The sequence below is a fragment of the Actinoplanes couchii genome (assembly GCF_016862075.1).
In the GTDB taxonomy this organism is placed as follows: Bacteria; Actinomycetota; Actinomycetes; order Mycobacteriales; family Micromonosporaceae; genus Actinoplanes; species Actinoplanes couchii.
Genome location: NZ_BOMG01000007.1, coordinates 1 through 56,566 on the forward strand (window position 1 = coordinate 1; position 56,566 = coordinate 56,566).

The 56,566-nt window shown below is 70.2% G+C and carries 51 protein-coding genes, 2 tRNA genes and 1 pseudogene (1 of these 54 cut by a window edge); 30 read left to right on the plus strand and 24 right to left on the minus strand.

The window, feature by feature from the left end; genetic code table 11:
- The 3 genes and pseudogenes from Aco03nite_RS01725 to Aco03nite_RS01735 all read left to right on the plus strand — a co-directional run.
- A pseudogene (locus Aco03nite_RS01725) lies at positions 1-468 on the plus strand (hypothetical protein); the annotation flags it as partial.
- Between the two features lie 175 nt (positions 469-643).
- Positions 644-1,690 carry a phosphate ABC transporter substrate-binding protein PstS gene (gene pstS / locus Aco03nite_RS01730; protein WP_203792773.1) on the plus strand — a complete coding sequence of 349 codons (1,047 nt, stop codon included), beginning with the start codon at positions 644-646 and terminating at the stop codon, positions 1,688-1,690.
- Entirely contained in the window at positions 1,671-1,955 is a 285-nt protein-coding gene (locus Aco03nite_RS01735; protein ID WP_203792774.1) for a hypothetical protein, read from the plus strand. The genes pstS and Aco03nite_RS01735 overlap by 20 nt, the downstream gene beginning before the upstream one ends.
- Here Aco03nite_RS01735 and araD read toward each other — a convergent pair.
- From araD to Aco03nite_RS01750, 3 genes are all read right to left on the minus strand, one after another.
- Positions 1,934-2,641 carry an L-ribulose-5-phosphate 4-epimerase AraD gene (araD, locus tag Aco03nite_RS01740; RefSeq protein ID WP_203792775.1) on the minus strand — a complete coding sequence of 236 codons (708 nt, stop codon included), beginning with the start codon at positions 2,639-2,641 and terminating at the stop codon, positions 1,934-1,936. The two genes, Aco03nite_RS01735 and araD, sit on opposite strands and share 22 nt — an antisense overlap.
- A gap of 105 nt (positions 2,642-2,746) precedes the next feature.
- Complete coding sequence (locus Aco03nite_RS01745; protein WP_203792843.1) at positions 2,747-3,601, minus strand: hypothetical protein; 855 nt, start codon at positions 3,599-3,601, stop codon at positions 2,747-2,749.
- 415 nt (positions 3,602-4,016) lie between these two features.
- Complete coding sequence (locus Aco03nite_RS01750; protein ID WP_203792841.1) at positions 4,017-5,012, minus strand: LacI family DNA-binding transcriptional regulator; 996 nt, start codon at positions 5,010-5,012, stop codon at positions 4,017-4,019.
- Between the two features lie 300 nt (positions 5,013-5,312).
- Here Aco03nite_RS01750 and Aco03nite_RS01755 point away from each other — a divergent pair, with 300 nt between their 5' ends.
- The 5 genes from Aco03nite_RS01755 to araA all read left to right on the plus strand — a co-directional run bounded on the left by Aco03nite_RS01755 (position 5,313) and on the right by araA (position 11,413).
- A complete protein-coding gene (locus Aco03nite_RS01755) occupies positions 5,313-6,296 on the plus strand; it encodes an ABC transporter substrate-binding protein (protein ID WP_203792776.1) in 984 nt (327 codons plus the stop codon).
- Between the two features lie 68 nt (positions 6,297-6,364).
- On the plus strand, positions 6,365-7,891 hold the full coding sequence (locus tag Aco03nite_RS01760) for a sugar ABC transporter ATP-binding protein (protein WP_203792777.1): 1,527 nt from the start codon (positions 6,365-6,367) through the stop codon (positions 7,889-7,891).
- Positions 7,888-8,898 carry an ABC transporter permease gene (locus Aco03nite_RS01765; RefSeq protein WP_203792778.1) on the plus strand — a complete coding sequence of 337 codons (1,011 nt, stop codon included), beginning with the start codon at positions 7,888-7,890 and terminating at the stop codon, positions 8,896-8,898. Before Aco03nite_RS01760 ends, Aco03nite_RS01765 begins: the two co-directional genes overlap by 4 nt.
- Positions 8,895-9,911, plus strand: a complete 1,017-nt coding sequence (yjfF, locus tag Aco03nite_RS01770; protein WP_203792779.1) for a galactofuranose ABC transporter, permease protein YjfF — start codon at positions 8,895-8,897, stop codon at positions 9,909-9,911. Before Aco03nite_RS01765 ends, yjfF begins: the two co-directional genes overlap by 4 nt.
- 17 nt (positions 9,912-9,928) lie before the next feature.
- Positions 9,929-11,413 carry an L-arabinose isomerase gene (gene araA, locus Aco03nite_RS01775; RefSeq protein WP_203792780.1) on the plus strand — a complete coding sequence of 495 codons (1,485 nt, stop codon included), beginning with the start codon at positions 9,929-9,931 and terminating at the stop codon, positions 11,411-11,413.
- A gap of 234 nt (positions 11,414-11,647) precedes the next feature.
- On the opposite strand, the gene Aco03nite_RS01780 is transcribed toward araA, so the two are convergent.
- The 4 genes from Aco03nite_RS01780 to Aco03nite_RS01795 form a co-directional block, all read right to left on the minus strand.
- On the minus strand, positions 11,648-13,840 hold the full coding sequence (locus Aco03nite_RS01780; protein ID WP_203792781.1) for an MMPL family transporter: 2,193 nt from the start codon (positions 13,838-13,840) through the stop codon (positions 11,648-11,650).
- Positions 13,841-13,865: 25 nt separating this feature from the next.
- On the minus strand, positions 13,866-14,414 hold the full coding sequence (locus tag Aco03nite_RS01785) for a TetR/AcrR family transcriptional regulator (protein WP_203792782.1): 549 nt from the start codon (positions 14,412-14,414) through the stop codon (positions 13,866-13,868).
- Positions 14,415-14,496: 82 nt separating this feature from the next.
- Positions 14,497-15,222 carry a hypothetical protein gene (locus Aco03nite_RS01790; protein ID WP_203792783.1) on the minus strand — a complete coding sequence of 242 codons (726 nt, stop codon included), beginning with the start codon at positions 15,220-15,222 and terminating at the stop codon, positions 14,497-14,499.
- Entirely contained in the window at positions 15,219-16,799 is a 1,581-nt protein-coding gene (locus Aco03nite_RS01795) for an AAA domain-containing protein (protein WP_203792784.1), read from the minus strand. Before Aco03nite_RS01795 ends, Aco03nite_RS01790 begins: the two co-directional genes overlap by 4 nt.
- Positions 16,800-16,889: 90 nt before the next feature.
- Between Aco03nite_RS01795 and Aco03nite_RS01800 the strand changes: the two genes are divergently transcribed.
- The gene (locus Aco03nite_RS01800; protein WP_203792785.1) at positions 16,890-18,512 is read left to right on the plus strand and encodes an amidohydrolase; all 1,623 of its coding nucleotides are present in this window, start codon (positions 16,890-16,892) and stop codon (positions 18,510-18,512) included.
- 1 nt (position 18,513) lies between these two features.
- Here Aco03nite_RS01800 and Aco03nite_RS01805 read toward each other — a convergent pair whose 3' ends face one another.
- A complete protein-coding gene (locus Aco03nite_RS01805; protein WP_203792786.1) occupies positions 18,514-19,221 on the minus strand; it encodes a hypothetical protein in 708 nt (235 codons plus the stop codon).
- Positions 19,222-19,539: 318 nt separating this feature from the next.
- Here Aco03nite_RS01805 and Aco03nite_RS01810 point away from each other — a divergent pair, with 318 nt between their 5' ends.
- Positions 19,540-20,205 (plus strand): laminin G domain-containing protein, encoded by a 666-nt coding sequence (locus Aco03nite_RS01810; protein ID WP_239144840.1) that lies wholly within the window; start codon positions 19,540-19,542, stop codon positions 20,203-20,205.
- A 103-nt stretch (positions 20,206-20,308) separates the two neighbouring features.
- Here the strand turns inward: Aco03nite_RS01810 and Aco03nite_RS01815 are convergent, their stop codons facing one another.
- From Aco03nite_RS01815 to Aco03nite_RS01840, 6 genes are all read right to left on the minus strand, one after another.
- On the minus strand, positions 20,309-21,406 hold the full coding sequence (locus Aco03nite_RS01815) for a glycoside hydrolase family 53 protein (protein ID WP_203792788.1): 1,098 nt from the start codon (positions 21,404-21,406) through the stop codon (positions 20,309-20,311).
- A gap of 22 nt (positions 21,407-21,428) precedes the next feature.
- Complete coding sequence (locus Aco03nite_RS01820) at positions 21,429-22,526, minus strand: glycoside hydrolase family 53 protein (RefSeq protein ID WP_203792789.1); 1,098 nt, start codon at positions 22,524-22,526, stop codon at positions 21,429-21,431.
- A gap of 40 nt (positions 22,527-22,566) precedes the next feature.
- Positions 22,567-23,583, minus strand: coding sequence for a LacI family DNA-binding transcriptional regulator (locus Aco03nite_RS01825; RefSeq protein WP_239144841.1), 1,017 nt, complete (start codon positions 23,581-23,583; stop codon positions 22,567-22,569).
- A 14-nt stretch (positions 23,584-23,597) separates the two neighbouring features.
- Positions 23,598-24,434 carry a carbohydrate ABC transporter permease gene (locus tag Aco03nite_RS01830; RefSeq protein WP_203792791.1) on the minus strand — a complete coding sequence of 279 codons (837 nt, stop codon included), beginning with the start codon at positions 24,432-24,434 and terminating at the stop codon, positions 23,598-23,600.
- Entirely contained in the window at positions 24,434-25,405 is a 972-nt protein-coding gene (locus Aco03nite_RS01835; protein ID WP_203792792.1) for a carbohydrate ABC transporter permease, read from the minus strand. The genes Aco03nite_RS01830 and Aco03nite_RS01835 overlap by 1 nt, the downstream gene beginning before the upstream one ends.
- Positions 25,406-25,470: 65 nt before the next feature.
- A complete protein-coding gene (locus Aco03nite_RS01840; RefSeq protein WP_203792793.1) occupies positions 25,471-26,784 on the minus strand; it encodes an ABC transporter substrate-binding protein in 1,314 nt (437 codons plus the stop codon).
- 277 nt (positions 26,785-27,061) lie between these two features.
- Between Aco03nite_RS01840 and Aco03nite_RS01845 the strand changes: the two genes are divergently transcribed.
- Entirely contained in the window at positions 27,062-29,329 is a 2,268-nt protein-coding gene (locus tag Aco03nite_RS01845; protein WP_203792794.1) for a beta-galactosidase, read from the plus strand.
- Between the two features lie 63 nt (positions 29,330-29,392).
- Here the strand turns inward: Aco03nite_RS01845 and Aco03nite_RS01850 are convergent, their stop codons facing one another.
- Both Aco03nite_RS01850 and Aco03nite_RS01855 read right to left on the minus strand, forming a co-directional pair.
- The gene (locus Aco03nite_RS01850) at positions 29,393-29,914 is read right to left on the minus strand and encodes a GNAT family N-acetyltransferase (protein ID WP_203792795.1); all 522 of its coding nucleotides are present in this window, start codon (positions 29,912-29,914) and stop codon (positions 29,393-29,395) included.
- Complete coding sequence (locus Aco03nite_RS01855) at positions 29,911-30,306, minus strand: type II toxin-antitoxin system TacA family antitoxin (RefSeq protein WP_239144842.1); 396 nt, start codon at positions 30,304-30,306, stop codon at positions 29,911-29,913. Before Aco03nite_RS01855 ends, Aco03nite_RS01850 begins: the two co-directional genes overlap by 4 nt.
- A 109-nt stretch (positions 30,307-30,415) precedes the next feature.
- On the opposite strand from Aco03nite_RS01855, the gene Aco03nite_RS01860 reads away from it, so the two are divergent.
- From Aco03nite_RS01860 to Aco03nite_RS01890, 7 genes are all read left to right on the plus strand, one after another.
- Positions 30,416-32,488 (plus strand): TRAP transporter permease, encoded by a 2,073-nt coding sequence (locus Aco03nite_RS01860; protein ID WP_203792796.1) that lies wholly within the window; start codon positions 30,416-30,418, stop codon positions 32,486-32,488.
- A 5-nt stretch (positions 32,489-32,493) separates the two neighbouring features.
- Complete coding sequence (locus Aco03nite_RS01865) at positions 32,494-33,486, plus strand: TAXI family TRAP transporter solute-binding subunit (protein ID WP_239144843.1); 993 nt, start codon at positions 32,494-32,496, stop codon at positions 33,484-33,486.
- A gap of 216 nt (positions 33,487-33,702) precedes the next feature.
- The gene (locus tag Aco03nite_RS01870) at positions 33,703-34,125 is read left to right on the plus strand and encodes an RDD family protein (RefSeq protein WP_203792798.1); all 423 of its coding nucleotides are present in this window, start codon (positions 33,703-33,705) and stop codon (positions 34,123-34,125) included.
- A 232-nt stretch (positions 34,126-34,357) separates the two neighbouring features.
- A tRNA-Tyr gene (locus Aco03nite_RS01875) sits at positions 34,358-34,441 on the plus strand.
- Between the two features lie 17 nt (positions 34,442-34,458).
- Positions 34,459-34,529 (plus strand) — tRNA-Cys (locus Aco03nite_RS01880).
- 71 nt (positions 34,530-34,600) lie between these two features.
- Positions 34,601-35,944: a ferredoxin reductase family protein gene (locus tag Aco03nite_RS01885; protein WP_203792799.1), complete on the plus strand. Its 1,344-nt coding sequence runs from the start codon at positions 34,601-34,603 to the stop codon at positions 35,942-35,944.
- A 33-nt stretch (positions 35,945-35,977) separates the two neighbouring features.
- Positions 35,978-36,811 (plus strand): alpha/beta fold hydrolase, encoded by an 834-nt coding sequence (locus Aco03nite_RS01890; protein WP_203792800.1) that lies wholly within the window; start codon positions 35,978-35,980, stop codon positions 36,809-36,811.
- On the opposite strand, the gene Aco03nite_RS01895 is transcribed toward Aco03nite_RS01890, so the two are convergent.
- From Aco03nite_RS01895 to Aco03nite_RS01910, 4 genes are all read right to left on the minus strand, one after another.
- The gene (locus tag Aco03nite_RS01895; protein WP_203792801.1) at positions 36,806-37,549 is read right to left on the minus strand and encodes an ABC transporter permease; all 744 of its coding nucleotides are present in this window, start codon (positions 37,547-37,549) and stop codon (positions 36,806-36,808) included. The two genes, Aco03nite_RS01890 and Aco03nite_RS01895, sit on opposite strands and share 6 nt — an antisense overlap.
- Positions 37,546-38,538, minus strand: coding sequence for an aliphatic sulfonate ABC transporter substrate-binding protein (locus Aco03nite_RS01900; RefSeq protein ID WP_203792802.1), 993 nt, complete (start codon positions 38,536-38,538; stop codon positions 37,546-37,548). Before Aco03nite_RS01900 ends, Aco03nite_RS01895 begins: the two co-directional genes overlap by 4 nt.
- Before the next feature lie 38 nt (positions 38,539-38,576).
- Positions 38,577-39,431 carry an ABC transporter ATP-binding protein gene (locus Aco03nite_RS01905; protein WP_203792803.1) on the minus strand — a complete coding sequence of 285 codons (855 nt, stop codon included), beginning with the start codon at positions 39,429-39,431 and terminating at the stop codon, positions 38,577-38,579.
- 61 nt (positions 39,432-39,492) lie between these two features.
- A complete protein-coding gene (locus Aco03nite_RS01910; protein WP_203792804.1) occupies positions 39,493-40,350 on the minus strand; it encodes a hypothetical protein in 858 nt (285 codons plus the stop codon).
- A 155-nt stretch (positions 40,351-40,505) separates the two neighbouring features.
- On the opposite strand from Aco03nite_RS01910, the gene Aco03nite_RS01915 reads away from it, so the two are divergent.
- Positions 40,506-41,393, plus strand: a complete 888-nt coding sequence (locus Aco03nite_RS01915) for a TIGR02452 family protein (RefSeq protein ID WP_203792805.1) — start codon at positions 40,506-40,508, stop codon at positions 41,391-41,393.
- Positions 41,394-41,800: 407 nt separating this feature from the next.
- Here the strand turns inward: Aco03nite_RS01915 and Aco03nite_RS01920 are convergent, their stop codons facing one another.
- Entirely contained in the window at positions 41,801-42,031 is a 231-nt protein-coding gene (locus Aco03nite_RS01920) for a hypothetical protein (protein WP_203792806.1), read from the minus strand.
- 776 nt (positions 42,032-42,807) lie between these two features.
- On the opposite strand from Aco03nite_RS01920, the gene Aco03nite_RS01925 reads away from it, so the two are divergent.
- The 4 genes from Aco03nite_RS01925 (at position 42,808) to Aco03nite_RS01940 (ending at position 47,409) form a co-directional block, all read left to right on the plus strand.
- Positions 42,808-43,239, plus strand: a complete 432-nt coding sequence (locus tag Aco03nite_RS01925) for a MarR family winged helix-turn-helix transcriptional regulator (RefSeq protein WP_203792807.1) — start codon at positions 42,808-42,810, stop codon at positions 43,237-43,239.
- A gap of 466 nt (positions 43,240-43,705) precedes the next feature.
- A complete protein-coding gene (locus Aco03nite_RS01930) occupies positions 43,706-45,247 on the plus strand; it encodes a DHA2 family efflux MFS transporter permease subunit (protein ID WP_203792808.1) in 1,542 nt (513 codons plus the stop codon).
- Between the two features lie 57 nt (positions 45,248-45,304).
- Positions 45,305-46,891, plus strand: coding sequence for a methyl-accepting chemotaxis protein (locus Aco03nite_RS01935; protein ID WP_203792809.1), 1,587 nt, complete (start codon positions 45,305-45,307; stop codon positions 46,889-46,891).
- An 11-nt stretch (positions 46,892-46,902) separates the two neighbouring features.
- Positions 46,903-47,409: a GAF domain-containing protein gene (locus Aco03nite_RS01940; protein ID WP_203792810.1), complete on the plus strand. Its 507-nt coding sequence runs from the start codon at positions 46,903-46,905 to the stop codon at positions 47,407-47,409.
- Here the strand turns inward: Aco03nite_RS01940 and Aco03nite_RS01945 are convergent.
- A complete protein-coding gene (locus tag Aco03nite_RS01945) occupies positions 47,397-47,912 on the minus strand; it encodes a hypothetical protein (protein WP_203792811.1) in 516 nt (171 codons plus the stop codon). The two genes, Aco03nite_RS01940 and Aco03nite_RS01945, sit on opposite strands and share 13 nt — an antisense overlap.
- Before the next feature lie 207 nt (positions 47,913-48,119).
- Between Aco03nite_RS01945 and Aco03nite_RS01950 the strand changes: the two genes are divergently transcribed.
- Genes Aco03nite_RS01950 through Aco03nite_RS01960 form a run of 3 tightly spaced genes read left to right on the plus strand, consistent with a single transcriptional unit; the run spans position 48,120 to position 49,910 of the window.
- Positions 48,120-48,509: a type II toxin-antitoxin system prevent-host-death family antitoxin gene (locus Aco03nite_RS01950; RefSeq protein ID WP_239144844.1), complete on the plus strand. Its 390-nt coding sequence runs from the start codon at positions 48,120-48,122 to the stop codon at positions 48,507-48,509.
- Positions 48,510-48,530: 21 nt separating this feature from the next.
- Positions 48,531-49,574 (plus strand): carbohydrate kinase family protein, encoded by a 1,044-nt coding sequence (locus Aco03nite_RS01955; protein ID WP_203792813.1) that lies wholly within the window; start codon positions 48,531-48,533, stop codon positions 49,572-49,574.
- A gap of 36 nt (positions 49,575-49,610) precedes the next feature.
- A complete protein-coding gene (locus Aco03nite_RS01960; RefSeq protein WP_203792814.1) occupies positions 49,611-49,910 on the plus strand; it encodes a putative quinol monooxygenase in 300 nt (99 codons plus the stop codon).
- Positions 49,911-49,913: 3 nt separating this feature from the next.
- On the opposite strand, the gene Aco03nite_RS01965 is transcribed toward Aco03nite_RS01960, so the two are convergent.
- Together Aco03nite_RS01965 and Aco03nite_RS01970 are read right to left on the minus strand one after the other, a co-directional pair.
- Positions 49,914-51,098 (minus strand): fatty acid desaturase family protein, encoded by a 1,185-nt coding sequence (locus Aco03nite_RS01965; protein ID WP_203792815.1) that lies wholly within the window; start codon positions 51,096-51,098, stop codon positions 49,914-49,916.
- A 27-nt stretch (positions 51,099-51,125) separates the two neighbouring features.
- A complete protein-coding gene (locus Aco03nite_RS01970; protein ID WP_203792816.1) occupies positions 51,126-52,202 on the minus strand; it encodes a ferredoxin reductase in 1,077 nt (358 codons plus the stop codon).
- Between the two features lie 113 nt (positions 52,203-52,315).
- Here Aco03nite_RS01970 and Aco03nite_RS01975 point away from each other — a divergent pair, with 113 nt between their 5' ends.
- From Aco03nite_RS01975 to Aco03nite_RS52540, 4 genes are all read left to right on the plus strand, one after another.
- A complete protein-coding gene (locus Aco03nite_RS01975; RefSeq protein ID WP_203792817.1) occupies positions 52,316-53,518 on the plus strand; it encodes a PucR family transcriptional regulator in 1,203 nt (400 codons plus the stop codon).
- A gap of 55 nt (positions 53,519-53,573) precedes the next feature.
- The gene (locus Aco03nite_RS01980) at positions 53,574-54,266 is read left to right on the plus strand and encodes a YqeB family protein (protein WP_203792818.1); all 693 of its coding nucleotides are present in this window, start codon (positions 53,574-53,576) and stop codon (positions 54,264-54,266) included.
- A complete protein-coding gene (locus Aco03nite_RS01985) occupies positions 54,263-55,903 on the plus strand; it encodes a histidine kinase (RefSeq protein WP_203792819.1) in 1,641 nt (546 codons plus the stop codon). The genes Aco03nite_RS01980 and Aco03nite_RS01985 overlap by 4 nt, the downstream gene beginning before the upstream one ends.
- A gap of 535 nt (positions 55,904-56,438) precedes the next feature.
- Positions 56,439-56,566, plus strand: partial view of a response regulator transcription factor gene (locus tag Aco03nite_RS52540; protein ID WP_239144845.1) — the beginning only. It continues 826 nt past the right edge of the window; the window shows 128 of its 954 coding nt (coding positions 1-128); its start codon is at positions 56,439-56,441; its stop codon lies beyond the right edge, outside the window.

Here is a 56,566-nt window from a genome sequence, read left to right on the forward strand (position 1 = left end):
ACTGGCTCTGGCACAGGCACCACCGGCGCCGGTACCACCGGCACTGGCTCCGGCACTACCGGCGCTGGCACCACCGGCACCGGCACTACCGGCACTGGAACCATCGGTACTGGCGCCGGAACCACCGGCGGTGGCCTGGCCCGTCTCGCCGGGCCCGAGGCCGCCGAACGGTGGGCCGGCTACCAGCGGGTCCACCTGAAGATCCTCAACCTCGCCGACTCCGGGAAGACCGACGAGGCGGCCCGCCTCCTGACCGGTATCCGGCGCGGGGACGCCGCCTTCGACTTCGCCTGGTTCGACGCCTCGGTGGCGACCGTCGCGGACGAGCGCAAGCGGGATTTCGACCGGGCGCTGCGCGCCGCGGACACCACCTTGACCGGTTCGACGGTGCTGCCCGGCGTGCTCCTCGCGGTCGTCGTCGCTCTCATCCCCTTGGCGGTACGCCGTCGCCTGGCCGAATACCGATGACGCCTCCCTTCCGCACTGTCACCCATCCGGCCCCGGTCTCGCCGACCGTGGTCCCGTCAGCTGTGGTCCCGCCGGCCTCGGTTTTACCGGCCCTGGTGCCACTGGCTGTGGTCCTGCCGGTTCCGGTTCTTCCGTGCCCTGACTCTGCTCCCGTCGCCCTGAAAGGACACTGAAGATGTGGCTGCGCTCACTTGCCGTCGTGGTGCTGCTCGCGACCGCGGGCTGCCAGGCGCCCGAACCCGAGCCGGAGCGGATCGCCTGCGGCTCCGGGCCGGTGACCGGACAGGGATCGTCGGCGCAGACCAACGCCGTCAACGCGTGGATCAAGGCGTACCAGATCGCCTGTCCGGAGGCGACCGTCGAATACGCCAGCATCGGCTCCGGCGCGGGTGTGCGGGCCTTCCTCACCGGGACCGGGGACTTCGCCGGCACCGACACCCCGCTCAGCGCCGCTGACCAGCGCACCGCCGATACCCGCTGCCGAACCGGTCCGGCGGTCCACCTGCCGCTGGTGGCCGGGCCGATCGCGCTCGCCTACAACGTCGCCGGAGTCGACGGGCTGCGTCTGGCGCCGGACACCATCGCCAAGATCTTCAGCGGGGCGATCACCGTCTGGAACGACCCGGCCGTCGCCACCGACAACCCGGGCGTCGCGCTGCCCGCCACCAGGATCCGGGTGGTGCACCGGTCGGACAGTTCCGGCACCACCGCGAACGTCCTCGCCTACCTGGCGGCGGCCGCCCCGTCGGTCTGGACCCGGGGCACCGGCAGCACCTGGCCGGTCAGCGGGGGAGACGGTCAGAAGGGCAGCCACCGGGTGGTGGCCGCGATCGCCCGGACCGAAGGCGCGATCGGGTACGTGGAATCGTCGTACGCCCGCGTCAACGATCTTCCCGGGGTGAAGGTCGGCACCGGCGACGGGCGGTTCACCGACCCGACCGACCAGGCGGCCGGTCTGACCATCGCGGCCGCCCGGACCTCCGGTGAAGCCGGCGATCTGCGGCTGGAGATCGACCACGCCGGGGCGAACGGTGGCGCCTATCCGATCGTGTCGGTCACCTACGAGGTGGTCTGCCAGGGGACGGCGTCCGGGGTGACGCGCAGCTTCCTCGCCTACGCCGCCAGTGAGGTGGGGCAGGAGGCGGCCGCCGGCGCGGGGTTCGCCCCGCTGCCGGCAGCCCTCCGCGAACAGGTGGCCGCGAGTGTGGCGGCCATGGGGTGAGCGTTCCCTCCCCCGGCTACCCGACGGTCACTTCTCCGGGCGCCCGGGCGGCAACTTCTCCGGGTCGCCGGTCGGCTACCTCTCCCGGTTGCCTGTCGGCTACCTCTCCCGGTTGCCTGTCGGCTACCTCTCCCGGTTGCCTGTCGGCTACCTCTTCGGGTTGCCTGTCGGCTACCTCTTCGGGTTGCCTGTCGGCTACCTCTTCGGGTTGCCTGTCGGCTACATCTCCGGGTCGCCGGTCGGCTACTTCTTCGGGTTGCCGTAGTAGGCGCCCGGGCCGTGCTTGCGCTTGAAGTGCCGTTCCTGCAGGTGCTGCGGGGTGGTGGCGGCCGGGTTCAGGGCCAGGGTCTTGAGCGCCATCTCGGCGACCGCCTCCAGGATGATGCCGTGCTCGACCGACTTCATCGGGGTGGCGCCCCAGGTGAACGGGCCGTGGTTGGCGACCAGGGCGGCGGGCATCCCGGCGGCGGCCTCGTCGTCACCGATGCGCTCGACGATGACCCGGCCGGTGTTCAGCTCGTAGTCGGTCTCGCACTCCTCGGGCGTCAGCCCGCGCGTCACCGGAACCGGGCCGTCGAACGTGTCGGCGTGCGTGGTGCCGAGCACCGGCACGTCCAGGTTCGCCTGGGCGAAGGCGACCGCGTTCGTCGAGTGGGTGTGGGTGACCCCGCCGATCGACGGCCACGCCAGATAGAACGCGCGGTGGCTCTCGCTGTCCACCGACGGGCGCAGGTCACCGTCGAGGACCTTGCCGGTCGCCAGGTCGACGGGCACCAGGTCGTCCTCGGTCAGATCGTCATAGGCGACCCCGGACGGCTTGATCACGTAGAGCCCGGCCTCGCGGTCGATGCCGCTGACGTTCCCCCAGGTGAGCTGGGCGAGCCCGGCCGCCGGAATCCTCTGATTGGCCAACAGGACGGCCCGGCGCAGGGCCGGCGAACCGAAAGTCACGACGTCTTCTCCTCGACCGGCGGATGTTAGCGCTCACGATAGCCGAGCACGATCACCACGACACCAGGCCGAAACACCCGGATGTTAGCGGCAACAGGAGAAAACCTACCTCTTCACACGTGCCCGGGTGACGACGCGAACCATGTTACGGAAGCGCCCACCCAGCCCGGCCGCTTTCTCCCGCCCGGCCCAGTCCCGCTCCCGCCCGGCCCAGTCCCGGTCCGCGCCTTCCCGGCCAGGCCTCCCGCTGCCTTCTCCGGCCCGGCGGGCCTTTTCCCCTCCGGCCCGGCCGGTTCCTTCGCCTCCGGCCCGGCGGGCCTTTTCCCCTCCGGCCCGGCGGGCCCCTTCGCCTCCGGCCCGGCGGGCCTTTTCCCCTCCCACCCCTGCCCGGCCGGCCTCGGCGCGGGCGTTGGTGGCGCGAGGGCGTGGGGCGTGGAGGCCGGGGGAGACGTTGCGCGCGGGCTTGCGGGGCGCCGGGATCCGGACCCCGGCTCCGGTCAGCCAGGTGAAGTCGACACCGCCGAGGGTGATGGTGCGATCGGGCGGGCAGATCCCGGAGCGCCGGTCCTCCACCGACTCGGTAGGACCGTAAACGATCATCACACCGGTCCCGTCACCCACCGGACCGACCTCGCCCACCGGACCGACCTCACCCACCGGACCGACTTCACTCACCGCGCCGGCCGCGTTACCGGATGTCGCCCTGGTTCTGCGCGCGGCGCCGGGTGTTCCGCCGGGTTTGCCTGATGTGCCGGGTGTCGCGGTGGTTGCCGGGGGTGGGCCGGTGGTTATCGCCCATGCCTCGCCGTAACCGGGCAGGGTGCTGCCGGGTGTGGTCAGCAGGGTGTCGCGGCCGCGAAGCGGGATCGTCAGCTCGTGACCGTCGGCGTTGCGGATGTGCAGGGTGCCGGAGAGCCGTGGGGCCCTCCGCCGGAACCAGGAGTTCGCCCCGGCGGTCATCGGTCACCGTCCCTTCGAGGTCGCCGGCAGCCCGGCGTGTGTGGCCGGGCCGTCCAGGAACGGTGTGTCGTCGATGAACACCCCTCGGACTGTAGCCGTGTGCCGCCGCCGCGCAACCCTCGGTCACCGGAGCGAGGGCAGATTGGCACCGCCACCCGGCTCGGCCGCCCCCGACCCTCCCGAAGGCCGAGCGACGGCCGACAAATCGGCGATCGGCAAAGCGGCCAACTCCAAGGCCGGCAAGCGGCCAACCTCAAGGACGGCAAGCGGCCAACCTCAAGGACGGCAAGCGGCCGATTCTCGAGGACGGCAGGCGGCGGATCTCAAGGAAGGCAAGCGGCCGATTCTCAAGGACGGCGAGCGGCGGATATCAAGGACGGCAGGCGGCCGATCTCAAGACGGCAGGCGGCCGATCTCAAGAGGGCCGGGGCGGGCCGGCGCTGGCGCGGGCGACGACGCGCGGCGCGACCACCACGTCCTCCGGCGGGCTGGCGCCGTCCGCCACGGCCATGTGGCGTAGCAGCAGGGCCAGGGCGCGCCGCCCCAGTTCGGCGAAGTCCTGGTGGACGGTGGTGAGCGGCGGCAGGAAGTAGCCCGAGTCGGGCATGTCGTCGAATCCGGTGACGCTGACGTCGCCGGGTACCCGCCGCCCGGATTCGTGCATGGCGCGCAGCACGCCGAGGGCGATCCGGTCGTTGGCGCAGAACACGGCGGTGACGGTGGGGTCGGCGGCGAGGCGGCGGCCCTGTTCGTACCCGGCGGCGGCGTCCCACCAGCCGGCGGTGACGGGCGGGACGACGGCGCCTGCCGCGTACAGGGTTTCCCGCCAGCCGTCGACGCGGGACTGTGCCTCGGGCCAGTCGAGCGGCCCGGCCACGTGGTGCACGGTGGCGTGGCCCAGGTCGAGCAGGTGCCGGGTGGCGAGCCGGGCCCCGGCCGCGTTGTCCACCCGTACCGTAGGAAATCCGGCTTGTCCGTCTCCTCCGACGGCGACGCAGGGCATTCCGGTGGGCGCGTGGGTCAGGGCCGTGGTGACCGCGTGTTTGGGCGCGATGGCGATGATCCCGTCGACGCCGTGCTGGACGAGCCGGTCGACGGCTTCCAGGACGGGCCGGTGCGACAGGTCCCGGACGGTGGCGACGCTGACCAGGTATCCGGCGGCGCGGGCGGCGCTCTCGATGCCGTAGAGCATGGATTCGGGCCCGAACAGGGTGGTTTCGAAGCCGACTATCCCGAGGGTGTGCGATTCGCGGGTGGCGAGGGTGCGGGCGGCCAGGTTGCGCCGGTAGTTGAGCGAGCGCATGGCGGCGAGCACCCGTTCGCGGGTCTCGGCCCGGACGTGGGGGTGTTCGTTGATCACCCGCGACACGGTCTGGTGCGAGACGCCGGCCAGTTTGGCCACGTCACGCATGACGCTGCCGCGTTCCCTCCCGGGTTTCGGCCGGGGCGCGAAGGGCGCCGGCTCGGGGTCAGATGTCGCCATTGGACGATTCCTAGCAGCTTCCGTTCGATCACCACGGGTGAGATAGGCCTTCTTGCAACAGATACGAAACGTTGATCGTTATCTCTTGACGGCCGGGTTGAGAACGGTAACACTCACGAAACGCAAGCTGTGACGGCGGTCGCAGTAGGACGCCGATTCCCGCGTGTTTGGGCTGGTAGCCCATAGCGCTGCTTATTTGTGAACGGTAACAGTTCTGGAGGGGTTGTAGTGCGCAGGTCTCTGTCTGTAGCGGTTTTCAGTGGTCTCCTGGCCGTGTCGGCGCTGGCCGGTTGCGGGGGCAGCGACAGCGGCTCCGGTGACAAGGGCGACGACGGCACGATCACTCTCGGTTTCTCCCAGGTGGGTGCCGAGAGTGGCTGGCGTACCGCGAACACCAAGTCGATCCAGGAGTCGGCCGCGGCCGCCGGGATCAAGCTCCAGTTCTCCGACGCGCAGGGCAAGCAGGAGAACCAGATCACCGCGCTGCGGAGCTTCATCACGCAGAAGGTGGACGTGATCGCCTTCTCGCCGGTGGTCACCTCCGGCTGGGACGCGGTGCTGAAGGAGGCCAAGGACGCCGGCATCCCGGTGATCCTGACCGACCGCGCCGTCGACTCGCAGGACGACAGCCTGTACGAGTCGTTCCTCGGCTCGGACTTCAAGGTCGAGGGCCAGAAGGCCGGCGAGTGGCTGCTCAAGGAGTACGAGGGCAAGTCCGAGCCGGTGAACATCGTCGAGCTGCAGGGCACCACCGGTTCGGCTCCGGCCATCGACCGGCAGACCGGCTTCGGTGACGCGATCAAGGCGAACCCGAACTTCAAGATCGTCAAGACCCAGACCGGCGACTTCAAGCGTGCCGACGGCAAGACGGTCATGGAGACCTTCCTGCAGTCCACCCCGGACATCGACGTGCTCTACGCGCACAACGACGACATGGGCCTGGGTGCGATCGAGGCGATCGAGGCGGCCGGCAAGAAGCCCGGCACCGACATCAAGATCATCACCGTCGACGCGGTCAAGGACGGCATGACCGCCCTGGCCGACGGCAAGATCAACTTCATCGTCGAGTGCAGCCCGCTCCTCGGCCCGCAGCTGATGGACATCGCCAAGAAGGTCAACGCCGGCGAGAAGGTGGAGAAGCGGATCCTCACCGAGGAGACCACCTTCACCCAGGAGCAGGCCAAGACCGAGCTCCCGAACCGCAAGTACTGATTCCAGATGCCCCGTAGGTCGCCACGGCTGCAGCCGTGGCGACCTACGGCGCTCGAAACGGAGCCACAATGGGCGAGCAGTCTCCGGTCCTCGAGATGGCCGGGATCCGAAAAGTATTCCCCGGCGTCGTCGCCCTCGACGGCGTCGATTTCCGGTTGTTCCCGGGCGAGGTCCACGCCCTGATGGGTGAGAACGGCGCCGGGAAGTCCACCCTGATCAAGGTGCTGACCGGCGTCTACGAGATCGACGGCGGCGAGATCAAACTGGGCGGCGCGCCGGTCCGGATCTCCGGCCCGCTGCAGGCCCAGCAGGCCGGCGTCAGCACGGTGTACCAGGAGGTCAACCTCTGCACCAACCTCTCGGTCGCGGAGAACATCTTCATCGGCCGGGAGCCCCGGAAGTTCGGCAGGATCCAGTGGGGCAAGATGCGCCGCCGGGCCGCCGAACTGCTCACCCGGCTCGACCTGGACCTCGACGTGTCCGCGCCGCTGAGCAGCTATTCCCTGGCGATTCAGCAGATGGTGGCGATCGCGCGCGCGATCGACATCGAGGCCCGGGTGCTGATCCTCGACGAGCCGACCTCCAGCCTGGACACCTCCGAGGTCGAGCAGCTGTTCCGGATCATGCGCCGGCTCAAGGAGTCCGGCGTGGCGATCCTGTTCGTCTCGCACTTCCTGGACCAGATCTACGAGATCTCCGACCGGCTCACCGTGCTGCGCAACGGCCAGCTGATCGGCGAGTACAAGACCGCCGAGATGCCCCAGGTCCAGCTGGTCGAGAAGATGATCGGCAAGGAGCTGGCCGCGCTGGAGGACCTGGAGGACAAGGCCCAGCGCAACCGGGAACGTGCCGCCGAGGCCAAGCCGGTCCTGGAGGCCAAGGGCCTGGGCCGGACCGGAGCGATCGCCCCGTACGACCTGACCATCCACGCCGGCGAGGTCGTCGGCCTGGCCGGGCTGCTCGGCTCCGGCCGTACCGAACTGGCCCGCCTGCTCTTCGGCGCCGACAAGGCCGACCAGGGCGAGATCCACCTGGACGGGAAACCGGCCACGCTGCGTGACCCGCAGGCAGCCATGAAGCGGGGCATCGCCTTCTCCTCGGAGAACCGGCGCACCGAGGGCATCATCGGCGACCTGAGCGTCCGGGAGAACATCATCCTGGCGCTGCAGGCCTCCCGCGGCTGGACCCGGCCGATCCCGCGCAAGAAGCAGGACGAGATCGTCGACAAGTACATCAAGGCCCTGCAGATCCGCCCGGCCGACCCGGAGCGCCCGGTCCGCAACCTCAGCGGCGGCAACCAGCAGAAGGTGCTGCTCGCCCGGTGGCTGATCACCGAGCCCAAGCTGCTGATCATCGACGAGCCGACCCGGGGCATCGACGTCGGCGCCAAGGCCGAGATCCAGAAGCTGGTCGCCGAACTCTCCGACGGCGGCATGGCGGTCCTGTTCGTCAGCGCCGAGCTGGAGGAGGTCCTCCGCCTCAGCCACAAGATCGAGGTGCTGCGGGACCGGCGCCTGGTCGAGGAGCTGGAGAACACCGCCGGCGTCGACGCCGACCGCATCATGCAGACCATCGCCAGCGGAGCAACGTCATGAACTCCATAGTGAAGAACCGCCTCTTCTGGCCGGCAGTCATCCTCGTGGTGCTGCTGGTCGTCAACGCGTTCACGTCCAACCAGTTCATCACCGTCCAGAACGGCCACCTCTTCGGTTCGCTGATCGACATCCTGCGGGGCAGCTCGGCGCTGATCCTGGTCGCGCTCGGCATGACCCTGGTGATCGCGACCGGCGGCATCGACCTGTCGGTGGGCGCGGTGATGGCCATCTCCGGCGCGGTCGCCTGCCTGCTGATCCAGGACCTGCCGAACCAGAACGCGATCGGCCCGGTCCTCGGGGTCGTCGCCGTGGCCATCGGGGTCTCGCTGGTGATGGGCCTCTGGAACGGTTCCCTGGTGGCGATCATCGGGGTCCAGCCGATCATCGCCACGCTGATCCTGATGGTGGCCGGCCGGGGCATCGCCCAGCTGATCACCGACGGTCAGATCATCAACGTGCAGTCCGGGCCGTACGCCACCATCGCGACCGGGTTCTTCCTCGGCCTGCCGGTGGCGTTCCTGATCGCGGCCGCCGCCGTCGCGCTGATCCTGCTGCTCACCCGGCGTACCGCGCTGGGTCTGCTGCTGGAGTCGGTCGGCGGCAGCCCTACCGCCAGCCGCCTGGCCGGCATCGGCGCCCGCCGCATCACGATCATGGTGTACGTGGTGGCCGGTGGTTTCGCCGGTCTGGCCGGCCTGATCTACAGCGCCAACATCAAGAGCGCCGACAGCATCTCGGCCGGCAACCTGATCGAACTGGACGCCATCCTGGCCGTGGTGATCGGCGGGACCGCCCTGATCGGCGGCCGGTTCTCGATCGCCGGCACGGTGATCGGCGCGATCCTGATCCAGACCCTGTCGGTGACGGTCGTCGCGATCGGCATCCCGCCCGAGGCGAACCTGCTGTTCAAGGCGGTCGTCGTGGTCGCCCTGTGTCTGTCCCAGTCGCCGGACTTCCGCGCCAAGGTGTTCGGCCGTTTCAAGACCCGACAGGCGGTCGCGGCATGACCACAGCATCCATGACACCGGTCACCAAGGGCCCGGAACTCAACAAACGCCGGCGGGTCTACAAGCCGAACGCCAAGTACATCCCGATCCTGGCCACCCTCGGCCTGCTCGCGATCATGTACATCACCGGCATCGCCAACTACGACAACTTCGGCGACCCGAGCGTCTTCGTCAACCTGTTCCGGGACAACGCGGTGCTGCTGGTGGTCGCGGTCGGGATGACCTTCGTGATCATCACGGGTGGCATCGACCTGTCCGTCGGCGCGGTCATCTCGCTGACCACCGTGCTCACCGCGACCCTGCTCAAGGGTGACTGGCCGCCGCTGGTCGTGCTCCCGGCGGTGCTGATCCTGGGCGCCCTGATCGGCGCCGGACAGGGCGCGGTGATCCACTTCTTCAAGGTGGAGCCGTTCATCGCCACCCTGGCCGGGCTGTTCCTGGCCCGCGGGCTGGCGCTCTTCATCAACCAGCAGTCGATCCCGATCCGCAACGAGACGTGGAGTGCGATCTCCGACTACCGGATCGAGCTGGCCGACGGCGTGGTCACCAAGCCGAACGCGATCATCGCGGTGCTCGTGGTGATCATCGCGGCGGCGGTGCTGGCCTGGACCCGGTTCGGCCGCAACGTCTACGCGATCGGCGGCAGCTCCGACTCGGCCCTGCTGATGGGCCTGCCGGTGGGCCGGACCCGGATCGTCGTCTACACCATCAGCGGTTTCTGCGCCGCGCTCGGCGGGGTGCTCTACAGCATCAACTCCACGTCCGGGCACGCCCTGCAGGGCAACGGTTACGAGCTGGACGCGATCGCCGCCTGCGTGATCGGCGGGGTCCTGCTCACCGGCGGCGCCGGTTACGTGTGGGGCACCCTGCTCGGGGTGATGGTGGCCGGCCTGATCACGACGATCATCAACTTCCAGGGCGACCTGAACGCCGCCTGGACCCGGATCGTCGTCGGCGTGCTCCTGTTCGTCTTCATCGTGATGCAGCGCCTGGTCACGAGGAAAGCCAAATGACAGCAAAAAGGGGACACATGAGTAACGGGGAAGTCTGGTTCCTCACCGGAAGCCAGGGACTCTACGGCCCGGAGACGCTCGACCAGGTCGCCGCCCAGTCCCGCGAGATCGCTGCGAAACTGGACGCGCAACTCGACGCCGACGTGGTCTGGCAGCCGGTGCTGACCAGCCCGGAGCAGATCCTGGACGTCTGCCGCCGCGCCTCCTCGACACCCGGCGTGCTCGGTGTGGTCGCCTGGATGCACACGTTCTCCCCGGCGAAGATGTGGATCGCCGGCCTGGACGCGCTGCGTGCCCCGCTGCTGCACCTGCACACCCAGCACAACGTCGAGCTGCCCTGGTCCGAGATCGACATGGACTTCATGAATCTCAACCAGGCCGCGCACGGCGACCGGGAGTTCGGGTTCATCGAGGCCCGGCTCGGGGTGCCGCGCAAGACGGTGGCCGGGCACGTCAGCAACCCGGCCGTGGTGGCCCGGATCGCGACCTGGGTGAAGGCGGCCCGCGGTTACTCGGCGATGCGGAACCTGAAGCTGGCCCGGTTCGGCGACAACATGCGGGACGTCGCGGTCACCGAGGGCGACAAGGTCGAGGCTCAGCTGCGGTTCGGCGTGTCGGTCAACACGTACGGCGTCAATGATCTGGTGTCCGTTGTCGATCAGATCGGCGATGCCGAGATCGACAAGCTGGTCGAGGAGTACCGGGACACCTACGACGTCGTCCCGGAGCTGCTCGGCGACCGGCTCGACTCGCTGCGCTACGGCGCCCGGATCGAACTCGGCCTGCGACAGTTCCTGACCGAGGGCGGTTTCCGGGCGTTCACCTCGAACTTCGAGGACCTCGGCGGCCTGCGCCAGCTCCCCGGCCTGGCGGTCCAGCGGCTGATGGCCGACGGCTACGGCTTCGGCGGCGAAGGCGACTGGAAGACGTCCGTTCTGGTTCACACCCTCAAGGCGATGGCCCCGGGCGGCGGCACGTCGTTCATGGAGGACTACACCTACGACCTCACGCCCGGTAACGAGGTGATCCTCGGCGCCCACATGCTCGAGGTGTGCCCGTCGATCGCCGCCGGCAAGCCGAAGCTGGAGATCCACCCGCTGGGCATCGGCGGCCGCGAGGACCCGGTCCGCCTGGTCTTCGACGCCGCTCCCGGCCCGGCCGTTGTTCTCGGCCTCGCTGACCTGGGCGAACGCTTCCGCCTGGTGGCCAACGAGATCGAGGTGGTCCCGCCGACCGCGCCGTTGCCGAAGCTCCCGGTGGCCCGCGCGGTCTGGAAGCCGGCCCCGTCGCTGTCCACGTCCGCCGAGTGCTGGCTGACCGCCGGCGGCCCGCACCACACGGTCATGTCGTCCGCGGTCGGCACCGAGGAACTGGCCGACCTGGCCGAGATGGTGGGCACCGAACTCCTGGTCATCGACGAGTCGACCACGACCCGCTCGTTCGCCAAGGAGGTCCGCTGGAACCAGGCCTACCACCGCCTGGCCCGGGGATTCGGCCGCTAGACGCACGTCGGCCCCGACCGGTTCGCGCCGGTCGGGGCCACTGCTCTCAAAGCGGATATTTTACGAATTGAGGACAGCTCTGCCGGGTCCGCGCGAGGTTGGCGGCCCGTCCCGGCCGACCCGCGACCGCCGGGCCGGAAGCGGCCCGCGACGGCAGAACCGGAAGCGGCCCGTGACGGTGAGACCGCCGCGTGGTGGGTGCCGAACCGGAATCCACCACGCGGCCCAGGCCTGTCAGACCGACGTCGGAACCGGCTCCTTGCCGGCGGCCGGCTCGATCACCGGGGGCTTGCGCTCCAGGGCGGCGCCCTCCACGTCCAGCTCGGGGAGCCGGCGCAGCCAGGACGGCAGCCACCACGCGGCCCGCCCCATCAGGGCCAGCGCCGCCGGCACCGCGATCATCCGGACGATGAACGCGTCGAAGGCGATACCCACCGCCAGCGCGAACGCGATCGGCTTGATCGTGTCGTTGCCCTCCGGGACGAACGCGGCGAACACCGCGAACATGATGGTCGCCGCCGCGACGACGACCGGCGCCGCCTGCCGGAACCCAGTGACGATGGCGTCCCGCGGGGACGCGCCGTGGGCGTGCGCCTCGTGCATCCGGGACACCAGGAACACCTGGTAGTCCATGGCCAGGCCGAACAGGATGCCGACGATGATGATCGGCGCGAGGCTGAGGATCGGCCCGGTCGAGCCCGCGTTGACCGCGTCGGCGGCCCAGCCCCACTGGAACACCGCGACGGTGGCGCCGAACGCCGCGCCGATGGTCAGCAGGAAGCCGAGCACCCCGACGACCGGCACCAGCAGCGACCGGAACACCAGCACCAGCAGCACGAACGCCAGTCCGACGACGAGCGCCAGGTAGACCGGCAGCGCGTCGTTGAGCTTCTGCGACACGTCGATGCTGACCGCGGTGCTGCCGGTGACGTACACCTCGGCGCCGTCGGCGTCGTCGACCCGGTCCCGGATGTCGTGCACCAGGTCGACGGTCTTCTGGTCGTCCGGCCCGGACGCCGGGATGATCGTGATCAGCGCGGCGGACCCGTCCTGGTTCGGGGTGGCCGGCAGCGCCATCGCCACCCCCTCCAGCCCGGCGACCTGCTTCTGCACCTCGGTGGCGTGGGCGGTGGAGTTCGGGCCGTCGACGAGGATCAGCAGCGGGCTGCTGACGCCGGGACCGAACCGGGCGTCCATGATCGCCTGGGCCGAGGCCTGGGTGCTGCCCTCGGCGGCCCGCTGGACCAGCGTGGTCTGCATCGAGGAGAACGGGATGGCGATCACGCCGAGCAGGGCGACCGCGCCGATCAGGCTGAGCCAGCGCTGCCGGCTGACCATGTTCGCCCAGCCGTGCACGAAGCCCCGGCCCTCGGCGATGTCGGAGGAGGCGAGCGGGACGTCCCGCAGGCGGCGCGGCAGGGCCCGCATGCCGATCCAGCCGAGGATGGCCGGGACCAGGGTGATCGCGACCAGGACGGCGATCACGACGGTGGCCGCGGCGGCGATGCCCATCTCGCTGAGGAACGGGATGCCGACGATCGCGAGTCCGGCCAGGGCGATGACCACGGTCAGGCCGGCCGTGACGACCGCCGCCCCGGCGGTGCCGACGGCCATCGCGGCGGCCGCCTCCACCGGCAGCCCACGGCGCAGCTCGTGCCGGAACCGGGTGACGATGAACAGCGCGTAGTCGATGCCGACCGCCAGACCCAGCATCACCGCCAGGATCGGGGTGGTCGACTGCAGGTCCATGAAACCGGTGAGGGTGATGATCCCGGCCGCGCCGAGGCCGACGCCGACGATCGCGGTCAGCAGGTTCATCCCGGCGGTGACCAGCGAGCCGTAGGTGAGGGCGAGCACGATCAGCGCGATCAGCACACCGATCACCTCGGAGATGCTGCCGCCGAGGTCGGCCGGGTTCTCCAGGGCCTCGCCGCGGGCCTCGACGGTCAGGCCACCGGCGCGGGCCTGGTCCACCGCGTCGATGATCGCCGCACGTTCGTCGTCGGTGACCTCGGACGGCTGCACCGGGTAGGTGACCGAGCTGTACGCCGCCACCTGGTCCGGCGAGACGGTGGGCGCCTGCGGGTCGAGCGGGTTCGACGCGTTCACCACCCCGGGCAGCTCACCGAGGGCGGCGACGGTCTCCGCGATCTTCGCCGCGTTCGCCGGGTCGGTGATCTTCTGCCCGTCCGGGGCCTGGAACACCACCTGCACGGTGGCACCGGACGACGCCTTGCCGAATCTCTCCTCCATCAGGGTCAGCGCGGTGGTCGACTCCTGGCCGGGGATGCTGAACGTGTTGGCGGTGCTCCCGGCCAGAGTCCCGGCCCCGACGCCGACGGCGACCAGGGCCACCAGCCAGGCGATCGTGACGAGGAGCCGGTGCCGGACCGAAGCGAGTCCTAGGCGGTGCAGCAGTGTTGCCATGAGGGGTTCCCTTGTTTCCGTTGGTTCAGTGCCCGAGCGCGTCGAACCCGATCTCGGCGAGGAGAGCGGTCGCGTCGGGCGTGATCTGGTCGCGCAGGGTCACGCTGGCCACGGCGACGGCCCCGAGCGCGGCGGTGACCCGCAGAGCCCGGGTGACGTCGGCGTGCGGATCGTCCCCGAAGGCGGCGGCGATGCTCTCGCCGATGCTCTCCAGGGCGCACCCCATGTCGCTCTCCGGCTCGCTGAGCAGCGACGACAACAGCAGGGCGACGATGCCGGGGCTGCCCACGGCCAGTTCGGCGATGTGGGCGACCACGATCCGGTCACGCTCCGGGCCGGCCGGCAGCTCGGTGACACCGGAACCGGTCTCCCGGATCTGCTCGACGCAGCGCTCGATGACCGCCGCCTGCAGCGCCTCCTTCGTGGGGAAGCGGTGCAGCAGGCCGGTCTTGGAGTAGCCGACCGAGTTCGCGATCCGCTGGATCGAGGTCTCCCGGAAGCCGTGCCGGGCGAAGAGCAGGGCGGCGGCCTCGAGGATCTCGTCGTCGATCTGCTGTTTGGTGGGACGGGGCATGGGACCACCGTAGACCGTTATGGACCAACCTGGTCCGTGAGGGACCGTGGCGGTCCCCACACTGCGAAAGGTTCAGATCTGATTACCCGGCGTGACTGAGGTAAACCCGCAAAAGGTACGGATCCGGCCCGTCGACCGCCCACCCGAAGACCACCGGATCGTCCTCGCACTCCACCAGATAGACCGGCAGCCACACCCGCCGTGGTCGCGGGGCCTCCACCCGCACCGGCACCGCCGGCCCGGTGAAGTCGGCCAGATCGTCACGCTCCAGCAGCCCGGACACCGACCCCGCGGGCAGCTCCGGCGACGCCCCGGCCGGCGCGAACACCGTCCCGTCCGGCAGCGTCAGGGCCGGCCGGTCCAGCCACACCGAGTGGGTGGCGTGCGCGAACGGCACCGGCTCGGCCCGGCTCCCACCGAACCGCAGCGTCATCCGGCGGCCCGGCGACAGCAGATAGCGGCGCCCGTCCGCGACCGACCGCCGGCCCAGCGCGGTCAGCTCCCACCCGCCGTCGCCCGGCCGGACGTGCCCGATCCGCTCCAGGAACCGGGCGGTCCGCTCCACCAGCAGCGGCTCCACCCCGAAGAACCCGGCCAGCTCCGCGGTCCCGGACAGCCCGGCCTCGGCCAGTGCCCGGGTCAGATAACGGTCGAAGACGTCGTACGCGTGCGACTCCCGCACCGTCGCCACCACCTCGACCGCCCACATCGGCAGCAGCAGCGGCACGAACCGCACCGGGCGCACGTTGGGCAGCGCCCCGGCCCGCCGGATCACCTCCCGCATCGGCAGATGTGCCGCCTCGGTCACCAGAGCGTCACCGCCCGGTTCCGTTCCGGCGCCCGCGCCACCACCCGCTCGAACACACTCCCGGTCAGCAGCGCCGCCAGCTCGTCCGGGTCGGCGCCCGCCGGGCAGCGTGCCGCCACCCAGGCCCGCACCACCTCGGTGTCGCGCAACAGCGGCCGCCGGGTCTCGCCGACCAGCACCGCCCGGCGCGCCCGGACCAGCGGCACCAGGGCGGCCGGCACCGGGATCCGGGCCGCGTCCTCCAGCACCAGCAGGTCGAACTCCAGTTCGCCGTACTCCGGGCGGCCCGCGCCCAGGCACGTCGACGCCACCACGTCGGCGTACCGCAGCAGCTCGGGGTGCAGTTGCCGGGTCGGCCGGGCGGCCCGTTGCCGCCACTCCCGCAGCAGCCCGGCCCGGCCGCGCAGCACCGGTTCCCGCGCGGCGCAGTGCTCGGCGAAACCGGCCAGCCCGGCCGGGTCGGCGGTCCACTTCGGCGCCGCGTCCACCCCGTCTAGCAGCCGGGTCAGGTGGTGCGCGGACCGTTCCGCCGACTCCAGGGCACGCAGCGCGGCCAGGTCGGCGAACGCGGCCCGGTCGGCGGCGGCCCGCACGGCACCGTCCTGCTCGACGGCCCGGTCCAGCGAGTGAGCGCTCTCCTCGTACGCCGCAATCGTCTGGTGGAACGCCGACCGGGCGACCGCCGCGACCCGGACCGCATCGCTCAACCGCCGCCGCAGCCCGCCCGTGCTCCACCGGCGCAGCCGGGAACCCTCGGCCCGCCGCAACGCCGCCGTCAGCCGCTCCACCTCGCCGGCCGTGCCGGTGACCACCGCGCCGGCCTCGTCGCGCGCCTGTTCCGCGGCCCGTGCCGCCGCGCCCAGCCGCAGCCGGGTGTCCCGGGTCGTCGCGTCCCGGTGCGCCACCGCCCGCTCGGCCCGCTCGCGCGCCTCGGCCGCCTCGCCGAGCGCCGTGGTCAGCCGCCGCAGCCAGCCCAGCGCCGGGGACGGCTCGCCCAGCCACGGCTCCAGCGCGCGGGCGGCGGCCTGCGACCGGGACAGGACCCGGTGCTGCACCCCGTCGGCCGCGGCGGTGATGCTGCCCGGCCCGGAACCCGCCTGATCGGTGCGGATCACGGTGGCGCCGGGCGGCAGCCGGGACACGATCGCCTCCACCCCCGGCGCGGTCGGCGCGGCGATCAGCACCCGCTCGCCGCGCTCGGCGGCGGCCCGGACGATCTCCAGAACGGTCAGCGTGCGGGTGGTGCCGGGCGGCGAGGCCAGGCAGAACAGGTCCGGCACGGCCAGCGCCCGGCTGACCTCGTCGGCGCCGTCCCGGTCATCGGCTTCGTGGTCACCGAAGTGCTCGGCGAACCGGCCGTCGGCCAGCAGCGACAGCAGCCCCGGATTGGCGGTGGCGCCGGAGCGCAGCCGCAGGATCGCGTCGCGCTGCACCCGCTCGTCGAGCCCGGCGTCCCGCGACGCCGGAACCGGGCCCGGCTCCAGCTCCCGCGCGGCGGCCACGGCCAGTTCCAGGGCGGCGCAGAACCCCTCGTTCCGATTCGACGGATGCTCTAGATCGACAAGGGTCGACGCCATCCGCTCACCATAGTTGTGCCCGGCGGCGGGCATCAAACCACGCAGGGTTGAATGAGGGCCCTGGGCCCTGTCCGAAGATCGGAGACGCCGATGCCGTCCGAGTACGCTGACCTGCTCTTCTCCGGCGGCCCGGTGTTCAGCGCCGGCGACGGCCCGGCCACCTCGGTCGCGGTGCGGGCCGGGCGGATCGCCGCTGTCGGCGACGACCTGCGGGACTGGCGCGGGCCGCGCACCGAGGTCGTCGATCTGGCCGGGCGGCTGCTGTTGCCGGGGTTCCAGGACGCCCACGTGCACGCCGTGGTCGGCGGGGTCGAGCTGAACCAGTGCGACCTGACCGAGACCGTCGACGTCGGCGAGTACCTGCGCCGCATCGCCGGCTACGCCGCGGCCCACCCGGACGCCGAGTGGATCGTCGGCGGCGGCTGGTCGATGGAGAGCTTCCCCGGCGGGGTGCCGGGCCGTGAGCTGCTGGACCGGGTGGTGCCGGACCGGCCGGTCTACCTGATCAACCGGGACCACCACGGCGCCTGGGTGAACAGCCGGGCCCTGGAGCTGGCCGGGATCACCGCGGACACCCCGGACCTGGAGCACGGCCGGATCGACCGGCTGGCCGACGGCTCACCGGCCGGCGCGCTGCAGGAGGGCGCGATGGAGCTGGTCGAGTGCCTGCTGCCGGAGGTCACCACGGCCGACCGGATCGCCGGGCTGCGGCGCGCGCAGACGCTGCTGCACTCGCTGGGAATCACCGCCTGGCAGGACGCGATGGTGTGCGCCACCAACGGCTATCCGGACGTGGCCGACGCCTACCTGGCCGCCGCCGGGGAGGGCTGGCTGACCGCGAGCGTGATCGGGGCGCTCTGGTGGGACCGCGAGCGCGGCGCCGAGCAGATCCCGGAGCTGCTGGCGAAACGGGACCGGTTCACCGTCGGGCGGCTGCGCTGCGACAGCGTGAAGCTGATGCTGGACGGGGTGGCGGAGAACTTCACCGCGGCGATGACCGAGCCGTACAAGGACGCCTGCGGCTGTGTCACCGCCAACCGGGGACTGTCCTTCATCGATCCGGCGGAGCTGCCCGGCTACGTGACGGCGCTGGACGCGCACGGGTTCCAGCCGCACTTCCACGCGCTCGGCGACCGGGCGGCCCGCGACGCGCTGGACGCGGTGGCGGCGGCCCGGGCGGCGAACGGGTTCCGGGACACCCGGCCGCACCTGGCGCACCTGCAGGTGGTGCACCCGGACGACGTGCCGCGGTTCCGGCGGCTGGGCGCGACGGCGAACCTGCAGACCTACTGGGCGTCGCACGAGCCGCAGATGGACGAGCTGACCATCCCGTTCCTGGGGGAGTCGCTGTCTGGGCGGCAGTACCCGTTCGGTGACCTGTGGCGGGCCGGGGCACACCTGGCGGCCGGCAGCGACTGGCCGGTCAGCACCCCCGATCCGTGGCAGGCGATCCACGTCGCGGTGAACCGGGTGCACGACGGCGCGGATCATCAGGCGTTCCTGCCGGAGCAGCGGCTCGGGCTGGCCACCGCGCTGGCGGCCTACACGGCCGGTTCGGCGTACGTGAACCGGCTCGACGACACCGGGACGATCCGCATCGGCAACCGGGCCGACCTGGTGCTGGTGGACCGCGATCCGTTCCTGGCCCCGCCCGCGGAGATCGCGTCCACCCGGGTCGTGTCGACCTGGGTGGACGGAACCCGGGTGTTCTGACCTACTTCTTCTCGTCCGGCTGCTGCTGGTCCTCGTCCTCGTCCTGCTCCTCGTCGGCGGTCTCCGCCTGCGCGTGCCGGGACTGCTGGACCGGCGCCGCCTCGATGACCTCGGCGACCGGCTCCTCCTCGACGTACTCGTTCATCTGCGGGGCGTCCACCCAGAGGGCCCGCAGCTGGCTCTGCATGAACCCGGTGAGGCGCCCGCGGTATTCCCGGTCGAACTGCTCCAGGGCCTCGATCTGCTGCTGCAGGGCCTCCCGCTTGGCGCCGAGGCTGCCGACCACGTCGTCGTACCGCTGCTGGGCCTGGTGCTTGAGCTGCTCGGCTCCGGCGTGCGCGTCGGCGCCGATGGTCTCGGCCCGGGACCGGGCGTCGGCCACGATCTTCTCCGCGGTACGCCGGGCCTCCTCGGCGCGGGCCTGGGCGTCCCGGGCCATCTGCTCGGCGCCGGCGCGGGCCTCGGCGAGCACCCGGTCGGCCTCCCGGCGGACGTTGTTGGCGTGCGCCTGCGCGTCGCGCGCGATCTGCTCGGCGGCGGCCAGCGCGTCCGTCCGGATCTTGTCCGCGTGGTGCTGGGCGCTCGCCACGTGCTCCTCGGCGGTGCGCTGAGCCAGCGCCAGCACCTGCAGAGCCTGGTTCGGCAGGCCTGGGTTGGGGGCGATCACCGAATGCTCCGAGGTCTGACTGTCCGTCCCATTGAGAAGCACTTCGACACGATCCTTATCTACAGGGGTGAGACAGGCACCCGGCCGGGTTCGTCGTGAAGGGTGTGGCCGGAGCGCTGGCCATGATCGGCGGATGCTACCAAGCCGGCGCGGCAGTCTGCGAGAGCGGCAGCGGTGTCCGTACCAACACGCACGGTGCATGACGCGAAATCGGACAAGACTCGCAATAAGCTCATTCGGTCCCCCTCTCCGATCATTCGAGGACGAGCCATGGTTTTACGTCGCACGCTGGCCGCATCAACCGTTCTGAGCTGTTTATTCTCCTCGCTCGCCGGGCCCGCGGAGGCGTATTCGGCAAGCATGATGGCGGCCTGGACGATGGGTGAACCGTCCGGTAGCACCTGGATGGTGGACAGCAGCGGACGCGGGCATCACGGGCGGATCGGGCACGAGGTCGGAGTCGGGATGTTCGACGGCGTCGCCGTGGGATACCGCTTCGAACGGCTGGAACCGGACACTCCGCCCACCCGTCCCGGCCACCTGGTCAACGTTCCCGACCATTCGGATCTTGACCCGGGCGACCGGGACTTCGTGGTGACACTGCGGCTCAAGACCACACACAAGTTCGGCAACGTGATCCAGAAGGGCCAGGCGACCGTACCCGGCGGCAACTGGAAGATCCAGCTCCCGAACGGCCGGGCCACCTGCACGTTCCGGGGCTCCAAGGGGACCATCGAGCTGATCGCCCCGGACCGGATCAACGACGGCGGCTGGCACCTGGTGCGCTGCTCCCGGCTGGCGTCCGGGGTCTACCTGGCCGTCGACGGTCAGGTGGTGGCCGCCCGGGAAGGCCGGGTCGGCACGATCGACAACGACTGGCCGGTGTCGATCGGCGGCAAACCCGACTGTGACCAGATCAAGGTCGGCTGCGACTACTACGCGGGCGATCTGGACTGGGTGGTGATCCAGGGTGCCCCGGTGCCCGGGACGGACGCATCCGGCCCGGCGGACGCGGATCGGTGGTGACGGGCCGCCCGCCTTGCGGCGTGGCCACGGGGCTTTTCGTCATTCGTACCGAAAATGGCGTTGTCCGGTCCGGGAGAACCCGGACCGGACAGCTAACCGAGCGTCAGGCCGCCCACTTGATGTACGGGTTGACCTTGCCGCCCCAGTCGAAGACGGCCATGTTGTCCCAGCCGTCGCCGGTGCCGTTGATGTTCGCCGGATCCCAGCCGTTGCCCTTGATCGCGTACCAGGTCGGCTCCCAGTAGAAGACGCCGATCGCGCCGGCGTTGCGGGCCGTGTTCTGCACCCAGGTGAACTGCTGGGCCTGGCCGGCCCAGGTCGCCGGGATGCTGTCGCAGAGCACCGTGCCGGGGATCGAGTTCTTCTCGCTGTCGGCGTCCGCGCTGGTGAACTGGTACGCCGTCTCCACGATGACCACCGGCTTGCCGTACCGGGTCCGCACGTCGGTGATCACGTTGTAGAGGTTGGCCAGCGTGCCGTGCCACATGCAGTAGTACGACAGCGCGCTGATGTCCCACTGCACACCCTGCGCCTTGATGCCGTCGTAGAACCAGCGCGCGTTCGCCATGCTGTCCGCGTCAGCCACATGGATCAGAACCTGCGTCCCGCTGTTGCAGGCTTTCGTCGCGTTGTAACCCTGTTTCAGCAGCGACGCCAGCGGCGCGAAATCGTTGTTCACCACCCGGCCTCTCGGCCACAGCATGCCGACGTTGATCTCGTTGCCGATCTGCACGCTGTCCGGGGTGATCCCGGCCGATTTCAGGCTGGTGCAGACGTCGTAGGTGTAGTTGTAGACGGCGGTCTGCAACTGACTGAGCGAATAGGACGCCCAGGCGGCCGGCGGATACTGCTTTCCCGGGTCCGCCCAGGTGTCGGAGTAGTGGAAGTCGACCATCAGTTTCAGGCCCTTGGCCTTGATGGCCGCCGCCTGCTGGAGCACCTTGGCCTTGTTGTTGTAACCGCTGGCCGGGTTGTTCCAGACACGCAGCCGGGCGTAATTGACGCCCGCCGTCTTCAGGATGTCGTAGGCGTTCGCCTCGGCTCCCGAAGCGTTGTAGTACTTGCCGCCCAGATCGAGCGTGCGCTGCAGCGACGACACGTCGGCACCGAGCATGGTGAGGGAGGCGGCCTGTGCGGGGGCGGGGTTGACCATCACGGCGATCGCGAGGATCGCGGTCGTGACGGCGGCCTTGATTTTCATTTGTCGCTCCTTCAACGGGGATTTACCGGAGCCAGCGGATCAGGGGATTGATGCGCCCGCTGTCGTCGAATGTCGCCATGTTCTCCCAGGCGTTGCCGGAGTTCTCGATGTCCTCGGTGTCCCAGCCGTTGCGGGGGATCGCGGTCCAGGTGGGTTCCCAGTAGAAGACACCGATGGCGCCGGCCTTCTTCGCCGTGGTCTGCACGGCGGCGAACTGCTGCGCCTGGCCCTTCTTCGTGGCGGAGATTCCGTCACACGGGGCCTCGGACAGCATGATGTTCTCGAGATGGTCGTAATTCTCGGTCGTGTACGGATACGCCGTCTCGGCGATCACGACCGGCTTTCCGTACCGGGCTTTCACGTCACCGACGACCGTGGCCAGGTTGTCGAGACTCCCGTGCCACATGCAGTAGTAGGACAGTGCGGTGATGTCCCACTTCGCTCCGGCCGCCGAGATTCCGTCATAGAACCAGTGCGCCGCGTCGATGTTGCCGGCCAGTGCCGTGTGCACCATGACCCCGGTCTTCCGGTTGCAGGCCTTGGTCGCGTCATAACCGGCGTTGAGCAGTTTTGTCAGCGGCCCGAAGTCGCTGTTGTTCACCTGCCCCGCAGGCCACAGCATGCCACTGTTGATCTCGTTGCCGATCTGCACACTGTCCGGGGTCGTGCCCTGTTTCTTCAGAGAATTGCAGACGTCATACGTGTAGTCGTAGACATCTTTCTCCAGCTGCTCCCGATCGTGTCCGGCCCAGGCTGACGGGATGAACTGCTTTCCCGGGTCGGCCCACGTGTCCGAGTAGTGGAAGTCGATCAGCAGCTTCATGCCCTTGGCTTTCGCCGCGCGGGCCTGCTGGAGCACCTTCGCCTTGTTCGAATAGCCGCTGGTCGGGTTGTTCCAGATCCGCAGCCGCACATAGTTGACGCCGGCCTGCCGCAGAATGTCATAGGGATTGTCGCGTTTTCCCCGGGCGTCGTAGAACTTCTGCCCGAGTTCGACCGACCTCTGCAGGGTGGAGACGTCGGCGCCGCGCATTTCCCACGAGGATTTCTGATGCGCGACGGCGGGGGAGGGGATGAGCGCCACCGCGAGGAAAGCGGCGGCAATGAGGGACGGTTTCATGACACTCCATTTCGTCTTCCGTGACAAAAAGGGCGTATTTTTAAGCGGGGGAACTGCCTCGCACCACGAGTGAGGTGGGCACCGTGATGGAGAGCGGGGTACGCCCGGCGATCACGTCGGTGAGCAGCCGGACCATTTCTTCACTGATGCGTTCCATCGGGTTGCGCACGGTCGTCAGCGTCGGCTCGGTGGTGACCGCGAGCACCGAGTCGTCGAACCCGACCACCCGCACGTCACCCGGCACGTCCCGGCCGGCCTCGCGCAGCACCGGCAGGGTCGCGGCGGCCATCGCGTCCGAGGCGGCGAACACCCCGTCCACGTCCGGCACCCGGGCCAGCAGCTCGCGCATCGCCGCCGCGCCGCTCTCCCGGCTCCAGTCGCCGTGCGCGATGTACGCCTGGTCCACGGTGATCCCGGCCGAGAGCAGCGCGTCGGTGTAACCCCGCAGCCGGAACACCCCGCCGAACTGGTCCTGCGGCCCGGTGATGGTGGCGATCCGCCGGCAGCCGGCCGCGAGCAGGTGCTCCACGGCCATCCGCCCGCCCATCCAGTCGTCGCACGACACCGAACTGATCGAGTCCTCGAACCCGAGCACCTGACCACAGGCCACGATCGGGATCTCGGCCCGGACCAGCTGCCCGAGCAGCGGGTCACCGGAGTGCGGCGACACCAGCAGCACCCCGTCGACGTGACCGCCACCCAGGTAGGTGACGGTCCGTTCGCGCTCCTCGGGGGTGGACGCGATCATCAATATCAGCGTCAGCCCCTGGTCGGACAGCGCCTGGGCCACCCCGCGCAGCAGCACCGCGAAGTTCGGGTCCTCGAACAGCAGGTGCTGCGGCTCGGTCAGCAGGAACGCGATCGACCCGGATTTGCCGGTGGCCAGCGACCGCGCATGCGGGTTCGCCGTGTAACCGGTGCGGGCGATGGCGTCGGTGACCGAGCGGACCGCCTCCGGGCTGACCCAGTCGCGCCCGTTGAGAACCCGGGAGACCGTCGCGTAGGAGACCCCCGCCTCGCGAGCGACATCGCGGATGGTGGGGCGTTTACGCGACACGTTCGGGATCATAGTCAGGCCTTCACTCCGCCGGCGGCCAGGTCGACCTGCCAGTACCGCTGCAGGGTCAGGAACAGCGCGATCAGCGGGACGATCGACACCAGCGCTCCGGTGACCACCGCGGTGTACATGGCCGGCTGGCTGGCGCCCTGGTTCAGCAGGCCGCTGAGGCCGACCGTGATCGGGTAGAGCCGGTCGTCGCCGAGCATGATGTACGGCAGCATGAAGTTGTTCCAGATCGCCACGAACTGGAAGAGGAAGACCGTCACCAGACCGGTCCGCATCATCGGCAGCACCACCGTGCCGAGGGTGCGCCACTCTCCCGAGCCGTCGATCCGGGTCGCCTCCAGGATCTCGGTCGGCACCGACGCGGCCGCGAAGATCCGGGCCAGGTAGATGCCGTACGGGCTGATGAAGCTGGGCAGCAGCACCGCCCAGTAGGTGTTGGTCATGCCCAGCTTGGCCAGCAGCAGGTACTGCGGGATGGCCAGGATGACGCCGGGTACCAGGACACCGGCCAGGATCGTGTTGAAGACGGCGCTCTTGCCGGGGAAGTCGAACTTGGCCAGCGCGTACCCGGCCATCGCCGAGATCAGCGTGGAGGCGGCGGCGCCGACACCGGCGTAGAGGGCGGTGTTCGCCATCCAGCGCCAGTACAGGCCGTCCCGGTAGCCGTTCAGGTCCACCAGGTTGTCCCACAGGTGGGTGCTGGGCATCAGGGTGAACGTGGAGAACAGCTCGCTGGCGCTCTTCGAGGACGCGATCAGCACCCAGAGGACGGGGAGCAGACAGTAGGCGGCGCCCAGGATGAGCAGGAGCGTGGCGAGTTTGCTCCTTTTAATGGCGTGCATCAGTCCTCCTGGTTGAACGCCCGGCGCCCGACGAGCTTCAGGAAGCCGAAGGACAGGATGAACGTGGCGAGCGCGATGATCACCGAGGTGGCGGCGGCCGCGTAGATGTCGTTGCGGGCGAACGCGTCCCGGTAGACCTTCATCAGCGGCGTCCACGTGGTGGAGATCGTGTTGGCCAGCGGGCGCAGCGTCATCGGCTCGGCGAACACCTGCAGGGTGGCGATCAGCGAGAAGACGAACGTCATCACCAGCGACGGCATCACGATCGGGATCTTGATGCGCCAGGCGATGGCCATCTCCGAGGCGCCGTCGATCCGGGCCGACTCGTACAGGCTGGTCGGCACGGCCTTGAGCGCCGTGTAGATGACGATCATGTTGAAGCCGGTGCCGCCCCAGATCGCGATGTTGGCGACCGCGAACAGCGTCAGATCGGCGGAGAGCAGGTTCGGGCCGGCGAACCCGAGAGCCTCGGCGATGTCGTTGATCGGGCTGACCCGCGGCAGGTAGAGGAAGCCCCAGAGCAGGGAGGCGACCACGGCCGGCACCGCGTACGGCAGGAAGATCGAGATCCGGGCGAACTTGCCGATCGACTCCCGGGTCCGGTTCGCGTCCAGCAGCAGCGCGAACATCAGGGCCAGGCCCAGCATGGTGGGGACCACGATCAGGCCGTACGCCCCGACCCGGCCCACACTGGGCAGGAACTCGGGATCGGTCAGCGACCGGGTGTAGTTGTCCAGCCCGGCCCAGATCTCGGTGCGGGACTTGGAGCCGAGGCCCAGGCCGCTCACCTTGACCTTGCGCAGGCTCAGATAGGCCGCGTAGAAGATCGGTGCGGCCAGGAACGCGGCGAACAGGATCATGGCGGGGGCGAGGAAGCCGTACGGGGTACCGGCTCGTTTCGCCTTGCGGCGCCGGGGGCTGCCCGCCGGGGGCGCCTCGGTCTTCCTCGGTGCGGTGCTTGTCAGCGACATCGCCGATCTTCCTTTCGGAGCGCTCCGGGTGGGCACGAAGGGGGCCGGCCCACCCGGAGACGAACTCATCCGGCGACGTTGAACCCGGTGTTCTTCATGTCGTCGACGGTGGTCTTCTGCATGGTCGCCAGGGACTCGGTGAAGGCGGCGGCCTTCTTCGCCTCGGCGGCCTTGGCGAAGGCGTCGTTGAACGCGCTGTAGGCGACGTTCACGTTCGGGCCGTAGGTGAACGGCGACAGCTGCTTGGAGGCCTCACCGGCGATGGTGTAGTAGTCGGCCTGGTCGGCGAAGAACGCCGGCGGCTCGGTCAGGACGCTGGTGGCGTCGTTCGCGGCCGGGTAGATGAACGCCGTGTCGGCGAGCAGCTTCAGGGCCTCCGGGTCACTGTTCAGCCAGGTGATGAACTGGGTGGCCTGCTTCTTGTGCTTCGACTGGGTGGTCACGCTGGTGGCCGAACCGCCCCAGGCGCCGGTCTTCGGGGCCGCGGCGTCCCACTGCGGCATCGGGGCGGCCTTCCACTTGCCCTTGGTGTCCTTGGCGCTGCCGTCGAGCACACCCGGCGCCCAGACCGCGCTGACCCAGCCGACCTGGGTGCCGTCGTTGAGGGCCGCGTTCCACTCCGGGGTGTACATCGGCTTGTTGTCCATGACGCCCTTCTCCACCAGGCCACCCCAGTACGAGGCGACCTTCTGGGTGGCGGCGTCGTTGATGTTGACGGTCCAGGAGTCGCCGTTCACACCCCACCAGGAGGCGCCGGCCTGCTGTGCGAGACCGGTGAACAGGCCCGCATCGTTGGCCGAGAAGGTGCCCAGGTACTGCTTGGCGTCCGCCTTGTGGATCTTCTCGGCGGCGGCGGCGTAGTCGTCCCAGGTCTTCGGGGCCGCGAGGCCGTTCTTCTCGAAGACGTCGGAGCGGTAGAAGAACATCAGCGGGCCGGAGTCCTGCGGGACGCCGTAGGCCGCGTCCGAGCCGAGCGAGACACCGCTCCAGGCGCCGGCCGGGAACTTGTCCTTGAGCGAGCCGACCTCGGCGGAGATGTCGGCGAGCGCGTCGGCGGAGACCAGGGTGGGGACCTTCTGGTACTCGGCCTGCATGATGTCCGGCGCGCCGGAACCCGCCTTGACCGCGGTCAGCAGCTTGGTGACCGCGGGGTCACCGCCGTCCTGCTTGTTGACCGTGACCTGGATGTTCGGGTTCTTCGCGTTCCACGCCGCGACGACCTTGTCCATGTTCGGAGTCCAGGTCCAGTAGGTCAGCGAGACCTTCTCGTTCGGGTCGACGGCACCTTCCTCCGAGGAGTCGGAGCTGCTGCACGCGGTAACGGTGAACAAAGCCGCTGCGGTGACTGCCGCCATCAGCGGTGCGAATTTTTTCTTCATCGATCCTCCTTGGTCGGCTTGGCCGGAAAGCGGGAAGCCGGAGACGGATGCTGCGCCGGAAGCGTGTCGCTCAGCACAACCCCTGTGACCGGTTACAGTGCTGGTGTTACGGCGATGTGTCAAGCCCTTGCGTCCAACCCGTTACGCCTGTGTATCGTGCGAGGCGACCGGCCTGTGACCGGTTACAGCCAAACCAGCAAGGAGTGATCCCATGTCGTGGCCTGAGCCGCTTTTTGTTCGCCACCAAGCCTGGGCGACTCCGCTGCAGCAGCCACGGATGAGCAACACCGAGGACGCGATTCCCGGCCTGTCGCTCACCAGTCGCTACCTGACCCGCGACGGCGTTCCGGTCATCCCGGTCTCCGGCGAGTTGCACTACAGCCGGGTTCCCCGCGCGCGCTGGGCGGAGCGACTGCGCCAGATGAAGGCCGGCGGTGTCACCGTGGTGGCCACCTACCTGTTCTGGCTGCACCACCAGCCGGCCGCCGGCGAGCCCGCGCGCTTCGACGGCAACCTCGACGTCGCCGCGTTTGTCGACCTCGCCGTGGAGACCGGCCTCGACGTGGTCCTGCGCGTCGGCCCCTGGTGCCACGGCGAGGCCCGCAACGGCGGCTTCCCCGACTGGGTCCAGCAGGCCCCGGTGCGGCACCGCACCGACGACCCCGACTACCTCGCCCTGGTCACCGGCTGGTTCACCGCCGTCGGCGCGGCCGTCGCGCCGTCGATCCACAAGGTCATCGGCCTCCAGCTCGAGAACGAGCTGTACGACCAGCCGCAGCACCTGGTCACCCTCAAGCGCCTGGCCCGCGAGGCCGGACTGTCCGCGCCGCTCTGGACCGCCACCGCGTGGGGCGGCGCCGACCTGCCCGAGGAGGAGGTCCTGCCCCTCTACGGCGGGTACGGCGACGGCTTCTGGGTCGACGCCGACGCCCCTTGGGATCCGACATTCCGGGACCACTACTTCTTCTCCCACATCTGGGATGATGCGGGCATCGGCGCCGACGTGCGGCGTGCTCAGGCGATCGAGGCCGCATCGGGTGGACCGCGCACCCCGTCGGACCTGTTCCCGGCCGCCACCTGCGAGCTCGGCGGGGGCATGGCCACCGCGTACCACCGCCGCCCGCGCCCGGAGGCCCTGGACGTGGCCACCATCGCCCACTGCAAGATCGGCAACGGGTCGGCGTGGCAGGGCTACTACATGTACGCCGGCGGCACCAACCCCGGCCGTGACCTGCAGGAATCCCACGCCACCGGCTACCCCAACGACATCACCCCGCTGGGGTACGACTTCCACGCCCCGATCGGTGAGGCGGGCACCCTCGCGGCCAGCCACGCGCACCTGCGCCGCCAGCACGCGTTCCTGTCCGCGTTCGGTCACACCCTGGCCGAGATGCCGTCCAGCCTGCCGGCGATCCGCCCCACCGGGGTCGAGGACTCGTCGACACTCCGTTTCGCGCTGCGCAGCGACGGCACCAGCGGTTTCCTGTTCCTGGCCTGGCACCAGCCGCACTTCCCGCTCCCGGTCTACACCGGCGCCCGGTTCCGGGTGGCCCTGGCCGATTCCGAGATCGAGTTCCCGGCGCAGCCGGTCGACGTGCAGCCCGGGACGCTGGCCCGCTGGCCGCTCCACCTCACCCTCGGCGGCGTCACCGTCCGGTACGCCACCGCCTCGGCCCTGACCGTCCTGCCCGGCGAATCCGGCCTTCCGGGCGAAACCGGCGGCGTACCCACCCTGGTCCTGATCGCCGAGCCCGGCATCCCCGCCGAGATCGCCGTGTCCGAAACCGTTCACACGGTGGAGCCCGGTTTCGCGCCGCTGTCCCTGGGCGGCCTGGACGTCCTGGTCCTCCCGTCGTCGTCGGCCGCCGAGGTCTGGGTGACCGAGGACGGCAACCGCCGCCTCTTCCTCAGCGAGGACGAGCTGCAGTGGGACGCCGGCGGCACGGTCACGGTGAAGGCTTCAAAGCCCGCTGACGTACGCGTTTACACCCCCGCGTCCCGAACCTTCACCACGGTGACCGCCGCTTCCACCCCGGTCACCGCTTCCACCGCGGCTTCCTCCATCGCCGAGGGGCCGGCCGTCTCGTCCTTCGTCGAGCCGGTCACGGTCGAGGAACTGCGCCCCGCCGCGGCCACGGTCCCGGTCAGTTACGGCAAGCACGAGGGCCGCCCGTCCGCCCCGTCCCCCGAGGTCTTCGCCGAGCTGGCCGCGGTCCACCGCCTGACCCTGCCCGCATCGGCCGCCGACCGCTCCGCCGACCCGCTGCTGCGCATCCGCTGGGCCGGCGACATCGGCGAACTGAGGATCGACGACACCCCGGTGACCGACCGTTACTGGGACGGCGCGGTCTGGACGGTGAACCTGACCGACATCGGCTGGACCCCGGAATCCGACCTGACCCTGCACCTGCTCCCGCTGGCCGCGGGTTCCCCGGTCTCGGTCCCCGCCGAGGTCCGCAACCGCCTGACCGAGGCGGAGACCCAGCTGCTGTCCATCGACACGGTCGAGGTGGTGACCCGCACCACCACGACCTTCACCCCGTAACACCACACGGGGCCGGGGGAGCGCGATTCACCGCCAGGGTCGCGCTCCCCTCCGACTTTCCCGCTAGCCGTCGAGGGCGCGCCGGAGGTCCTTCATCAGCAGTAGCAGGTGCATCGGGTCGGTGGGGCTCGTCTCGAACTTCGCCAGTCGCAGGTAGAAGTCGCGGGCGACCTCGGTCTCACAGTGGATGAGCACCGCCCGTACCCCGATGACCTCGGCGGCCGCTGCGGTCCGGCGCAGCGCGTCGACCACCAGCGCCCGACCGAGCCCGCAGCCCTGGCCGCTCCGGTCGACGCCGAGCCGGGTCAGGATGACGACCGGTTGGTGGTAGCGGCCGGCACCCTGTCTGAGCCGTGGCGAGGCGTCCGCCGGTGCGACGCTTCCGGCGGCCAGCGAGTAGTACCCGGCCACCCGCTGGTCCGGATGACCGGCGTTGCTGACGACGTACACCCTCGACAGCCCCGCCCGGTGCGCCTGCAGGGCGTGTTCGGCGAGCCAGACGGACTGAGCGGTGGATCCGCAGTCGAAACCGGCCGTGACGTGCGCCGCGGTCAGCGGCTCGACCGGTGAGAACCGGAGACTCACTGCCCTTCCGCATCCGGCCGGGCATCCAGGATCGTCGGCCGGGACATCAGCTCCCGCAACCCGGTGACATCCTGTTCCGGTCGCTGGAGGGCCTCGTCGAACACCTGCCAGGCCTCTTCGTCCAGCAGGAACACCCGCCGGTCGGCCAGCACGTCGGCCGCCGCGTCGGTCGCCGCTTTGAGAACGAACGTCGACACACTCGCGCCCGATGCCCGGCTGGCCGCCTCCAGAAGTGCCTTCTGCTCCGTGTCCAACCGTAGGTGCAGTCGTTCCGCCTTGGCCTCCATGTTGCGATCGTACGCACAATGTACGCCAGTCGGCACGTCGCTCCGCCGCTCGGCGCACGCAATGATCGTCATGACTTTCATGTTGTACCGGCGGATGTGCCGCAAAGCAGACAGTCTGTCCGGCGCGCCGGAGTCGAAGGGCTCGGTAACGAAAGCGTCATGGGGTGGCGGTGGGATCGTTACAGGGAGGTGGGCGCATAGTACTGTCCGTTTCATGGGTGATGATCGATCTTCTGCCGCCGGGGAGGCGGAGGTGGAGGCCGCGTCGCCCGCTGTGCACTACGACGACGAGGAGCGGCCCGCGCGGGTGCTCGGCGGGCGGGTCGGCGCCGCCGTCTCGGTCGTCGCGTTCGCGGTTGCGGTGCTCGTGTTGTGGCAGGTCTTCCGGCCGCTGGCCCAGGGCAGCCAGTTCTACCTGATCATCTTCCTGGCCGGGACACTGCCGCTGTGCTTCCTGGCGTACCGATCAGGCTGGGGTAAGGGGCGTGAATCGCCGACCGGGACCGACTGGCTTCTCGCCGTCGCCGCGCTCGCCGTCTGCCTCTATCCGGTGGCCGGCGGATACAACGCCTTCCTGGACCGGCAGGGTCTGCTGGAACCCGTCGACGTCGCCTTCGGCGCCGTTCTCCTGATCCTCGTGGTCGAGGCCTGCCGCCGCACCACCGGCTGGGCGCTGCCCGCGGTCTGCCTGCTCTTTCTCGGGTACGGCTACTACGGCGGCCTGTTACCGCAGACCTGGTCGGTGGCGCATGCCGGACTCGACTTCGGGCAGATCGTCGACGCGCTCTACAACTCCGGAAGCGGCTTCTACGGAACACCGCTCGACGTCGCCGCCACCTATATCGTGTTGTTCACCATCTATGGCGCGGTCCTCGATCTCTCCGGTGCCAGCCGATTCTTCGTCGACCTCTCGGTGGCCGCCTTCCGGAAATCGCGCAGTGCGGCCGGGCGCACCGCGGTGGCCGCCGGTTTCCTGCTCGGCACGGTTTCCGGATCGGGGACCGCGACCGCCGTCAGCGTCGGCGCGGTCACCTGGCCGATGCTGCGCCGGGCCGGTTACCCGCCGGAGCAGGCCGGTGGCATGCTGGCCGCCGCCGGGGTCGGGGCGATCCTGTCGCCGCCGACGCTGGGGGCCGCCGCGTTCATCGTCGCCGAGTACCTGAACGTCTCCTACCTGACCGTGCTCGGCTGGGCGATGATCCCGACCGTCCTCTACTACCTGGGCATCCTGCTCGCGGTGGAGATCGACGTGCGGCGGTTCGGGGTGCGGGCGGTGGACGCGCCGGAGGCGAGCGCGGGGCGGCTGCTGCTCCGGTTCGGGTACCACTTCTCGTCACTGATCGTCATCGTGGTGCTGCTCGCCCTGGGGCAGAGCGCGACCCGGGCGGTGGTGTACGCGACGATCCTCGCCGCCGCCCTGTCGTTCCTGGACCGCAGCGCGTGGCTGACCCCGCAGCGGGTCTTCGCGGCGCTGGCCGCCGGGGTGCGCGGGGTGCTGCCGGTGGTCGCGGTGTGCGCCGCCGCCGGGATCATCACCGCCACCACCACCAAGACCGGCCTGGGCGCACAACTCGCCTCGCTGCTGGTCAACGGTGCGAAAGCGGTCACCGACGAACCGCAGCTGGTGCTCGCGCTGACCGTGGTGCTGGCCGCGATCGCACTGGCCCTGCTCGGGCTGGCGATCCCGGTGACGGCCAGCTTCATCATCGGCTGGGTGATCATCGGGCCGGCCCTGCTCACACTCGGCGTCCCGGCGCCGGCCGCGGCCATGTTCGTCTTCTACTACTCGGTGCTGTCCGAGGTCACCCCGCCGACCGCGCTGGCCGCGGTGGGTGCGAGCGCGATCACCGGCGGCCGGGCGGTCCCCACCATGTGGCAGGCGCTGAAGTACGCGCTGCCCGCCTTCCTCGCCCCGATCGCCTTCGTGCTCACCGCCAACGGCGGGTTGCTGCTGGCCCGCGGGCCGTGGACCGGGGTGCTGTGGACGACCCTGGCGGCCGCGACGGCGGTGCTCGCTCTGGCGATCGCGACCGGCGGCTGGGTGATCGGGATCGGACCGGCCGGTGTGGTGAGCCGGGTGCTCGCCGGCCTCGCCGGGCTGCTGCTGCTCTACCTGGAGCCGGTGGCCGTGGTGGCCGGGATCGCGGTGCTGTCGGTGGCCGTACTCACCGCGGCTCTGCACCGGCCGCGACCCGGCGCGCGGCCGGAACCCGTCCCGGAACCGGGACCACAGACCCCCCTTGAAGTTCGCCCTTGCCGCACCACCCCTCCCGGAGGAGAAGCATGAGACGAATGACGAGAATCCTGCTCGTAACCGCACTGGCGACCGCAACAACGGCGTGCGGTGGACGGCAGGACACGGCGACCACCGACACCGGCGGCGCCGTCACCTGCGAGGTCGGCCAGGCCACCCGGATCGGCATCGCGACCGGCAACGCCACCGGCGTCTACTTCGCACTCGGCAACGCGTACGCCGAACAGGTCAACACCACGGGCAAGAACGTGCAGGCCACCGCCTCGGAGACCGGCGCGTCGGTGCAGAACGTCCAGCAGCTGGTGGCCGGCACCTACGGTGTCGCGTTCTCCCTGGCCGACACCGCCGCCGACGCGGTGAACGGCACCGGCAGCTTCACCGAGAAGCAGCCGGTGGCCGCCCTGGCCCGGATCCACAGCAACTACACGCAGGTGATCGTCCGCAAGGAGGCGGGGATCAAGGACGTCGCCGGGATGAAGGGCAAACGGGTCTCCACCGGCTCGCCGAAGTCCGGAACCGAGGTGATCGCGAACCGGTTGCTGACCGCGGCCGGCTTGAAACCGGACACCGACGTGCAAGCGCAGAAGCTGGACCTGACAAAAACCGTCGACGGGATGAAGGACGGCACCATCGACGCGCTGTTCTGGTCCGGCGGCCTGCCCACCCCCGGCATCACCGATCTGCTCACCACCGGCGCGGGCCAGGTCGAATTCCTGGACATCACCCCGCTCCTGCCCGCGATGCAGAAGATCAACGAGGTCTATCAGGAGGGTACGATCCCGGCCGCCACGTACCGGACCGCGGCCGACGTGAAGACCATCGTGGTACCGAACGTGCTCCTGGTCCGCGAAGACCTGGACGCGAACGTGGCATGCGTGCTGACCAGGGCGCTCTTCGACCGTAAGCCGCAACTGGAACAGGCGAACGCGGCCGCCGAGGAGATCAGCCTGGACACCGCCCGCAAGACCGCGCCGGTGCCGGTCCACCGGGGAGCCGCCAAGGCGCTGGACGACCTGGGCGCTCCGCAGTAGAAAACGCTCCGCGGTAGAAAGTTCGTTCCGCCGTGCAACCCTCCCATCCTGTCGGCTCGTGATCACCCCGACCGACAGGATGGGGGCAACGGCATGAGCGAGCTTGCGAGTGAATCATCTGGTGTCCCTGCCCCGGACCGCCCCCGAGCTGGCCGGCCTGGCCACTGACGCCCGCTTCCGCTGAGCACCGTTGATCACCGGCGTTAGGCTGTGGTGATGGGACATCCACAGCCCTCTCTCAACACGCGGGTCACCGGGCGGCGCATCGTCGCGACCATCATCGACAGCATCGTGCTCGGTGTGCTGATCAACGTGCTCGGCGTCGACGTGCCGACCGGCGGCCGGGACCTGACCCAGCTCTCGTTCAACGGCAGCCTGACCGTCGCGGTCGTGGTGCTCGGCTACTACATCCTGCTCGAGGGGACGACCGGCCGCACCGTCGGCAAGTACGCCACCGGCATCCGGGTGGTCAGCCGGGAGGGCGGCTCCGCGGGCCTGGTGTCGGCCGTCGTCCGGACCGCGCTGCGGATCATCGACGGCCTCGCCGGTTACCTGGTCGGGCTGATCATCGTGGTCAACTCGGGCCAGCGCCGCCGCCTCGGTGACATGGCCGCGAAAACCCTCGTCGTCCGCGTCTGATTAATCGGTTGCCGGGGCCTCCGGGCCGCGACTACTGTCGATCTCAGCTCGAACGACCTCTGAGGAGAGCAATCATGCGCTGTCTCTATTACGCCCCGGACCGGTGGTGTGGCTGAGGCTGTTCGCAGCGTCTTCTTCACGCCGCCCGTCCCTGATCATCAGGGGCGGGCGGTTCTCTTTCCCCGAGTTCCTCTTTCCCCGAGATTCTCTGTCCCCAGAGTTCTCTTTTCCCGCGGGCGCGCCGACGACGGAGAGTCGGACCCGGCTGTAAACCGGTTGCCTGAGTGCTGAGCAGGTTCGAATCCTGCCGCCCGCACGCACGACGAAAAGCACGGCCGTATGCCCGAGTGGTCAGGGAGCCGATTGCAAATCGGTCCACGCCGGTTCGAATCCGGCTGCGGTCTCTGTCTTGAACCTGACGGCGTCACCAGCGGTACACCCCGGAAGATGGGAGTTCAACCGGGGGAGAACCGGGATGATCGCCGTGGCTCAGCCGTTCGTCGCCGTCCGTAACCGACTCAGGATGTTCGCGCACCTCGCCGTCGGGGCCTACCTGCTGGGCAACCTCGCGATCATCCACCTGCTGTTCCTGAGCGTGACGCCCGCCCACAACGTGTTCGGGCAGGTCGGGCGGCTGCTCGGGCTCTACCTGGCGTTCATGATGACGGTGCAGGTGCTGCTCGTCGCCCGGCTGCCGCTGCTGGACCGGGCGTTCGGCATGGACCGCCTGACCGGCTGGCACCGGTGGACCGGGTTCACCGTGTTCTGGCTGGCGGTTCTGCACCCGTCGTTCGTCGTGCTGGGATTCGCGCGGTACGACCGGGTGCCGGTGCTCACCACGGCGGCGGCACTGTCCCGGCAGGTACCCGTACTGCTGGGAATGATCGCCGTGGGTCTGATCGTGGTGATCGCCGGGTTGTCGGTGCGGATCGCCCGGCGACGCCTGTCCTACGAGACCTGGCATGCCGTACACCTGCTGCTCTACGTGGTTCTGATTCTCGGGATCATCCACCAGGTGTACGAGGGGACGGCCTTCACGATCAACCTGGTCACGCGGATCTACTGGTGGGGACTGTGGACCGCCGCGCTCGGCGCGCTCCTGACCGGGCGGCTGATCGTCCCGCTGATCCGGAACCGCCGGCACCGGCTGCGGGTGGCCGCGGTCGTCCCGGAGTCCGACGACGTGGTGTCCGTGCACGTCACCGGGCGTGATCTGGACCGGCTGCAGGCGCGGGCCGGGCAGTTCTTCCTGTGGCGGTTCCCCGGCCACCACCGCTGGTGGCAGGTCAATCCGTTCTCCCTGTCGGCGGCGCCGAACGACCGCTCGTTGCGGCTGACCGCAAAAGCCGTCGGCACCACCAGCGCGGGCTTGCGGGATCTGCCGATCGGCGCGCGCGTTTTTGCCGAAGGACCGTACGGGGCTTTCACGCTCGCCACCCGAACCTGCCGGCCCACGCTCCTGATCGCCGGCGGCATCGGCGTCACCCCGATCCGGTCCCTGCTGGAAGATCCGGCGCTGGGTTCCGACACGATCGTCATCTACCGGGTCCGGCGGGGCGCCGACGCCGTCCTGCTCGGCGAGATCCGCAACCTGACCACCCGCCGGGGCGCTCGCCTGCACGTGATCACCGGGCGGACCGGGCCCGGCAACCAGCCCTTCCACCCGCCGAACCTGCTCCGGATGGTCCCCGACATCACCACCCGGGACGTGTACGTCTGCGGCCCGCACGCCCTGACCAGCGCGGTTCTTGCAGCGCTGCGCAAACTCAAGGTCCCGTCCCGGCAGGTCCACGCCGAACTCTTCCGTCTGGCGGGGTGATCTCCTTCCAGCGAGGTGCTCGATAATCGGGGGATGACGTCGCTGTGGGTTCCGACCCGGGACGGCCGCCGGTTGCACGCCACGACGCTGGGTGACGCGCCGCCGACGGTGGTCTTCGAAGCCGGGGCGGCCGCCTCCCGGCTGAGCTGGAGTCTCGTCCAGCCGAGGGTCGCCGCGTTCGCCCGGGCCGTCGCCTACGACCGGTCCGGTCTCGGCCGCAGCGCCCCCGACCCGGCCGGGCGCACCCTGGACCGGATGGCCGACGACCTCAACGATCTCCTCGACACGCTCGGCCCGGGCCCGGTCATCCTGGTGGGACACAGCGCGGGCGGCCCGATCGTACGGCTGGCCACCGCCCGCCGTCCGGAACGGATCAGCGGCCTGGTGCTCGTCGACCCGATCGACGAGGCCGCCGAGGTCGTGTTCGCCGAGAGCTTCCGCCGCAACGAACGGCTGTCGCTGCGCGCCGGCACGGCCCTGGCCCGGCTGGGTGTCCTGCACCTGCTGTTCCGCTCCCAGCTGGCGGTGATGCCGGACGACGTGCGCGCGGAGATGCGGCGGGAGGCCTTCACGCCACAGGTCATGCGCACCGCGGCCGACCAGGCCCGCACCTTCATGGACGAGCTGGCAGCGTGGCGCACCGATCCACCGGCTCCCGGCGCCGTCCCGGTAACGGTGATCTCCGGCGCCCGCCCCGGCGGCGGGATGAGCACCACCGACCGGGCGGCGGCGAACGCCTCCCACGCCCACCGCGCGGGCACCTCCCCGTCGGGCCGGCACGCCCTGGCCGCGAACTCGGCGCACGACGTCCCGTTCACCGACCCCGACGTGATCGTCGCGGAGATCCGCCGGTTGATCGCCTCATGAGAAGCTTGCCAGCAGCCTGTTCTCCCCGAAGCTCAGCAGGGTGTCGCTCAGTTTGCCGAGCACCGCGAGCAGGATGATGGCCAGCAGCATCACGTCGGTGCGCCCGGTGTTCTGGCTGTCGATCAGCAGGAAACCCAGCCCCATCGACGAGGCGATCAGCTCCGCAGCGACCAGGAACAGCCAACCCTGCGCCAGCCCCAGCCGCAGCCCCGACAGGATCGCCGGGGTGGCCGCCGGGAACAGGATCGTGCCCAGCAGCGGCAGGCCCCGCCGACCGTAGGCCCGTCCGACTTCGATCAGGTGCGGGTCGATGTGTGCGAGCGCCGCCGACACCGTCGTGTAGACCGGGAAGAACGCCCCGATCGCCACCAGCACGATCTTCGGGGTCTCGCCGATGCCGAGCCAGAGCAGCAGCAGCGGCACCCAGGCCAGCGACGGCACCGCCCGGACGGCCTGGATCGTGGGGGACAGTGCCGCCCGCACCGTCCGGGACAGCCCGACCAGGCCGCCGAGCGCCAGCCCGAGCACCGACCCCGCGGCGAACCCGATCAGCACCCGCTGGGTGCTGATCGCCAGGTGGTGCCAGAGTTCGCCGCGCCGGACCAGCTCGCCCAGCGCCGTCACCACCTCACCGGGCGGCGGCAGCTGGGCCGGGGAGTAGATCCCCGCCGACGCGAGCAGGTGCCATCCGGCCAGCAGCAGCACCGGCAGGACGACACCGACGGCGCGCAGGGTCACGAAACGTTCCGTGCGGTGGCGTACTTCGGCTCGAACAGGGTGTCGATCGCGGTCCGGGCGTCGGCCTCGCTCTTCACGTTGGCGTCGGCGACCAGCACCGGCAGGATCTTCTCGAAGACCGCCCGCTGCGCCGCCCCCGGAACGGGATCGACGTCGAGACGGGTGCGCTCGGTCAGCACCGACTTCGCGACCGGCTCGGAGATCTTGGCCTCCCTGGCGTACAGGGAAACCGCCTGGTCCGGATTGTCCTTGATCCACTGCCGGGCCTTCTCGTACGCGTCGACCACCGCCTGCGCCAGATCCGGGTGCTCGGCCAGGAACGCCTCCCGCGCGTTGAGCACCCCGTAGGAGTTGAACCCGACGTTGCGGTAGATCAGCTTCGACCCGGCATCCACCTCGGACGTCGCCATCAGCGGGTCGAGACCGGCCCACGCGTCGACATCACCACGTTCCAGTGCGGTTCTTCCATCGGCGTGCTGCAGATTCGTCACCGTCACGTCGGCCGGTTTCAGCCCCGCCTCGTCCAGCGCCTGCAGCAGGAAGAAGTAGGGGTCGGTGCCCTTCGTGGCGGCGATCCGCTTGCCCTCGAGCTGCGCCACCGAGGTGACCGTGGAGTCCTTCGGCACCACGATCGCCGCCCACTCCGGCTGACTGAAAACGTCGATCGTCTTGATCGGCGCCCCGTTCGCCCGGGCCACCAGTGCCGCCGCGCCCGCCGTCGAACCCACGTCGATCGCGTCCGCACGCAGCGCCTCGTTGGCCTTGTTGCTGCCCGCCGACAGCTGCCAGCTCACCGTGACACCCCGGCCGGCCAGCTCGGTCTCCAGCCACTTCTGCTCACGCAGCACCAGACTGGCCGGGTTGTAGTAGGCGTAGTCCAGCCGCAACACCGTTCCGCCGTCGGTCGCGGGCGTCTTCTCACCCTGAACACATCCGGTCAACAGGACGGTCGCGGTCGCCGCCGCGACCACGGCACGCACAATCTTCATCTCGGTCCTTCCACTTGCGGTGGGGCGGTGGCCCGGGCTCAGGACACTGCGGTTGCTGCGGTACGAACCCCGAGCTCAGCCAGCAGCGACGAGCGGAGAGCGGCGAGCGTGGCATCGCCGCGGTCCCGTGGCCGCCCACCCGGCACGTCCAGCACCAGCCGAACGCTGCTCGCACCGGTCGTTTCGCCGGGCGTGGCGGTCCTTTCCACGGACGTGGCGGCCTTTTCATCGGGCGTGGCGGCCTTTTCGTCGGGCCGGGTGTGCCCCAGCAGCACCACCCGGTCGGCCAGATGCAGCGCCTCGTCGACGTCGTGGGTCACCAGCAGCACCGTCGTCCCGGCCTCGCGCTGCACCTCGGCCAGCAGGTCCTGCATCCGCAGCCGGGTCAGCGCGTCGAGGGCCGCGAACGGTTCGTCGAGCAGCAGCACCCCCGGCCGCCGGGCGAGGGCCCGGGCCAGCGCGGCCCGCTGCGCCATGCCGCCGGAGACCTGCCGGGGCCGGTGTCCGGCGAAGTCCCCGAGCCCGACGACGGAGAGCCAGTGCGCGACCTCGGCCCGGGCGGCTTCACCGGTGACGTCCCGGGGCAGCCCGTAGGCGACGTTGCGTTCCAGCGTCCGCCACGGCAGCAGACGAGGTTCCTGAAAGACGACGGCACAGCGCGGCTCGATCCCGCGAACCTCACGCCCGTCCACCCGAACACTGCCCGAGGTGGGCCGGTCCAGCCCACCGGCGATCCGCAGCAGTGTCGACTTGCCACACCCCGACGGCCCGAGCAGCGCAACCACCTCGCCGGCCGCGACGTCCAGGTCGATCCCGGACAACACGGCATGCCGCCGCCCACGAGCGGCGAACTCCCGCCCGACACCGGAGATCTGCAGCGGCACGGCACTCATGCGGCGCAGCGTACCTAGTAATCCTATTGATTTACTAGAGTGTAAATACGTCGATGCGGGGTCAGGTGAGGGAGAACACCAAGGCCAGCACGGTGCAAGCCACATAGATCCCGACAGCCCACCCGACGATCCGCACCCGCCCACGCTCATCCAGCCGAGCCCACCGCCCGCCTTCCCGCTCCCCGGCCGTCGCCGCACCGTGGCGCGCCGTGTCCGGGCCCGGTGCGGCCTGGCTCAGCCGGCGCAGCGCGACGGCCAGCAGCGGGAGCACCAGCACCGCGTGCAGAGCCACCCCGTGCACCGGTTTGAGCGCACCCGCGGTCTCGTAGGCCACCTCCGGGCTCACCGTCCGGAACAGGATCGTCCCGCGAGCCACCATCGCCACACCGGAAGCCAGACTGACCAGCAGCAGAGCGAATCCGGCCCGCACCGCCAGCCGCTCAGCCGAGTCCCCGCGAACCCGCCCGGCCCCGCGCCTCCACCCACGCAGAGCCACCAGGGCATAGGTGCCGAGCGTGCCCACCAGCACGGCCCCACCCACCGCGAGAGTCATCGCGACCCCCCGATCGAACGGAGTCTCGGTATTGAAATGCGACGGCACCCCACGCCAGGCCTGCAGGGTGATCCCGCCGACCTCGACCACGCAGTCCACGGTGAACACCCCGAGCAGCCAGGAACTGAGCCGCCGCCCCATCTCCAGATACCCGACAACCCATCCGATGCTGATGAGCGTGATCCCGAACGACAGCCCGAACGTGACCGGCTTACGCCAGGAGACGGGCCCGTACCAGGACGTGTCGTCGACAAGGAACACCCCGAGATGCAGCACCCCGGAAATGATCAGAACCAGTCCGACAAGAACTACGAACCCCGGAACCCGCTGAGCCACCCGAGCCGCCGGAACGTCAAGTCGCGTCATAGCGCGCAGCCTTCCGTCCCCGCACCCACCCGTCATCCGCCCCCAGCGGTATCCCCTCCTACGCCCGCAGTGCCCCGCCTTCTCCTCGACTACGCCGCCGGGCGTAGGAGAAAATCGCTGGAACCCCGGCGTCCCCTTACTTCATGATCACTGACATGAGTGGCAGGTTGCGCGGAATGGCCCACGAAACGGTCTCCATCGTGGAGCGCGGCTGGTACGAGGGCCCCGCCGGCCGAGTCGACATCTCCGTGCAGGTGGCTCACGTCGTCACCGGCACCCGCCTGTACCTACCCGACGACAGCCTTCCGCCGCCACTACTGCCGGCAGCCTCCGCCTCACCTCCGCCCTCGTCCTCGATCGCGGCCTGGGCGGCGGCTGCTTCGCCGGGGCCGGGGCCGGTGGCCTCGGATGCTTCTGCGGCGAGCAGGGCGGTCACCGTCGAGATCACCGGGGAGAGCAGCCTTGACGCGGCACGCCGGCTCGGGGCCGGTGTCGCCTGCCTCAACTTCGCGTCGGCCCGCAATCCGGGCGGTGGTTTCCTCAACGGAGCGCAAGCCCAGGAGGAGAGCATCGCGCGGAGTTCGGCGATCTACCCCTCGCTGCGGGCGGCCGGTGACTTCTACGCCTTCCACCGGGCCGATCGCGGCATCCTCTACACCGACCGGGTGATCTACTCACCGGAGGTGCCGGTGTTCCGGGACGACCGGGGCCGCCTGCTGCCCTCGGCGTACCCCGTCTCCTTCCTGACCGCGGCCGCCCCCAACCGGGCCATGATCGTCCGCGACCAGCCGCACCTTCTGCCGCAGGTCTCCGGCGCGCTGACCGCCCGAGCCGAACGGGTCCTACGGGTGGCCGCCTCGCACGGCCACCGGAACCTGGTCCTGGGCGCCTGGGGCTGCGGTGTCTTCGGCAACGACCCGTCCGAGGTGGCACAGGCCTTCGCCGCGGCCCTGACCGCCGTCCCGTCATTCGACCGGGTGGTGTTCGCCATCCTGGACCGCCGGGAAACCATCCGCGACGCCTTCCGCGCCACCTTCCACTGACCTGTTCCGCCCCCGGCGCGGCTGAACTGTCCCTCGGTCCCGAACGGCTGATCGTCTCCCCGCGGTCCTCGGGTGGTTGATTGTCTCCCCGCGGTCCTCCGGCGGCTGGCCGTCTTCCTCCTGCCCGCCGCCTTGTGTAGAAAATCCCGGCCCTTGAGCACCTTCCCCGCCTTGGCTGCTGCTCTTCTCCGCGTCCACAGGATGTTGTCCACAGCCGTGGTCGGGTTTCCGGCGGGAGTGTGCTGCGGGCGGTAGGGTTCCGGTTACCGCCTGTGCGCCCACCGTGTCCGGCTGGAGTTCGTCATGTCGACGGGTACCGATGATGTGCTGGTCCGATTCGGGCGCTGGGCGCTTGCCAAGATCTGGTTCGGGGTGCTGGTCTCGGGCGCCTGGGCGGTGGGGCAGCACTACCACTGGTCGCAGGCGTTCCTGACGGTCGCGGCGATGCTCGGGGCGGTGGGGCTGGCGTTGGTGTCGTCGTTTCTGCCGGTCTGGACCAGGCAGCGCCCCAGTGGCATCCGGGTCGCCGACGTGGGCTTGCGGGTCATGGTCTGGGCCGGGTTGACCATCGGCGTGATCGCCCTGCTCATCGGCATGCCGGTGGTGGGCATGGTCGCCGCGGCCCTACTCCTGAACACGGCGGCCCGAACTTTCGGCGACCCGTTCACCCCCTTCCTGCGGCGCATACGAGTAACCCCAGCGGTCCGCTACATCCCCCGTTCCGCGAGGTCCCCACGCTCGTCCGCGCCCTCACGCCCGCCCGCGACTCCACCTTCGTTCACGCCTCGCCGCACCTCCGCGTCTCGTCGTCCCGAGGCACCCCCGCGCCCGTCGCCGTCGCGTCATCCGGAGGAGACCCGGCGTCCGTCGCCGTCGCGTCATCCGGAGGAGTCCCGGCGTCCGTCGGCATCGCATCATCCGGAGCCCTTGCGCCCGTCGCCACTGCACCATCCGGATGAGTTCCGGAGTCCGTCGGTGTCGCGTCATCCTGAGCAGTCTTGGCATCCGTCGGCCTCACCCCGTCCTGAGGTTTCCCGTCGTCCGGATGCTTCTCGCTATTCCGAGCCGTCCTGCCGCCCCGAGCCGTCCTGCCGCCCCGAGCCGTCCCGCCGCCCCGAGCCGTCTGGCCACCGTGAGCCGTCCGGCCGCCCCGAGTAGCTCGGCCACCGCGAGCCGTCCTGCCGCCCTGAGCCGTCCGGCCACCGCGAGTAGTTCGGCCATTCCAGGCGGGGCTGGTTGGCTGCTGGGGGTTTGGGGCTGATCGAGGCCCGCGAGTCCTACCGCCCTCGCTGACCATGTGGCCCTTGTCCGGGCTTCGGTTACGTGATCAGGGACGCATGGGCTTGAAATAGGTATGCCGTCATACCTAATAATGGGTGGCATGAGTGAGGACGGTGGGACCGCGGTGGGTCTGATGCATCTGGCGCATCAGCTTCATCGGAGTCTGGAGCGTCGGGTGGAGACCGATTTTGTTCATCCGAAGCCGCCTGAGGTCCAGATTGCTGTGCTCTGGCAGGTGCAGGCTCGGCCGGGGACCACGGTTCGGGAGTTGGCTGATGATCTTCAGCTCAAACCGAACAATGCCAGTGCGCTGGTCACCGCCATGGTCAACGAAGGGTTGCTGCGGCGGGAGGCGGATCAGCGGGATCGCCGGGTGGTGCGGTTGCATGCCACCGAAGAGGCCGGGCGGCGGATGGACGCTGTTCAAGGGCTCTTCACCGGCTACCTCACGGCGGCCCTCGACGACCTCGACGAGGAGCAGCGTGCCGCCGTCCGGGCCGCGTTGCCGGCGTTGGATCAGGTGGCCCGCCACATCCGCGACGGAGGTCGTCGCCCACCTGCCTGAACCTGCGGGTGTCCCCCTCCCGCCTGGGTAGGCGGTAATGGTCAGTGAAGGCCGGCGGCCTGCCAGGGGATGGCTGCTGGCCAGGTAATGGCTGTCAGTCGAGGTCGGCGGTCCAGCAGGGAGAGTGCCTGCCGGACAGGTAGCGGCGGTCAGCGGGGTCGGCGGTCTGACAGAGGAACTGGCTGCCTGACAGGAACTGGCCGTCTGCGGAGGTCGGTGGCCCGTGCGGGGAGCGCCCGCCGGTCTGGTGGTGGCCTTCCTGGGGGAACCGCCTGGCGGGGGTTGGGCCGCGGGGGCATGCATGAGTCGGCAGCGCCCAACGATCTGGTGGGGCGCCTGCGTCGCCGCGCATGGTCACGGGGCGGACCGGGCTTTGGCGGGACGTTTCCGGTCGTACAAGAAGAAATGCGCCTTGGGGTTTCGGGGTCAAGGTGTTCGCAAGAATGCGCTGAGACGGAGAAAGAAGATGACGCAGACTGTCGAGGCGGCGCCGGGGAGAGTGGGGCGGCGGGGGCGGCCCTGGCTGACTCTGATCGCTGTCGCGTTCGGGCTTTTCATGGTCGGGCTGGACGGCAGCGTGGTGTCGATCGCCAATCCGGAGATCGGGCGTGACCTGGGCGCCAGCACCGCCGAACTGCAATGGGTGACCAACTCCTACCTGCTGGCCCTGGCGGCCGCCCTGATTCTCGGTGGGAAGCTCGGTGACCGGTTCGGACGGCGGCGGTACTACCTGATCGGGGTGGCCGGGTTCACGCTGTCGTCGGTGGCCATCGGGCTGGCCGGATCGATCGAAGGGGTGATCGTCTTCCGGGCCGCGCAAGGGTTCTTCGGGGCCCTGCTGATGCCGAACACGCTGGGCATGCTGCGGGCCACCTTCCCGCCGCAGCGGTTCGGCATGGCGGTCGGGATCTGGGCGATGGTGTCGTCGGTGTCGACCGCGCTCGGGCCGATCGTCGGCGGGCTACTCGTCGAGCACGTCAGCTGGGAGTCGGTTTTCTACATCAACGCGCCGATCGGTGTCATCGCTCTGGTGTTCAGTTCCCTGGTTCTGGCTGAAAGCCGTCATGAGACCGGGCGGCACCGGTTCGACGTGCCGGGGGTGCTGCTGCTCGCACTCGGACTGCTGACCCTGGTATTCGGCGTGGTCAAGGGCGAGACCTGGGGCTGGGCGAGCGCGTCCACCATCGGCACGATCGCCGGTGGGCTGGTGGTGCTGGGGCTGTTCGGCTGGTACGAGACCCGGATCGAGCATCCACTGCTGCCGATGCGGTTGTTCCGCAGCCCGGCGCTGACCATCGGCGCGGTGATCACCGCGATCAACTTCTTCACGCTGCTCGGATCGATCTTCTACATCATGCTGTACCTGCAGAACGTCCGCGGTTTCAGCCCGGTCTGGGCGGGTGTGCTGACCCTGCCGCTGAGTGTCGCCTCGGTGATCGCCTCGCCGGTCGGCGCCGCGCTCACCGACCGATGCGGACCACGGTTGACGATGCCGCTGGGGATGCTGCTGCAGGGCGCCGCGTCGTTCGGGCTGACCCGGCTGGCGGCCGACTCCGGGTACTGGGCGATGTGGCCGTCGTTCATCGGGCTCGGCCTGGGCATCGGCATGGTGATGGCCGCCTCGTCGGAGGCGATCGTCGGCAACGCGCCGGTCAAGGACGCCGGGGTCGCCGGTGGGCTGCAGGCCACCATGCTGCAGATCGGTGGCGCCCTCGGCACCTCGGTGCTGATCTCGCTGATCAGCGGCAGCGTCGGATCGACCCTGGTCGGTGACCTGACGGCGGCGGGAGTGCCGGCGCCGATGGCGGCCGGGCTGGCCGGGGCGAAGGACGCGGTGGCGATGGGGGTCGCGCCGGTCGCGGACGGCATGACCGATGCGGTACGGGCGGCGGTCACCGAGGGCGCGGCCACCGCCTTCCTCGGCGGCGTGCACCTGGCGGCGTCGGTGGCGGGAGTGTTGTGCCTGCTCGGGGCGGTGGTCGCGGCAGTGGGGATCAAGAAGAGCTAGGGCCTCAGCAGGCCGCCTTCCGGTGCCGAACGGGAGCAGGGAAGGGGTGACGCCGCCATGGGGTTCTGGGCCGATCTCAGCGTCAACATCAAGATCCTGGTGTCGATCGGGGTCGCGGCCGTGGTCGCGCTGGTCGTCGGGCTGCTGGGGCTGAGCGCCCTGAGCGAGGCCAGCGCCGCGGCGCAGCGGATCTACGGCAGCAACCTGGCGGGGGTGTCGGCGCTCGGCGTGGTCCGCAACGGGATCACCCAGTCGCGGCTCGATCTGACGTTGCACGCGGTCTATCCGGAGCGGGCGGCCAAGGACGGGTACGAGAAGACGTTCGGCGAGAACCTCACCGTGGTCGAGGGCGGATTCTCGGCGTACGAGGCGGCCGGTCCGGTGGTGCCGGACGAGAACGTGACGAAGTTGCGAGCCACTTGGCAGGACTACGTGACGATCGCCCGGGACAAGCTGATCCCGGCGTCCCGGGACAACGATCTGGCCTCCTGGGGGTCCATTCGTACCGAGCAGGTCGGTCCGGTGGTCACCGAGCTGACCGACCTGTTGACCTCGATCGGGGCGGCCGAACAGCAGGCCGCCTCGTCGGACGCGGGCAGTGCGGCGGCCGGGTACCGGGCCAACCGGATCGAGGTCATCGTGATGCTGGTCGCCGGGATCGCGGCGGCCCTGGCGCTCGGTGCGTTCGTGTCCCGGGCCATCGTCCGGTCGCTGCGCCGGGTGATCCTGGTGTGTGAAGGGCTGGCCGACGGTGACCTGACCCGCAGCACCGGCCTGACCTCGACGGACGAGCCGGGACGGATGGGCCGGGCCCTGGACGCGGCGATCCTGCGGCTGCGCGAGACGGTCAGCACCATCGGCGGCTCGGCGGTCACCCTGGCCGGGGCCTCCGAGGAACTCTCCACGGTCAGCGCCCAGCTGCAGGCCGGTGTCGCCGAGGTCGCGGCGAAGGCCGGGTCGGCCAGTTCGGCCAGCGAGACCGTCAACGCCGGTGTCCAGTCGATCGCGGCCGGCGCCGACCAGATGAGCGCGTCGATCGCCGAGATCGCCACCAACGCCGCGCAGGCCGCCCGGGTCGCCCAGGAGGGCATGGCCGTCGTGGAGCGCACCAACAGCCAGGTCGCCGAACTCGGCGTGGCCAGCCAGGAGATCGGCGACGTGGTCCGGCTGATCACCAGCATCGCCGAGCAGACCAACCTGCTCGCCCTCAACGCCACCATCGAGGCGGCCCGCGCCGGTGAACTCGGCAAGGGCTTCGCGGTGGTGGCCGGCGAGGTCAAGGAGCTGGCCCAGCAGACCGCCAAGGCCACCGAGGAGATCACCGAGCGGATCGGCGCGATCCAGGAGTCCAGCAACTCCGCGGCCGCCGCGATCGGCGAGATCACCCACGTCATCGAGCGGATCGGCGACTACACCACGACCATCGCCTCGGCCGTCGAGGAGCAGACCGCCACCACCGGCGAGATGAGCCGCTCGGTCGCCGAGGCGGCCACCGGCAGCGGCGACGTCGCCCGGACCGTCTCCGGGGTCGCCGACGTCGCGTCCGCCACCGCCGAGGGCGCCCGCGCCTCCCAGCGGGCCGCCGCCGACCTGACCCGACTCGCCGGGGACCTCACCGTCCTGGTCGGCGGGTTCCGACACTGAGGGGCCCCGAGATGAGCACCGCACTCTTCGAACACCTGGGCATGCCGGAACGGATCAGGGAGATCTCCGGGTACGACCTGTACGCCGCCGACCTGCGTGCCGACCTCGACGCGCTCGCCGGACGCAGCGCCGGGCTGCTGGAGGCTCCGGTCTCGATGGTGTCGGTTCTGCTCGACACCACCCAGTTCATCATCGGCTCGTACGGACTGTCGGCCTGGGTCGCCTACGCCCGGGAGACCCCCGCCGAGTGGGCCATGTGTACCAACACCGTGCTGGCCGGCGAGGCGTTCTGTGTCTCCGACGCGCGCACCGACCCGCGGCACGCGGAGAACCCGCTGGTCCGGACCACCGGCCTGCGCAGTTATCTGGGCGTGCCGCTGACCGGTTTCGGTGGGCACGTGATCGGCGCGCACTGCGTCATCGACGCCCGGCCGCGGGTCTTCACCGACGTCGACCGGGCCGTGCTCACCGACGGGGCGGAGCGGGTGATGCGCCTGCTCGACGGTCACCGGCTCTGAACGGTGCCGTCCCAGCGCCATCCGGTCCGCCGGGGGAGCCCGGGCAGCTCGGTGCGGCCGGTCGCCCAGAGCAGGTCGGCCCAGCGGTCGCCGCTCTCCGGCGCGTCCGGGAACAGCCGGCGCAGCGCCCGGTCGCACAGATCCTCCGGCGGCGCCCACGGCACGTCCAGGGCGGTCGCCACGTCGTGCATGTGGACCAGCGTCTCGATCACGCCCATCGCGGCGAAACCGACCGGATCCGAGACGCCGTACGGATGGAAGGCGCGCCGGTCGGCGGGGGCCGTCAGGACCGTCGCGGACAGCAGGCCACCGCTGGACAGCAGCACGTCGATCAGGCCGTGCGGCGTCGTGCCCTCCCGCGCGTACACGGTCAGGGCGGGGCCGTCGGGGCGGATGTTGCGCCAGCCGAATCCGACGTAGTCGTCCTGGGGTGGACTGTCGAGAGAGATCTGCGCGGCATAGGCGAAAAGATCATCGGCAATGTGTTCGATCGTTTCCCACACGGTCCATTTCAGGTCCGCGGCGGGTTGCTGCCAATCCCTTCCGACAAGATCGCGGAGGGTCGCGGCAGCAAGCGAAACCGATTGTCGTACGTCGGACGCGGCTTGTTCTGAATCAATCACTGTGGCAACCTATCCATCCTCATTGACCAGCGGCTACGCATTTTTGTCATACCCCCGGAGCATCATCGGGGTATGGGAGAACCAGCAATGCCGATTCGCCGCCGGATCGAGCTCACGGTCTCTGAGGCTCGCCTGCGGTTCCAGCAACTGGTCCGGGTCACCGGGCTCACCGGGCAGGTCACCGTCGTCGTCGACGGTGGTCGCCCGGTCGCCGCCATTGTTCCCGTCGCCGATCTCGACGAGAAACCGGCTTCCGCGCCCAATCCCGAGGGCTGGATGCGCCGGATCGAGAAAGTCCGCCAGGACGTCCGGCGGCAGCACGCCGGCCGGATCGGTGAGCTGTCCCGCGCGCTGGAGGAAGCGTGGCAGATGATCGACACGATGCGGCCACCGGGCACCGACCGCGCCGCCGACACGCTGCGTGCCAGTCATGCCGATCTGCGGAAGCCCGGCGATCAATCACGACTTGATCGATAGGAGCAGCGCTAAGATCGGACGATGCCTGGACAGCTCGACCTGTTCGTACCGGGAGTCGTCTTCCTCGACGTGATCTTCACCGGTCTGCACGAGTTGCCCGGTCCCGGGACGGAGGTGCGTGCCTCCGGCATGGGCTCCTGCCCCGGCGGCGTGGCCAATCTGGCGGTCGCCGCGAGCCGGCTCGGCGTGCACACCGGGCTCGGCACGGCGCTCAGCTCGGATGCGTACGGGGAGTTCTGCCACCGGGTGCTCAGTCACCAGGAGGGCATCGACATGTCCGCGTCCCGCCGGGTCGACGACTGGCACTCCCCGGTGACCGTCTCGTTGGCGTACCACCGCGATCGCAGCATGATCACCCACGGCCATCCCCTGCCCACCGACGCGGACGGCCTGGTCAACGGCCTGCCGGAGGCCCGCACCGCGGCGGTCAGCCTGGCGCCGGAGGGCATGGGCTGGATCCGGCGGGCCGCCGCGGCCGGCACCCGGGTCTTCGCCGACGTCGGCTGGGACGATACCGACCAGTGGTCCGGTGACGTGCTGGAGGTGCTGGCCGACTGCCACGCCTTCCTGCCGAACGCGGTCGAGGCGATGCGTTACACCCGGACCGACGACCCCCGGCAGGCGCTGGAGAAACTCTCCGGCCTGGTGCCGGTGGTGGTGGTGACGTGCGGCGCCGACGGCGCGCTGGCCGTCGACAGCGGCACCGGCGAGGTGGTGTCGGTGCCCGGCGTCCCGGTCGACGCCCTCGACCCGACCGGCGCCGGTGACGTCTTCACCGCCGGGTTCATCACCGCCTCGCTGGGCGACTGGCCGCTGGCCGACCGGGTCGCCTTCGCCACGCTGGTCGGCGCCCTGTCCGTGCAGCACTTCGGCGGTTCGCTGTCGGCGCCCGGCTGGGGCGACATCAACGACTGGTGGCAGGCGGTCCGCACCGACCCGTCCCGCGCCGAGCTGGCCCGGCGTTTCGGGTTCCTCACCGACGTGATCCCGCCGGGCAGCCGGCACGCCGTGCACCGGGCGACCGCGACGATCGCGAGACTGTCCGACGCGACTCCCGAAGACTGACAGAAGATGTCAGCCACGCCTGGCAGGGTGGGGCCCATGTACGGATACTTCGGCTCGATGAAGACCAGACCCGGCCACCGCGAGGAGGTGGTGGCCGTCCTGTTGCGCGCCTCCGAGCAGGTGAAGGCCGCGGGCTGCCACCTCTACGTGGTGGGGGTGGCCGACGAGGACGACCAGACGATCTGGGTCCACGAAGTGTGGGACAGCAAGGAACACCACGACGCCTCGCTCCAGAACCCGGAGACCAGGGCGGCGATCGGCGCCGCGATGCCACTCCTGACCGGCGAGTTCACCAGTCAGGAGTTCAGCGTCGTCGGTGGCCTGGGCGTCCCGTAAAGATCAGACCCCGGCCCCGACCTCGGCCGGGTGACGCGGCGGGATCGAGTGGTCGATCTCGCGGGCCGGCTCGCGGTTCGGCAGCGCCAGGCGGATGACCTTGGCCCAGGCGGAGGCGACCTGCACGATCATCGGGCCGGAGACGTACTTCAACTCGTACTTGGCGAAGAGGGCCTTGATCTTCGGGGCGATCTGCGCGTACTGGCTCGACGGCAGGTCGGGGAAGAGGTGGTGCTCGATCTGGTGCGACAGGTTGCCGGTCATGATGTGCATCAGCTTGCCGCCGGAGATGTTGGCCGAGCCGAGCATCTGCCGCAGGTACCACTCGCCACGGGTCTCGCCGGTGATCGACGTGCGCTCGAAGGTCTCGACACCCTTCGGGAAGTGGCCGCAGATGATGACCGAGTGGGACCAGAGGTTGCGGACGACGTTGGCGACCGCGGTGGCCGCCATGGTGCCGAAGAACGCGCCGACCGGGTTGCCGACGGCCAGGCCGACCGGGATCGCGAGGGCCGGCTGCACCAGGTAGTCCTTGGTGGCCTGCTTGCGGATCTTCCGGCCGACCGCGCGGAGGCGCTCCCGGAACTCGGGGTTGTTGCGGCGCTTCTTGGTCTTGAGGTTACGGCCCAGCTCCAGGTCGTACGCGGCGATGCCGTACTCGAAGAGGAGCGCGTTGATCAGGTTGTAGAGGGGCTGGCCCAGGTGCGCCTTGGTCCAGCGCTGCTGCTCGTCGACGCGCATGATGCCGTAGCCGAGGTCGTTGTCGCGGCCGACCACGTTGGTGTACTTGTGGTGCAGCTCGTTGTGCGAGTGCTTCCACTGCTCGGCGGGGGACGCGTGATCCCACTCCCACGTGGTGGAGTGGATCTTCGGGTCGCGCATGAAGTCGTACTGGCCGTGCAGGATGTTGTGCCCGATCTCCATGTTCTCGAGGATCTTGGCGACGGCCAGGCCCGCCGTGCCCAGGATCCACGCCGGCGGGAACACCGACAGCATCAGCGTGGCCCGGCTGGCCAGCTCCAGCCGCCGCTGGATCTTGATCATCCGGCGGATGTGCGCTGCGTCCTTCTCACCGCGGATGGCCAGGAACTCGTCGCGGATCGCGTCGAGTTCACGGCCGATCTCCTCGATGTCCTCGGGAGAGAGGTGGGCGATCGGGTTGGATTCCTTGCGCTGCAGCGTCGTCACGGCACTTCCCAGCTTTCTAGATGTTCGTCAGGCGTCGAACCGGCACGGGCCGGCTGCGGTGGTGACACAGGTCTGGATCAGGACGTTGTCGCCGTCGACCTCGGTAGCGGTCGTGATGGCGCCGTCCCGCACGTCGCGCACGATGCCCTCGCGCATCGGCAGCACGCATTTGAAGCAGATGCCCATCCGGCAGCCGGATTTCATCAGCTGCCCGGCGGCCTCGCCGGCGTCGAGGATGGTGGTGCCGCCCGGCACCTCGGTGGTCACCCCGGACTTCTCGAAGGTGACCGTGCCGCCGTCGCCCGCGACCAGCACCGTCGGGCGGAACCGCTCGACGTGCAGCCGCTCGGCGGCGCCCGCGTCCGACCAGTGCTCCTGCAGGTCGTCGAGCAGGTCGGCCGGGCCGCACGCCCAGGTCTCCCGGTCCAGCAGGTCGGGCACCAGCTCGGCGATCCCGGCCGGCTTGAGCCGCCCCTCGGTGGTGGTGTGCCGCTCGATCAGCCGGATTCGGCCGGCCGCGGCCAGCTCCCGCAGCTCCGCGCCGAAGACGACCGCCTCCGGAGTCTTCGCCGAGTGCACCACCACCACGTCCGGCATCTCGCTCAGGCAGCTGCGCAGCATGCCCATCACCGGCGTGATGCCGCTGCCGGCGGTGACGAACAGCGCCTTCGCCGGGCGCGGCTTCGTCAGCACGAAGTCGCCGGCCGGCAGGTCCAGGTGCACGATCTCGCCCTTGCGGGCCTGGTAGCGCAGGTACGAGCTGACCACCCCGTCGGGCACCGCATTCACCGTGATGGTGAACCGGCCGTCCTTGCGGGAGGCCGCGTTGCTCACCGAGTAGGCACGCCACAGACGGACACCGTCGATGTCGACACCGACCCGGATGTACTGGCCCGGCTCGTGCGGCTCCCAGCCGCGGCCGGGCCGCAGCTCCAGGGTGACCGCGGTCGCGGTCTCGGGGCGCACGTCGGAGATCCGGGCACGCAGGACGGTGGGGTTGCGCAGGGGAGCGATCACGTCGAGGTAGTCGGCCGGCACCACCGGGGTGGTGATCAGCTCGACAACTCGCCACGCGCCGTCGCGCAATGTCTGTGTAACAGGCACATCTCAAGACTGCTGCCTCACGGCGGCGAAGTCCTGACCTGGAGAAGTGAATCGGAGGGGTCATAATTGTTCGCTGAGTACAAGAGTCGGACGGATCGTGCGGAGGAGTCGGTGTGAAACCACCGTTGAGCGACATCGGTTCCTACCGCCTGCCGGTCGAGGTCGTCGATCCGCTCCGGCTCGGCCTGTCGGCGGTCTCGACCCAGACCATCGCCGCGATCATCAAGGAGGTGCCGGCGTACGCCGAACCCTTCGCCGGTGAACTCGGCCTCAAGATCGCGCGGGCGGTGCGGGCCGCGCTCGGGGCCTTCCTCCGGCTGGTGTCCCGGCCCGGCGCCGACCCCGGCACCCCGATGGCGTCCGCGGTCGAGGCGGCGTACGCGCTCGGTCGCGGCGAGGCCCGCAACGGCCGCAGCCTGGACGCGCTGCTCGCGGCGTACCGGGTCGGCGCCCGGGTGGCCTGGCGGGAGCTGGCGGCGATCAGCGTCCGCGAGGGTCAGCCGTCGGCCACCATCGCCGACTTCGCCGAACTGGTCTTCGCCTACATCGACGAACTGTCCGCCGCCAGCGTGGCCGGGCACGCCGACGAACTCGCCGCCACCGGCCGGATCCGGCAGCGCCGCCTGCAGGAACTCGGGCAGGCCCTGATCGCCGGCGAACCCGCCCACGTCCTGCAGGGCCTCGCCGAACAGGCCGAATGGCCACCACCGCAGACGCTCACCGCCCTGCTCCTGACCGAGCGCGCGGCCCGCTGGGTGATCGATCTGCTCGACCCGCGCACCCTGCAGATCGCCGACGTGGTGCCGGACCTGCCGGGCACCACCGTGCTGCTCGTCCCGGACCCGCAGGGCGCCTCCCGGCCCACCCTGAACCGGCTGCTCACCGGGCACGACGTGGTGATCGGCCCGGCCCGGCCGTGGGCACTGGTGAAGAGCTCGGTGGACCGGGCCCTCCGGGTGCACCGGCTCTGCCCGCCGGCCGACGGCGCCGTCGTCGACACCGAGGATCACCTGGCCGAGGTCGTGGTCACCGCGGACTCCAGCGCTCTGGAGGATCTGCGGGCCCGGGCTCTCGCCCCGCTCGCGGGGGAGCGGGGCGCGGCGGCGGCCAAGCTGATCGAGACGCTGCGCAGCTGGCTGCTGCACCACGGGCGGCGCGACGACGTGGCCGCCGAGTTGTTCGTGCACCCGCAGACGGTGCGGTACCGGATGGCCCGGCTGCGGGAGCTGTACGGGGACCGGCTCCGGGATCCGCAGTGGGTGCTGGCGCTGACCATCGCGCTGGCCATCCCGTCGTGGGATATACCAAAGTCTTGAGGCATCGACTTTCGGCAACTGTCCGGTGGCTCTTCGCGCGGCATAGCGTGGCGGCATGAGTTCATCCCGGCGGGAAGCCACCGTCCTCGCGTTCACCCCGTTCGAGCGGGCGCTCGTGATGATCGGCCCGGCCGCCCTCGGTGTCCTGCTGGCCGTCCTCCTGCCGATCCTCGGCCGCTGGCTGTCCGGCGTCGGTTTCCCGCTGCTGGGCGTGGTGTGGCGGGTGCTCGCCGCCGTCGACGACTGGTGGAAGGTCGCGGTCCAGGCCGCCATCTTCGCGGTCGTCGGTGCGCTGGTCAGCGTCGAGATCCTGCGCCGCAGCACCCGGGTGACCGTCGACGCCGACGGGGTGCGGCTGCAGACCGGCGACCGGCAGGTCACCGTGCCCCGGGTGGAGATCGACTTCGTCTTCATGGAGCGCAAGAGCCTGATCATTCTCGACCGGGAGTCCCGGCAGATGTTCCACGGCGAGCCCCAGGCCGATCCCGTGCCGCTGGAGAAGACCTTCCTGGAGTACGGGTACCCGTGGCGTGACGACGACCCGTTCACCGATCTCTACCGGCCGTGGGCGCCCGACTCGGGGGAGCTGCCGGTGGCGGTCGAGGCGGTTCTGTCGGCCCGTGCCCTGGCGGTGCGCAAGAAAGCTCACAAGGAGGCCGCGGAGTTGCGGGGCTCGCTGGAGAAACTGGGCTACGCGATCCGCGACGACGGTGACCGGCAGCTGTGGCGGCCGCTGGTGCGCTCATGACCTCTCCTGGTGTCCCGCCTTCTGGCATCTCGCCTCCCGTCGTCTCGCCGGGTGTCTCGCCGGGTCTCCCTCCGGGCGTCTCTCCGGGCGTCTCGCCGGGCGTCTCTTCGGGCGTCTCCTCGGGGCGGCGGTGGAGTGGCCGGGGCTGGGATGTGGTGGCGATCCTGGCCGCTTGGTTCGGCGGGCTGCTGCTGCTCGGTGAGGCCGCCTCGATCCGGAAGATCGAGGACGACACCGCTTTCCTGATGTTCGTCGGCGGCTGTGTGCTGTCCCTGACGCTGTGGTGGCGGCGCAGCCATCCGGTGCCGGTCGCGGTGTTCCTCGCGGTCGCCTCGGTGGTCAACGACGCCGCCGGGCTCGCCGCGCTGATCGGCCTCTACACCGCTGTCTCGCTGCGCCGGGGCCGGGCGGTCCTGGTGGTCGTGGTGGCGAACCTGCTGGGCGGGTTCGCCTACGGGGCCCTGTTCCCCGATCCGTCCATCCCGATCGTGGTGACCCACGTCCTGAGCCTCGCCATCCTGGCCACCACGACCGCGCTGGGCGCGAGCGCCCGGTCCCGGCGGGAGCTGATCGAGTCGCTGCGCGAGCGGGCCGCCCGCGCCGAGGAGGAGGCCCGGCTGCGGGCCGACTCGCTGCGCGTCCTGGAGCGGGAGCGGATCGCCCGCGAGATGCACGACGCCCTCGCCCACCGGATCTCGATGGTCAGCCTGCACGCCGGCGCCCTGCACATCCGGCCCGACCTCACTCCCGAGCAGGTCGCGACGGCCGCCACCCTGATCCGGGACAGCGCCCACCAGGCCCTGAACGACCTGCGCGAGATCCTCGGCATCCTGCGGGCCGGCCCGGCCGACGACCGGCGCCCCCAACCCGACCTGAGCCACCTGCCGGAGCTGATCGCCGAGTCCGAGCGGGCCGGAGTGTCGGTGACCTTGACCGACGACCTGGGCGGCCGGCCGGTCTCGGCGTCGCTGGGCCGCACCGTCTACCGCCTGGTCCAGGAGGGCCTGACGAACGCGGCCAAACATTCCCGTGACACTCCCGTCACCGTCCGGCTCACCGCGGATCCGTCAGCCGACCTCCTGCACGTCCACGTCTCCAACCCACTGCCCACCCGCTCCCGCCGCTCACCCACCGCCCCCGGCTCCGGGCCCGGCACCGCCGCTTCCGGTTCGGCCAGCGGTGCCGCTGGTCCCGGTTCGGGCAACGGTGCCGCTGGTCCCGGTTCGGGCAGCAGCCCGGCCGTTTCCCGCTCGGGCAGCGGCACCGCTGGTCATGGCTCGGGCAGCGGCGCTGCTGTTTCCGATTCGGGGAGCGGGCACGCTGGTCCTGACTCGGGCAGCCGTGCCGCTGCTTCTGGCTCGGGGAACGGCGCTGCTGTTTCCGGTTCGGGCGGCGGTGCTACTGGTTCTGGCTTGGGCAGCAGCCCGGCCGTTTTCCGTTCGGGAAGCGGGCACGCTGTTCCCGGCTCGGGGAGTGGGCTGATCGGTCTCGCCGAGCGGGTCGACCTGCTCGACGGGCGGTTGAGGCACGGCTTGCGCGGCGACCCACGGACCGGCCTGACCTTCGACCTGGAGGCCTGGCTCCCGTGGCCCGCGCAGCCCGCGCCCGTCCCAGCCGGGAATGCCGGGGAGTCTTGACTTCATCTCCGCATCTCCGCATCTCCGCCTTCGAGGCGTGGGCGCCTGCCGGTTCTCCCGCCTCCGCTCCACCTCCGATCCTTCCGGACGGAGGTTTCCCATCGAGCTTCTGCACCAGCTCCACAGGCGGCAGCCGCCAGCCGGGCAACAGCCAGCCCGCAGTTGGGCAACTCCCGGCCCGCCGACCTGCCAGCCGGCCCGCCAACCTGCCAGCCGGCCCGCCAACCTGCCAGCCGGCCCGCCAACCTGCCAGTCGGGCAACTCCCGGCCCGCGGGCCTGCCAGCCGGGCAACCCCGGCTCGCCAGCCGCCCGGTTTGCCGTGACGGCCTGGTTTGCCGTGACGGCCTGGTTTGCCGTGACGGCCTGGTTTGCCGTGACGGCCCGGTTTGCCGTGACGGCCCGGTCTGCCGTGACGGTCGGGCTTGCCTTGGTGGCTGGTGGGCCGTGGGTGTGGAGCTGCTGTGCCTGGGCTGTTCGCGGGACTCTTGTTTTCGTTCCGGCCTCTAGCGCTGGAATTTCCATGGAAGGAAATTGATGACCGAGACGGTCCGCGTTCTTATCGCTGATGATGATCCGCTTGTTCGGATGGGGCTGTCGCTGGTGCTCGGGGCCGATCCGGCGATTGTGATCGTCGGGGAGGCCGGGGATGGGGGTGAGGCGGT

Bases quoted from the DNA above. Each gene is read 5' to 3' on its own strand.
- araA (WP_203792780.1), top strand. From the start codon at position 9,929: ATGAGTAACGGGGAAGTCTGGTTCCTCACCGGAAGCCAGGGACTCTAC.
- Aco03nite_RS01845 (WP_203792794.1), top strand. From the start codon at position 27,062: ATGAGCAACACCGAGGACGCGATTCCCGGCCTGTCGCTCACCAGTCGC.
- Aco03nite_RS01885 (WP_203792799.1), top strand. From the start codon at position 34,601: ATGATCGCCGTGGCTCAGCCGTTCGTCGCCGTCCGTAACCGACTCAGG.
- Aco03nite_RS01860 (WP_203792796.1), top strand. From the start codon at position 30,416: ATGGGTGATGATCGATCTTCTGCCGCCGGGGAGGCGGAGGTGGAGGCC.
- Aco03nite_RS01900 (WP_203792802.1), bottom strand. From the start codon at position 38,538: ATGAAGATTGTGCGTGCCGTGGTCGCGGCGGCGACCGCGACCGTCCTG.
- Aco03nite_RS01960 (WP_203792814.1), top strand. From the start codon at position 49,611: ATGTACGGATACTTCGGCTCGATGAAGACCAGACCCGGCCACCGCGAG.
- Aco03nite_RS01820 (WP_203792789.1), bottom strand. From the start codon at position 22,526: ATGAAACCGTCCCTCATTGCCGCCGCTTTCCTCGCGGTGGCGCTCATC.
- Aco03nite_RS01865 (WP_239144843.1), top strand. From the start codon at position 32,494: ATGACGAGAATCCTGCTCGTAACCGCACTGGCGACCGCAACAACGGCG.
- Aco03nite_RS01830 (WP_203792791.1), bottom strand. From the start codon at position 24,434: ATGCACGCCATTAAAAGGAGCAAACTCGCCACGCTCCTGCTCATCCTG.
- Aco03nite_RS01940 (WP_203792810.1), top strand. From the start codon at position 46,903: ATGAGCACCGCACTCTTCGAACACCTGGGCATGCCGGAACGGATCAGG.
- Aco03nite_RS01935 (WP_203792809.1), top strand. From the start codon at position 45,305: ATGGGGTTCTGGGCCGATCTCAGCGTCAACATCAAGATCCTGGTGTCG.
- Aco03nite_RS01910 (WP_203792804.1), bottom strand. From the start codon at position 40,350: ATGACGCGACTTGACGTTCCGGCGGCTCGGGTGGCTCAGCGGGTTCCG.
- Aco03nite_RS01840 (WP_203792793.1), bottom strand. From the start codon at position 26,784: ATGAAGAAAAAATTCGCACCGCTGATGGCGGCAGTCACCGCAGCGGCT.
- Aco03nite_RS01800 (WP_203792785.1), top strand. From the start codon at position 16,890: ATGCCGTCCGAGTACGCTGACCTGCTCTTCTCCGGCGGCCCGGTGTTC.
- Aco03nite_RS01890 (WP_203792800.1), top strand. From the start codon at position 35,978: ATGACGTCGCTGTGGGTTCCGACCCGGGACGGCCGCCGGTTGCACGCC.
- Aco03nite_RS01870 (WP_203792798.1), top strand. From the start codon at position 33,703: ATGGGACATCCACAGCCCTCTCTCAACACGCGGGTCACCGGGCGGCGC.
- Aco03nite_RS01955 (WP_203792813.1), top strand. From the start codon at position 48,531: ATGCCTGGACAGCTCGACCTGTTCGTACCGGGAGTCGTCTTCCTCGAC.
- Aco03nite_RS01760 (WP_203792777.1), top strand. From the start codon at position 6,365: ATGGGCGAGCAGTCTCCGGTCCTCGAGATGGCCGGGATCCGAAAAGTA.
- Aco03nite_RS01810 (WP_239144840.1), top strand. From the start codon at position 19,540: ATGATGGCGGCCTGGACGATGGGTGAACCGTCCGGTAGCACCTGGATG.
- yjfF (WP_203792779.1), top strand. From the start codon at position 8,895: ATGACCACAGCATCCATGACACCGGTCACCAAGGGCCCGGAACTCAAC.
- Aco03nite_RS01785 (WP_203792782.1), bottom strand. From the start codon at position 14,414: ATGCCCCGTCCCACCAAACAGCAGATCGACGACGAGATCCTCGAGGCC.
- Aco03nite_RS01930 (WP_203792808.1), top strand. From the start codon at position 43,706: ATGACGCAGACTGTCGAGGCGGCGCCGGGGAGAGTGGGGCGGCGGGGG.
- Aco03nite_RS01795 (WP_203792784.1), bottom strand. From the start codon at position 16,799: ATGGCGTCGACCCTTGTCGATCTAGAGCATCCGTCGAATCGGAACGAG.
- Aco03nite_RS01750 (WP_203792841.1), bottom strand. From the start codon at position 5,012: ATGCGTGACGTGGCCAAACTGGCCGGCGTCTCGCACCAGACCGTGTCG.
- Aco03nite_RS01915 (WP_203792805.1), top strand. From the start codon at position 40,506: ATGAGTGGCAGGTTGCGCGGAATGGCCCACGAAACGGTCTCCATCGTG.
- Aco03nite_RS01980 (WP_203792818.1), top strand. From the start codon at position 53,574: ATGAGTTCATCCCGGCGGGAAGCCACCGTCCTCGCGTTCACCCCGTTC.
- Aco03nite_RS01985 (WP_203792819.1), top strand. From the start codon at position 54,263: ATGACCTCTCCTGGTGTCCCGCCTTCTGGCATCTCGCCTCCCGTCGTC.
- Aco03nite_RS01815 (WP_203792788.1), bottom strand. From the start codon at position 21,406: ATGAAAATCAAGGCCGCCGTCACGACCGCGATCCTCGCGATCGCCGTG.
- pstS (WP_203792773.1), top strand. From the start codon at position 644: ATGTGGCTGCGCTCACTTGCCGTCGTGGTGCTGCTCGCGACCGCGGGC.
- Aco03nite_RS01745 (WP_203792843.1), bottom strand. From the start codon at position 3,601: ATGACCGCCGGGGCGAACTCCTGGTTCCGGCGGAGGGCCCCACGGCTC.
- Aco03nite_RS01950 (WP_239144844.1), top strand. From the start codon at position 48,120: ATGCCGATTCGCCGCCGGATCGAGCTCACGGTCTCTGAGGCTCGCCTG.
- Aco03nite_RS01780 (WP_203792781.1), bottom strand. From the start codon at position 13,840: ATGGCAACACTGCTGCACCGCCTAGGACTCGCTTCGGTCCGGCACCGG.
- Aco03nite_RS01835 (WP_203792792.1), bottom strand. From the start codon at position 25,405: ATGTCGCTGACAAGCACCGCACCGAGGAAGACCGAGGCGCCCCCGGCG.
- Aco03nite_RS01925 (WP_203792807.1), top strand. From the start codon at position 42,808: ATGCATCTGGCGCATCAGCTTCATCGGAGTCTGGAGCGTCGGGTGGAG.
- Aco03nite_RS01765 (WP_203792778.1), top strand. From the start codon at position 7,888: ATGAACTCCATAGTGAAGAACCGCCTCTTCTGGCCGGCAGTCATCCTC.
- Aco03nite_RS01905 (WP_203792803.1), bottom strand. From the start codon at position 39,431: ATGAGTGCCGTGCCGCTGCAGATCTCCGGTGTCGGGCGGGAGTTCGCC.